The following is a 57,671-nucleotide window of genomic DNA, read 5'->3' as shown; positions in this document are numbered from 1 at the left end:
ATAAATATTTTTCAGGGAAAGAAATACTCTGTAATTGAATTGAGCTTCATTCAGCGGTTCAGGAATAAGTTGTAGCTTATTTTTGGCGATAAAAATATCACCAAATTCAGGTTTATGTTCAGTTTTTTCTAAAAAAACATTGATTTTGTCAATAGCTTTCAGCCAAAGGCTATCTGTGTAAATTTCAGTAATTTCCGCCACAAAATGATAACTTTTAGATTTTTCTTGTATTTCTGAAATAACACGTGCCTTAAAATACGTAAAATTTTCCTTTTGGTTTAAGATGTGATGAGGTAGATTTGCTTGGTTACGAATATAAACAATCGTAATTCCTGCAAGCAGTAAAATCAAGTATCCTAAAAAACTTTGCCAAGGTGAAAATCTAAAACGTAAATGTTTAGGCAAAAATTTCCACAAAGCAATATAAATCAAAGCAAGAACAAAGATAATTCCCACCAAAGCGATGTGATACCATTGCGAAAAATAGCCTATCAAAATGCCTGTGGCAAAAGGCAAAAGAAATTTAACAAAAGAAGGCAAACTCTGCATAAAACAGATATTTGCCTTTCAAGATATAGAAATTAAGAAAAAAAACAAAATTTGTTGTGTTTGTATTCAAAGAGAAGCTGGTAGTCAAAAGTTTTAACTTTGAAGCTTATCTTTTGAAAGAGAAGCAAGAGCATAATTAGGTGCATCTTTTATGCTAAGTCCTACCAACAACCAACCTATGATGAAAGCTATTCCTCCTACGGGGGTGATAGCTCCTAATACTTTGATTTGCGTGAGGGCAAGTACATATAAAGAACCCGAAAAAATTAGAATACCTACCAAAAAACACCAAAATGCGACTCGCGTAATTTTATTTTGAGGCAAAACTGAAATCAGAGCAAGGGCAAAGATATGATAAAAATGATAACGATTGGCAGTTTGAAACACTTCGGTATAGCCGTTTTGAACAAGTATTTCCTTGAAGCCGTGAGAGCCAAAAGCCCCCAAAGCTACTGCTGTACCGCCCAAAATGCCAATAATTTGAAATTGCAGTTTCCTACTCATAAGTGTTTTTTGATTTTTTTAAGATTAAGAATGGTAACTTTTTCTGTAACCGCCAAATATTGGTATTGTCTTCATAAGACACTTCCACTTCGTCCATAATATTTTTGACCAGCGTCAGCCCCATACCACCTTTGCGTTTTTGCTTTTTGAGGTCTTGCAGATTGGCATCTTCGTGTTGGGTGAGGTCAAAATAGGGAGAATTATAGTCATAAATTTCAAAAGTTACTTCACCTGCATTTTCAGAGAGGGAAATATCAATATCTTTTTGCATATCACTTTTGGCAGAATGAATGATAAGATTGGCAAGTATTTCATCAACGACTAAAATCAGTTGGTTTCTTTCTACTTCGGGGACTTGCATTTGGGCAAAAATATTTTCTAAAAAAGTACGTACTTTTTTGAGATTTTTCTTTTCTGCTTTTATACTAATGTTGTATTTCATACAAGTTTAGGGGTTAAAAGCTCTTAGGTTGGGGTTGTTCAAGGGCTCAACTTCAACCTTCTAACCTCAATCGTTGAACTTCAACAGGCTTTCAGTTATTGCCATATAGGCTTTAATATTCAAAAAATAATTACTTCACAGCTTGCAAGGCTAAATCTTGGTTAGGATAATATTTTATGAGTTCGCCAAGTCCTAAAATATCAAAAACATTTTTCACTTTTTCATTCATAGAGCAAAGAGCAAAAAATATGTTTTTTTCTTCCAAATCTGAAAGATGAGACATAAATACCCCCAAACCTGCCGATGAAATATAATTCAATTTTTCACAATTTACTATAATGGCTTTTTCATTGCGTTGAATAGCTTCTTGCATTGCATTATCTAAAATAATAGAAGAAGAGGCATCTAAATCACCCTCTACGTGCAGTAAATAAACATTGGCTTGATGTTCAGCGGTTAGGTTCATTTTTTATTAAATTACGTGCAGAACTTACACAAAGTTACATTTTGGCTCAAAAAGTAGGTTATTTTTTTGTAAAAAGTTTGCAAATTTTATTGTAAATACTTGTTATTAAGTGCTTTATGAATTAAATAAAAGTCTATTAGTACAATAGCCGCCATAGCCTCTACAATAGGCACGGCACGTGGTACTACACAAGGGTCGTGTCTGCCTTTGCCTGTAATTTCTATGTTTTCACCTTGTAAATTGATGCTTTCTTGGTTTTGCATAATTGTTGCCACAGGCTTGAAAGCTACTCGGAAATAAATATCTTCTCCATTAGAAATACCGCCTTGTATGCCTCCTGAGAAGTTAGTTTTGGTGCGAATTTTATCATTTTCTTTGTAAAAAAGATCATTATGCTCCGAACCTTTCATTTTTACGCCTTCAAAGCCGCTGCCATATTCAAAACCTTTTACGGCATTGATAGAAAGCATTGCTTTGCCGAGTTCGGCGTGCAACTTATCAAAAACAGGTTCGCCCAAGCCCACAGGCACATTTTTGCATACACAAGTAATTACACCGCCAATGGTATCACCTTGCTTGCGAATTTCTTTGATGTAAGCTATCATTTTTTGAGCCATTTCGTTATCAGGACAGCGAACTTCGTTATTTTCTACTTGGCTCAAATCCAACTCTTGATAAGATTTTTGTAAAATAAGTTCTCCAATTTGTGAGGTATAAGCCTGAATTTCAATACCTAATCTTTTAAGAAAGAGTTTTGCAACTGCCCCTGCGGCTACTCGGGCAAGGGTTTCTCTTGCCGAACTTCTGCCCCCGCCACGATAATCTCTAATGCCATATTTCATTTGATAAGTAAAATCGGCGTGAGAAGGACGAAAAGCCTCTGCTAAATGCGTATAGTCTTTGCTTTTGGCATTTTCGTTCCAAACGAGCATAGCAATAGGCGAACCTGTACTTTTGCCTTCAAAAACGCCTGAAAGAATTTGAATTTGGTCGCTTTCTTTGCGTTGAGTAACAATAGCTGATTGCCCAGGGCGGCGTCTGTCCAATTCCTTTTGAATGAAATTGAGGTCAATTTCAATTCCCGCAGGACAGCCATCTATCACTACGCCCACTGCAAGCCCGTGCGACTCACCGAAAGTAGTTATACGAAACAAATTACCATAGCTATTAGCCATTGCGAGGTTATTTTAGCCTATACACTTACTTCTGCTTTAATAGCAGGGTAGGGGTCGTAGTTTTCTAACGTAAAATCTTCATAGCGGAAAGCAAAAATATCTTTCACAGCAGGATTGAGCCGCATAGTAGGAAGCGGTCTTGGAATGCGAGTAAGTTGCAGTTTAGCCTGCTCAATATGGTTGAGGTACAAATGCGTATCGCCGCCTGTCCAAATAAATTCGTAAGGTTCTAAATCGCAGACTTGGGCTATCATCATTGTAAGCAGGGCATAAGAGGCAATATTGAAAGGTACTCCCAAGAAAACATCAGCAGAACGTTGATAAAGTTGGCAAGAGAGTTTGCCTTCGGCTACGTAAAATTGAAACAAAGCGTGGCAAGGCATAAGTTTCATTTTGGGTAAATCCTCCACATTCCACGCCGAAACAATTATTCTACGACTATCAGGATTGTGCTTGATTTGGTGAATAGCTTCTGCAATTTGGTCTATACTTTTGCCATCGCGAGTTTGCCAACTACGCCATTGTTTGCCATAAACAGGACCGAGTTCGCCATTTTCATCAGCCCATTCGTCCCAGATGGTTACGCCGTTTTCTTTCAGGTAACGGATATTCGTATCGCCTTTCAGAAACCATAAAAGCTCGTGAATAATAGATTTGACGTGAAGTTTTTTGGTCGTAACAAGTGGGAAACCTTCTTGCAGATTAAATCTCATCTGATACCCAAAAATACTCAAAGTACCTGTACCTGTGCGGTCTGATTTCTGAATACCTTTCTCTAAAATATATCGGAGTAAATCGTGATAGGTTTGCATAATTATTCAAATAGTTTAGTTTGAACTTCTTTTTTCTGCAATCTTTTATCCCAATAACCTTCTTTCTTTCTTTCTTGAAAAGTCTTTCTGACAATATGTTTTGTTAGTTCTTCCAGCATTACTTTTTCTTCTTGCAGGTAATTTTCCAGCCTTTTTTGGGCTATTTTCAAATATTCTTGCGAAATATCAATTCCTATAAAGTTTTTACCTAATAATTTGCTTGCAACGCAAGTAGTCCCACTTCCGCAGTAGGGGTCAATTACGGTTCCTTCTTTTTCGTTGAGTATAGCATAAATACAACGCACAGGTAAAGCAAGAGGAAAAGGGGCGGGATGTTCAACTTTCTGTTCAGGGCTGAAACGCCAAATAGAAGTGAGTAAGGCGTGCTTGGAAAGTAATTCCTCGCCAATTAAATCTTTATTGTTTTTGGGTTTATAAAGCCAGTAAATACGTTCATCTACTTGCCAAAAACGCCAACCTCGTATGTTGGCGGCAATCATTCGGTCCCACACAATTTCTTGCCTGATATTCCATTGCGTTTGCGAAAGCCACTGAATGGGGTGAAGCATAACTCCTTTTTCCCAACGAATTTTATGATTGTAAAAGAAACTTCCCCCAGGTTTAATCACTCTGTAAAGTTCATTCAAAACTTCAATTTGTTCTTTTTGATAAAGCGTTTCATCTTTTTTATCAGTAGCCGAGTCATATTTTACATTTTCTACAAGCCAACCTTTTTTATTTTCTTGTTTGTTGTATGGAGGAGAGGTTACACCCATATCTACACTACTATCAGGTAGTTGTTTCAATATAAGCAAGGCATCTCCACAAATGAACTGATTTTTCATTTCTCTATAAGTTGAGTGTAAAATTTTCTATCAAAAAATGCTTTGAAATGCTCTAAAACTTCGTTTTCTGCTAAATAAATTACTCGGCAAGATTTATCTTGCAGGTAGTTTTTGTAGTTAAAACGACAACTTCGTAGATATTTATTTTTTTCATCTCCATTTGGGAAGTGTTTTTGAAGTTGTTCTTCTAAAAAAAGCAGAAAAGTAGGTGTTTGAAATGGAAAAGAAAGGATGTATAATAACTTTCCATCTACAAAACCACTCGTAAGCAAATAGGGGTTTTCCTTTTTATCTTTTTCAAATCTTGCCCAGGTATAATCTGTAAAATTCCCTCCGCCATTAAGTTTTTTTTTATTTTTTTGTTTATGAAAATCGGTGGAATGAATATTTTGTGGTTTAGCTTCGCAATATATGGGCTTGCCACCAATAATAGAATTTTGCTTGAAGCCATTGAACCCTATTTTTCCTTCACTATGTTCGAAGCCAGCGATAGTAACCGTTAGAAATTCTCGTATGCTTGAGGAATTTTTATCGTTGATGTACATTGTAAGTAAATCAGCAAACAAGGCAATTAAGGTGTCTTTGGAGTTACCCAGTAAGTAGTGGCTAAATTCTTGATGACTTCGAGTTGCGTATAATTTTAGGGCTTTTGCTAATTCTTGATTCATTGTATATTCTAGTTTGCCTCAAAGATACATTTTTTTTCAAAAAAACTTATCTTGCCAAAGTTTTGAAATTACAAGGCAATGAAAAAACTCACTCGCCGCAAGGCTCTCAAAGATTTGTGTATAGGTTCGGCAGGTTTGCTATTGGCTCCAAGCTGTTTGGCTGAAAATCAGCAAGATAGCAAAAGGCAAGTGCAAATGGGCAAAAGAAGAGCCAAAGCCGATTTTAAGATTGTTATCAAGAATGGTAAAGCCTATATCAATCAAAAGTTAGTGGAAGGCTATTTTATAGGGATTGATTTTAATGGAAAACTTAAAATTTCAAAAGAACCCTTACAAGCCGAACAGGAAATTGATGCCGTAGGGAAAATTGTCAGCCCAGGTTTTATTGATATTTTAGCGGATAACGCTAATAATCCTGAACAAACCTACGCTATCTTTGAAAAATACAAAGTTACTGATGGCTTGACAACCGTGTTTCAGATGCACGGCGGAGCAGAATTTCCTAAAAAATTTCACGATTATTTTGATAAACTCCCTCACAGAGTAAATTATGGCGTAAGTGTGTTTGTAATGCGTTTGCGGTTAAAATATGCTTCGCTTGCAAAACGTTATGAAATGGCAGAGCAGGGGCTAAAAGAAGGAGCTTTAGCAATGGCTCATAGTCCCGAATATCAACCTGATACAAGTTATGAGGAGTTAAAAAAATACGCTGAAATTGCTAAAAAATATGAAAGACCTTACTTCTTACATTTACGGTACTCGTCTAAAGAAAAAGAGTTAGATGGAGTAAAAGAAGCCATACGCATAGCCCAAGAAACGGGTTGTCAAATTCATATAGACCATATCAACTCTACGGGAGGTACGTTCAATATGGCAAAGGCATTAGATTTAATCAATGATGCCAATGCCAAAGGAGCTAAAATTACTTGCTGTGTGTATCCATATAGTTTTTGGGCGACTTACTTGATTTCAGAACGATTCAGTGGAGATTGGCAAAAGCGTTACGGCATTACTTATGAAGATTTACAAATTGTTGGAAGTGGTGAAAAAATTACAGTACAAAGTTTTCCTATCTATCGCAAACGTCCAGGGCTTTTGGTAGCAGTTCCCGAAGGCACAATGCCTTTTGAAAAAACTATCAATTTAGCTTTACAGACAGATTTTTGTATGTTTGGCTCTGATGGAGGCATAGAGAAAGAGCCTCGAGCCAATTCTCACCCACGAGGAGCAGGCTTTGCCGCTACGGCTATTCGGCATTGCCTAAATATAGGTATGAGCCTTGAACAAGCTCTTGAACGCCTCATTGATAGACCTGCCAAACTCATTCAGCCTGCTATGAAAGATAGAGCCAAATTGCAAGATGATTTCTGGGCAGATATTACTATTTTTGATGCCCAAAATATCAGGGGTAAAGCCACCGTAGCAAACCCCAATCAGTTTTCAGAAGGGATTGAGTGTGTAATTGTCAATGGGGAAATTGCTTATCAGAATGGGAAACTGGTAAAATCTAATGGCAAGCCAATTAGGTACTAATTTTCTGTAAAATTGTTAAATTTCTTACGCCTTGCTTGCCAAAAGTAAAATATTTTATACCTTCGCAACCCTAAAACTTTGAAAATTTGGAGTTTGAAGTTTTTACTCTGAAAAAATTACAAAAACTATTTTGAAAAAAGCAATATTTTTTATTAAATTCGGTTGATAAAAATATCAGAAGGTAATGCAAAATGCACAAGAGATGAATTTGAAGGAGAAATTAAAGGAGGTTTTTGGCTATAGCCAATTTAGAGGCACACAAGAGCCTATTATCAAGAACTTAATGGCGGGTAATCATACTTTTGTGATTATGCCTACGGGGGCGGGGAAATCGCTTTGTTATCAGTTGCCTGCGGTGATTATGGACGGCACGGCTATTATCATTTCGCCACTCATAGCCTTGATGAAAAACCAAACCGACCAACTCACAGCTTTTGGAATAGATGCCCGATTTCTGAATTCTACATTGAGCAAATCAGAAATGACCAAAGTCAAAAAAGATGTATTGAGTGGCAAAGTAAAAATGCTTTATGTAGCTCCCGAATCACTCACGAAAGAAGATAATTTAGAATTTCTGAAAAAAGCCAAACTTTCTTTTGTAGCAATTGACGAGGCTCACTGCATTTCTGAATGGGGACACGACTTCCGCCCCGAATACCGAAAAATTCGTGGTATTGTAGATAATTTGAATAAAAACCTACCCATCATTGCTCTCACAGCTACGGCTACCCCCAAAGTTCAGCAGGACATTCAGAAAAACCTGCAAATGGAAGATGCCAAAGTCTTTATTTCCTCTTTCCACCGACCTAATCTTTTTTACGAAGTAAAGCCCAAAAGAGATCCCAAAAAACAACTTATTCGCTTTGTAAAACAACACAAAGGCGAATCGGGTATTATTTATTGTTTGAGCCGAAAAACCGTAGAAGAAATCGCTGAACTCCTGACGGTCAATGATGTGAAGGCATTGCCTTATCACGCAGGTTTGGAGGCAGAGGTGAGAATGAAAAACCAAGACGCATTCCTTAATGAAGATGTTGATGTAATTGTGGCTACCATTGCCTTCGGAATGGGCATAGATAAGCCTGATGTGCGTTTTGTTGTGCATTATGATGCTCCCAAATCATTAGAAGGCTACTATCAGGAAACAGGTAGAGCAGGCAGAGATGGCTTGCAAGGGCATTGCCTGATGCTTTTTGATAAAGAAGATATTTACAAGTTAGAAAAGTTCAACAAAGATAAAAGCGTAACTGAAAGAGATAATGCTCGCCACCTCTTGCAAGAAATAGCCGAGTATGCAGAATGCTCGGTGTGTAGGGTGAAACAACTATTGCACTACTTTGGAGAGGAATTTAAGCCTAATAATTGTGGTCAGTGTGATAATTGTTCGCATCCTCATAAAAAATACGAGGCAGAAGAACAAGTGCTTTTAGCTTTGAAGGCTATCAAACAGACAGAAGAGCGTTTTGGAGCAAAACACATTGCCGATGTACTGATGGGGGTTTCTAATGAATATGTAAAAAGCTATCAGCACGATAAACTGGAAGTATTCGGTAAGGGACAAGATTTTCCTGATACTAACTGGCTTTCTTTGCTTCGCCATATCCTGATTTTTGATTACGTCAAGAAAGATATTGATAACTTTGGCGTTTTGAAAATTACCCCCAAAGGTGAAAAATTCCTAAAAAATTCTCACGCTATTACGCTTACCAAAGATTACGACTTCAGCAATCCCGAAGAAGGCGAAGAAACTGAACAAGAAACCGTGCCGCAAACTTCGGGCAAAGCCTATGATGAGGTTCTTTTTGACTTGCTCAAAAATCTACGCAAACGCATTGCCAAAGAGAAAAATTTACCGCCTTACGTTATTTTTCAAGACCCCTCTTTAGAAGAAATGGCTACGACTTATCCCACTACCGAAGAAGAACTTGCCAAAGTAAATGGCGTGGGTATGGGAAAAGTACAAAAATTTGGCAAACCTTTCTTGGAAGCCATTGTAAAATATGTGGAGGAAAATGAAATTGAGACTGCCTCCGATGTGGTAGTTAAATCTACCGTAAATAAGTCTAAAACCAAGATTTTTATCATTCAGCAAATTGATAGAAAAGTAGATTTGGAGGAAATTGCAGAAGCCAAAGACCTTACTTTTGAGGAACTTTTGAATGAGATTGAGCATATCTGCGACTCAGGAACAAAGCTAAATTTAGATTATTACATCAATCAGGTGATAGAAAAAGAACGTCAGCAAGAGCTTTATGATTATTTTATGAATAGTGAAATTGACGATATTCAAGCCGCTATTCGTGACCTTGCTGATGATGATTTCACCGAAGAAGAAATCCGTCTGATGAGAATTAAATTTATTTCGGAAGTGGGGAATTAACATCACACTTTTGCTAAAAATTGTATCAAAATGGAGCTAAATCGGATATATTGTGAAAATTGCCTTGATACAATGAAAAGAATGTCCGATGAATTTGTAGATTTTATTATTACCTCCCCGCCTTATGATGATATTAGGAACTATAATGGCTATCAATTTGAATTTGAAAAAATAGCCCAAGAGCTATTTAGAGTACTGAAAAAAGGAGGAGTAATGATTTGGGTAGTAGCTGATGCTACAATAGAAGGAAGTGAAACAGGCACATCTTTCAAGCAGGCGTTATTTTTTAAGGAACAAGTAGGCTTTCGTATTCACGATACGATGATTTACTACAAGAATAATCCTATGCCTCAAACGGGCAAAAGATACCACCAGCATTTTGAATATATGTTTGCTTTTTCTAAAGATACGCCTATAACTTTCAATCCAATTACTGAGCCTACTAAATACAACGGTATTGCTAATATGAAAAATAGGGGGAAAAATGGCTCACTTGAATACAAACAGATTTTAAGAACCTCTGAAAAAAAAGTGGGAAATGTGTTTTTTTATTCCATTGGTGGGGGTATTTCTACCAAAGATAAAGTTGCTTATCAACACCCCGCTATTTTTCCTGAACAACTTGTTTATGACCAAATCTATACTTGGACAAATGAAGGTGATTTGGTCTATGACCCTTTTATGGGTAGTGGTACTACTGCTAAGGTGGCAAGGGCTATGAATAGAAGATGGATAGGGTCTGAAATTTCGACAGAATATGTACAGATTGCAGAAAAAAGATTGGAAAATACTCTAAATTTATTTAATCTTTGTAATAATGGCTGATTTTATTACAGGTTCAAAGATAGCAAAGGATGGTTTTAGAAACGAAGATGATATTATCAAAAAATTCAATCAATGGCAATACGATGCAGAAGCCCGAGAATGGTTAAAAATAATGAATTATAAGTTAGATGAAATTGAATGGGTGGAAGCTATTAAAATATATGGATATAAAACAGATGTACAGGTACAAGTACGCATTCGGCTTCAAAAAGCTTTAGATGTTCAAAATATTCAGGTAAAACTTGTAAGTAATGTAAGAGGATTTAACCAGATAGATAAACACTGGGTTGATTATTATGCGGATTTGTGGCATATTCCTAATGAAATAGTCATACTCTTAAAATATTTTACAGGAGAATTGCAAATGGGTAAATCTAATTTAAGAGATAAAAGAAGAATGTTTGCAGATGAGTTTAGCATAGATGAGCAAAAAAGCATTTTAGAATGGTTAAAAGCCAACCAAGCAATGATTATCACCGATATACTCAAAGGTAGAGGTAAATTCGCCGCTGAATGGATGTTAGTAGCTCAGAAAATAAACTTGAATGCTCGGTGGATACTTAGACCTATGAATTTTTGCTTGAACTTCTTCGGTAATGGGGAAATTTTAATTACCCCAGGTGGAAGTTTTAGAATAGGTAGAATTACAATGCAGAGAAAAGGAGGAGATGCTGGCAGAAAAACAGCTAATATGTTACAATTTAAAATAAATCCCGCAGAATTATTTTTGGAAAATACTTCACAATGAATTTGCAAGAAATAGCACTTTTTTTTGATACACCGATATTCGTAGTACCTGAATATGATGCTTCTATTTCAGCTTTACTGGCTAATTGTGAAGCTGAAATACTTTTTTTGTTTGAGACAGAAGTTGATACAAATACACAAAACGCAAAAAATCAGAAGGTTTTGGATAGTATGCTCAAAGCATTAGCCGAAAAACAAAAAAACTCACCTTCCATAGAAAACGTAGAAAAAGAAATACTCACTTTCCCTGAAAAAAGACATATTTACTGGGATTTTTCAAGTACAAAAGTAAAATATGTAGTAGTTTTTGGTGAAAATACCGCTAAAAATATAGGTCTGCAAGTAGAAAAATATTCTTGGCAAAAATGGAAAGGTGTGTGGGTACTTTTAACTCATTCTCTTCAAGAAATAGAAACTCAAAAAATTTACAAAAATCTCATCTGGCAGACTATGACCCAAATGTTTCAGTAAAAACCTCTTAAACATTTTTTGCTCTTTTGCGTTCTTTGTAAGTTTTTTATAGCTTTTTTAAGAAATCAAAAATTTTGTGTAAATTTGCTATCTCAAAATTTTTTCCCGGAAAATTTATCAAAACGCAAAAGGTTTATGTTCAAAAAAACTTTTACCCTCTGTTTGTTGGGCATTTCACTTACTTGCTTTGCACAAAACGAAAAGCAGGTAAAGTGGATACAAGAACGCAGTAACACCACTAAACTGCAAGAACTTTCGCAAAAATTTAGAAAGCAAGAATTGGAAGCCAAAAAAGAAGCCTACCTTTTAGCTCAAAGGAAAGGTTTGCCCATATTCCAAACACTTGCAGATGGCAGAATTGCAGAATTGCAATATTTTGAAAATGGTTACCCTATTTACTTTGTAACTACCAGTAATCTCAATGCCGCCGCTACTACGAAAGCTTCTGACTTGTGGACTGGTGGCTCTTTGGGTTTGAACCTCAATGGGCAAGGAATGATCATTGGCGAGTGGGACGGTGGTGCCGTAAGAAGCACACATCAAGAGATTTCTAGCAGAGTTATTCAGCAAGATGGAGCGGCTTTTGCTGTAAATGGCAACACTAGCCACGCTACACACGTAGCAGGTACGCTTATGGGGAGCGGTGTGCAAAGCAGTGCCAAAGGTATGGCACATCAGGCTACGCTTTGGGCAAATGATTGGAATAGCGATTTGAGTGAAGCTACTACTCAGGCGGGTAATGGGCTTTTAGTGTCTAATCACTCTTACGGCTATCTTGCTACTTCTTTGCAACAATGGCAATTTGGATATTACGACTCTAATTCTGCCAATTGGGACGAACTCTGTGTAAATGCTCCCTACTATTTACCTTGTATTGCCGCAGGTAACGACCGAAATAACAATCCTAACCCCAGTGCAGGCGGCTACGACCTTATTACAGGAAGAGGTTGTGCTAAAAACGTGCTTACTGTGGGGGCAGTGAATATACAAACTAACTATACAGGACCTTCTTCGGTGGTGATGTCAAGTTTTAGCAATTGGGGACCTACCGATGATGGACGTATAAAACCCGATGTAGTGGGAGCAGGGGTTGGTATTTACTCTTCGGTGGCAGATGCCGATAATGCCTATGCTACTTACAACGGTACTTCAATGGCTACGCCCAACGTGGCAGGTACATTGATTTTGCTTCAACAACACTATAAAAATCTTAATTCAGGTGCTTTTATGCGTGCCGCTACACTTAAAGCACTTGTAATACATACCGCTAATGAGGCAGGCTCGGCTCCCGGACCTGATTATAGCTTCGGTTGGGGACTTGTGAATGCCAACAAAGCCGCACAAGCTATTACCAATAAAGGTACTACTGCTTTTATAGAGGAAAGAATCTTGAACAATGCTACCTCACAAACATTCCAAATCGTTGCTACAGGTGGTTCTACGCCTTTGGAAATTACTATTGCTTGGACAGACCCCAAAGGCACCCTTGCTCCAACAGGGGTTGTCAATCCGCCTAATTTAATGCTCGTAAATGATTTGGATTTGAGAGTTTGGAGAAACAATACAGACTATCATTTCCCTTGGGTATTAGACCCAGCTGTTCCTTCTGCTCCTGCTACGCGTGGCGATAATTTCAGAGATAATGTTGAAAAAATTATCATTGATAATCCTGTGGCGGGAGCTACCTATTACATTCAGGTTTGCCATAAAAATACTTTACAAGGTGGAAATCAGCCTTATTCTATGATAGTTACAGGAGGCACTGCTTTTGCAGTAGCTACTGCAACCCCTCCTCCTTTGGTATTTGCAAAATTTACCCAAAATAAAACAGAAGGTAAAAATAATGAAGTCGTTCTTTTCACAGATGCTTCATCTGTATATTCTTGTGGTTCGCCTGCTATCACCTCTTGGACTTGGAACTTTGATGTGAATGGTGTAGGTGGGGCTACTCCTGCGACTTTTAGTGGAAAAAATCCTCCGCCTGTTACATTTGCTAAATCTGAAAATTACTTAGTAAGGCTCACCGTAACCAATGGCACAAACAATGATGTGTTCACCTCTAACGTAAATATTGGTTTAGCAAATCCAACTAATCTCCAAATTACGAATATGCTCAACAATGGAACAGATAATTATGTTATCAATCAGACGGATTTAAGTTGGCAAGATAATTCCGATGAAACGAATTTTGAAGTTCAACGCCGTATCAATCAGGTAGGAAATACTTTTGCAACCATAGCTACTCTACCTGCCAATACGACAACTTATTCGGATAACACCATAGAAGACTCTAAAAATTATGTGTATCGTGTAAGAGCAACGAAGGGAACGTTACAACCTGCACCTTCTAATGCCGTTGCTATACTTACCGTGAGCTTTATCACAAATCTTAATGAGGAGTTGGGCAAAAATACTACCATTTACCCGAATCCCACTTCTCATCATATTCAGATAGAATTGAACAGTAGCGATAAAGTACAGAAGGTGATATTGTTCAATCAGTTGGGGCAAAAAGTGCTACAAACAAGTTATACAGGCGAACCTATTAGTGTAGTTCATTTACCTAAGGGTATGTATTGGGTGCAAATAGAAACAAAAGAGCAAGGAATAATTACAAAAAAATTGCTTGTACAATAAAAGGTTATTGACAAAAAAGAGAAAAGCCCTCGTCGTTGGAAGCGAGGGCTTTATTATGCAATAAAAAGAAAAGTTACACTTTTTCTACAATCAGGGCAGAAGCACCACCGCCACCATTACAGATAGCTACCATTCCACGTTTTTTATCCTTTTGGTGCAGGGCGTTAATAAGAGTAGTTACAATTCTGGCTCCTGATGCTCCGAGAGGGTGTCCGAGGGCTACGGCACCACCCATTACGTTGGTTTTTTCAAGAGGAATATCCAAAACCTTATCAAAAGCCAGCGTAACCACAGCAAAAGCTTCATTTACTTCAAACAAATCAATTTCGTTCAAAGAAATACCTGCATTTTTAGCGGCGATAGGAGCGGCTTTGGTAGGAGCAGTAGTGAACCAAGCAGGTTCTTGTTGTGCATCGGCAAAAGCTACAATTTTAGCAATGGGCTTTAATCCTAATTTTTCAGCTTTTTCTTTGCTCATTAGTACAAGTGCGGCAGCACCATCATTGATTTTGGAAGCATTGGCGGCGGTTACGGTACCATCAGGGGTAAAGGCGGGTTTGAGCGTAGGGATTTTATCAAACATTACGTTTTTATACTCTTCATCTTCGGCAAGCAGTACAGGGTCGCCTTTCTTTTGAGGAACTGCTACGGGAATAATTTCGTTTTTGAATGCTCCATTTTTGGTGTGTTCGGCGGCAAGTTCGTAAGAGCGAATAGCAAACTCATCTTGCTGTTGGCGAGAAATATCATACTTTTTGGCAGTTGCATCAGCAAAAACGCCCATAGCTTTTTTATCATAGACATCTTCCAAACCATCACGCACCAAGCCATCTAAAAATTCGCCGTTGCCATAACGATAGCCAAAACGTGCTTTGGGTACGTAAAAAGGAATGTTTGTCATACTTTCCATACCACCTGCCACAATCACATCAGCCAAACCTAACATAATACTTTGAGCCGCTAGCATAATCGCTTTTGTTCCCGAAGCACATACTTTATTGATAGTAGTTGAGGGAATATCATAGCCCAATCCACCCAATACTGCCGCTTGCGTGGCGGGGGCTTGTCCTAAATTAGCAGAAACCACATTGCCCATATAGACCTCTTGCACTTCTTTGGGGTCTATACCTGCTTTTTCTATAGCACCTTTGATAGCAAAACCTCCTAATTGCGTTGCAGAAAAAGGAGAAAGTACGCCTCCAAAACTTCCAATAGGCGTTCTAACAGCCGAAATTACATATACTTCTTTCATTGGGTTAAGGGTTTAATGGTTTTCAAAGTTAAAAATTTTATCACTTTGGCAAGTGTTTTGCAAAAAAATTATTTAAAGTTTTTAGCAAACCAATCTTCCATTGAAACAGCCTTTTGCTCGTGTTTGATACTTTCGCTAATCTTTTTCTGTGCTTCTTTGATAGCCTTTGTAATGAGTTGATGAGAAAGGCTTTCAGTTTCCTTTATACCCAATTTTTTGAGCATTTCCAGAATTTTATCTCCTGAAAATTTTTTCAAAATAGGTTCATCAAAACTTGTATAAACATACGCCTTTGCTCTGAAACTAATATCTCCAATTTTCTTTAAAATTTCGGTTTCTTCAACAGCCAAAGGGTAATGCTCTGCAAAGAATACGGATAGCTCTTTATTTGTAAAATCTTTTTTTAGATAACTACTCAAATGCCGAAATTCGTTTGCCGAAAAAATCAGGATTTTAGAAGTATCTTTTAAGTTATCTGCACTTTGTACCCACTCATAAGGTTTTTGGAGATTGGGTAGTAGAGTTTGCAAGGTGCTAAAAGTGCGTTCAAAGAAGTAAATGAGCCAAGTAGGTTTGCTTTCTGCTGATTTTTGTAAATCTCGAAGTAAAGCCGCCCACTTGGCTTCTTGGCTTATCCAGACTACGTCATCTAAACGGACAAGCTGTAAATCTTTTTTTCCAAAAAATGAAAACATAAATTTTATGAATTAGAAGTTTCTTTATTTTTGTTGGCTTTTTTAATCGTAAAATACACGGTAGTTCCCTTACCGAGTTCGCTATCAATGTACAACTTTCCGCCATTTTTTTGAATGAAATCTTTACACATCATTAAGCCGAAGCCCGAGCCTTTTTCTTTTTTAGTGCCGAGCATAGAAACGTGAATTTCGGGCATAAAAATTTTTTCTAAAAGTTCCTGACTAATACCCACGCCTGTATCGCTAATGCTTACCATATATTTATCTTTGCCTCTGTTTTGGATAAAAATTTCTACTTTGCCGCCTTCGTGGGTGAATTTGATAGCATTAGAAAGTAGATTACGAAGCGTGAAATTCATCATATCTTTATCAGCATCTACTATAAACTCCGATTTGGCGTGATTGATAACTCTGATTTGCTTACTTTCTGCCATAGGCGAAAGTTGGGCAATTACTTGCTCTATCATTGTGCTTATATTGAAATGATTAGGATTAAGTTCTAATTCATCAGTTTGCAGTTGCGACCATTGCACCAAAGAGGTTATCATCACAGAAATTTTATCAAAAGAAGCATACATATCTTGGGCAATGGCAGATAGCTCTTGTGGGCTAAATGTTTCAGGGTGGTGTTGCATAAGGCTCAAAAATCCTTTTAGCGAATTGAGAGGGCTTTTGAGGTCTTGGGTGATAGTATCAAAAAGCGTTTCTTTGATGGAAGCGAGTTTTTCAAGGCGTTTTTCGGAGTCTTCCAATTGTTTGTTGATATCCTTCAAGAATTGATTGCTTTCAAATAAAAGACGAGCATTTTCTTTAATTTCTTGAAACTGCATTTGGATACGCTTAATCATCAGGTTAAAATCCTCGGTGAGTTGTCCAATTTCATCGTTGGTATATTTACGAGCAGGCTTGAGATCTTCGGAAAAGTTCATTTCTATAGCCTTGTGCATAGCTTTGGAAAGCTCTGTGATGGGAATTGTGATAAAAAATGATAGAAAATAACTGAAAGTAAGACTAACTACTACCACAATAAGCAAGGTAATTACGAATATATTTTGAAATTGCCCTCGCATATTTTTAACTTTCTCTTCTACAATACGGCTAATGTTTTCAATACGAGCAATGGCTCTATCACTGCTTTCTCGCATTTGCTGATAAGTACCCATTTTAGAGTCTTTGAATAAACTCAATTCTTTATCCAAGGCAACAATTTGCATAAATTTTTGCTGATACTTTTCTAATAGGTCTTTGGTTTCTGAGTGGGCAGTGGTAAGAATAGCCTCGCGAATAGCATTGTGAAAATCAATAAAACTGGCGGAATCTTTTCGCATTAAGTAGTCTTTTTCAAAGCCTTTCAGCGTATAGAGAACAATTGGTGAAATTTGATTTTTCTCTTCCAATTGTGTTGTGATTTTTTGGAGGTCATTTTCAAGTCCGTAGTTTTTATTTCCTTTCTGAAAAGTTTTGGTTACAAAGTTTTTAAAGGCATTTTCGTATTCTTTCAGGTCTTTTTGTAGTTCTTGCAGGCGGCTATCTACTCCAAATTCTTGAATTTCTTTGTTTTTGAGTAATTTGCTGATACGTTTTTGGAGATCTTGCAGAAGAGTACGATTTCTTTTTTGGTTTTCACTTACGCCTGTACGATAAAACTTATCTTGTACGCTTTCTTGTTCAATAAAGTTATTTTCATTTTTGACAAGTTTGAGAATATCTGTGGTAATCTCTTCTATTTCGTTGGTAATTTCGTGAATGGTATCTCTTTTTGCATAGAACCAAAAACTCATACCCACTACAAAAACAATGATAAGGGTAAAAGTGAAAAAAGCAATAAACAGCTTTCGTCTGAGCTTGGTATTGTTGATTAAATCAAAAAGCATACATTCTTGGGTGCTTCGCCGTAAAATTAAATTTTTCTTGCAAATAGCCAAAAAAATTACATAATTTCGTGAAACTTGTTTTTGAATAAATTTTGATTTATGAAAATACAGGGCAAACTGAAACGCCTGCTGATTGCCATTACAGTTCTCTTTTTGAGTTTTGCAACAGGAGTAGCAGGATTTATGCTGATAGAAGATTATCAGTTTTTTGATGCTTTGTATATGTGTGTGATAACTACTTCAACCATAGGCTATCAGGAAGTAAGACCGCTTTCCGATGTGGGCAGGGCATTTAATATTTTTTACATTCTCACCAATCTTGCCATATTTGCTTTTGTAATTTCTACGCTTACCTCTTATTTGTTTGAGGGAGAGCTACAAAGAATTTTCAAGCGTTATCAAATCCGAAAAATTATCAAAAAGATGAAAAATCATATTATCGTTTGTGGTTATGGGCGAAATGGTTTCAATGTGTGCCAAGAACTTGACCGCCTCAAAATTCCTTATGTGCTTATTGAAAAGGTAGAATCGCATTTGCAAAACTTTCGGGTGGATAAGTATAAGCAAGCTATTTTAGGTGATGCTATTCACGAGGAAACTTTGCTGGAAGCCAATATCAAAGAGGCAAAAGCCTTGATTATTGCTTTGCCCAATGATGCCAATAACGTTTTTATTACGCTTACGGCTCGCGAGCTAAATCCGAATATATTTATTGTTTGCCGTTCATCGGAGCCTAGTTCCGAAAAAAAAATATACCGAGCTGGGGCAAATAAAGTTATTATGCCCGAAGCATTAGGGGGTATTCATATGGCTCAATTGGTCGTAAAACCTTACATCGTGGAGTTTGTTGATTTAATTAGCGGGCTTGATGAAATGAAGCTCAAATTAGATGAAGTACGTCTGACTGAAATAAAGCCAGAAATCAAGCATCTTTCTATCAAAGACCTGCAAAATGATATAGATTGTGAAGTAAATATCATTGCTTTCAAGGATAAAGAAAAGGGCTTTATTCTAAACCCACGCAGCGACACCCAACTTTCAGAAGATAAAGTTTTGATAATTTTAGGCACTAATGAAGCTATTGGGCGTTTCAAACAAAAATATTTGCAGTGATAGAAAATAGGAACGTATAGATAAGACACAAGAACTTATCACCCAATTTACGGAAAGTAGATAATCAATGGGGCATAGAGCGTAGCTAAAATGACCCATTTGGAATGAACAGCAACTTTGGCAAATTTAGGGGGCTAATCTTTGTATTACCCAATTTTCATTTTGTTGTAAAGTATAGCAAATCCTATCGTGCAAGCGGTTTTCTCTGCCTTGCCAGAACTCTATGTAATGAGGTTTTACCAGATACCCCCCCCAATGTGTAGGGCGTTGAACCGCCTGATTTTCAAACTCTTTTTGATATTTAGCAAAAAGACTTTCTAATACGCTTCTGTTTTCTATTACTTCACTTTGTGGTGAAGCCCAAGCTCCGATTTGGCTTTCACGAGGGCGAGAAAGAAAATACTCGTTGCTTTTTTCGGGACTTAAAAATGAGGCTTTGCCTTCAATACGCACCTGTCTTTCTAACTCTGCCCAAAAAAAAGTAAGAGCTACTGCCTGATTTTGAGAAATTTCCAAACCTTTTCTGCTTTTGTAATTGGTGTAAAAAACAAAACCGCCTTCCTCAACGCCTTTGAGTAATACTATCCTGCCCGAAGGTTCGCCTGTGGCGGCTACTGTTGCCAAAAACATTGCGTTGGGTTCTAAAATTTCGGATTTTAGAGCTTCTGCAAACCAAGTTTCAAATTGCTCAATCGGGTTCGGTTTCACATCTTTTACGTCCAAAGATGCCATTTTGTATTCTCGGCGAATTTTTGCAATACTCAGTTTCATAGTAACATTTCAAAGTTTGATGCTGGGTATCAAAAATTGTTTCTTATTTTCAAATTTATGCAAATAATAGAAAATTTCAAACTATTGGATAGTTCAGAAAATAAAAAGCGGTGAAAATGCTCACCGCTTCTTGTTTTATTCGTCATTATTTTCGTTTTCGTCCATTTCGCGTTTTTTCTCTTCTTCCTCTTTAAGTCTTTGCTCTTCTTTATCAGTTTTACGCTCTAATAATCCTTCCTCAATGGCGGCACCTATGTATTTGGTGATGATTTCAATAGATTTGTAAGCATCATCATTGCCGGGAATAGGGAAATCCACTTCATTAGGATTGGAGTTGGTATCAACGATAGCAAAAACAGGAATACCCAAACGATTGGCTTCTTTTACGGCGATATGTTCTCTTTTAATATCCACAACAAACATAGCGGCGGGTAAGCCTCTCAAATCTGAAATACCTCCCAAAACTTTTTCAAGTTTATCTCTTTTTCTCATCAAAAGCAAACGCTCGCGTTTAGCAAGGTTTTCAAAATCTTCGCTCTTGATAAGTTTTTCAATAGAGGAAAGCTTTTTGAGAGATTTTTTGATAGTAGTGTTATTGGTAAGCATACCACCTAACCAACGTTCCGTAACGTAAGGCATTTTAAGGCGTTTGGCTTCGCTAGATACAATCTCTTGAGCTTGTTTTTTAGTAGCTACAAACAAGACTCTTTTACCTGCACGCACAATTTTTTTCAGGGCTTCGCCTGCATCTTGCAAGCAAGCAATGGTTTTGTTGAGGTCAATGATATGGATACCATTTTTCTCCATAAAGATATATGGAGCCATACGGGGGTCCCATTTACGCGTAAGGTGTCCGAAATGCACCCCTGCGTTCAAAAGGTCTTTATATTCAACTTGTTGAGCCATTTTTCAAAAATTTTAAGTAAAGAACCATACAAAGATTAACGCTTGCTGAACTGGAAGCGACGACGAGCTTTTCTTCTACCGTATTTTTTACGCTCTACCATACGAGGGTCGCGAGTGAGATAGCCTTCTTTTTTCAAAACAGCACGGTATTCGGGGTTGTATTCTACGAGTGCCCGAGCAATTGCCAAACGCAAAGCCTCTGCTTGTCCTGAAACGCCACCACCATCTAAATTGGCTTTGATATCAAACTTTCCGAGTTCGCCTACGAGTGCAAGCGGCTGATGAATGATAGTCTGTAAAACTTCTGTCAGAAAATAATCTTTGTAATCTTTGCCATTTACACTGATATTGCCGTTTCCGCTTTTCATATAAATACGAGCTACGGCTGTTTTTCTTCTTCCGATTGTGTTGATAACTTCCATACCAGATTAGAATTGTAAAGTGATAGGTTTAGGTTGTTGGGCTTGATGAGGATGCTCACTGCCAGCGTAAGCATACAAGTTGTTGAACAATTTTCTACCCAAGCGATTGCGGGGTAGCATACCTTTTACTGCCATTTCTACCAAGCGAGCCCCCGAAAACTTTTCTTTCACTTCACGAGGAGTGCGTACTCTTTGCCCACCAGGATAACCCGTATGGCGGATATATTCCTTATCCGTCCATTTCTTGCCTGTAAGGCGAATTTTGTCGCAGTTGATAACAATTACGTTATCTCCACAATCTACGTGAGGCGTGTAACTGGTTTTGTGTTTACCTCGGAGGATGCTTGCTATTTGGCTCGCCAGACGACCAAGGACGGCAGAGTCAGCATCCACGATGACCCATTCTTTTTGCACCGTACCTTTGTTAGCCGAAATAGTCTTGTAACTTAAAGAATCCATTTTGACTTTGGTTTTTATGTAAAAAACAAAAACTTACCCGTTTTCAAAAACGGAACGCAAAGGTATGAGATTTTTTCTTTTTTAGCAAATATTTTTCGTAATTTTTTGAGAATAAGAAATAGATGTTTTTAGGATTGTAATTTTTTATTTATTCTTCGTAAAAAAACGTGATTGATAGATAGGATTAAAAACACCACCCCCAACCCCTCCTCATTGAGGAGGGGAGTTTTAAGTCCTAAAAATCAAATTTTTGGAATATCCCAACGTCCCTCCTTCCCAAGGAGGGGATTAAGGGGTGGTTTATCAAGTACAATTCAAAAATATTTCGGAAATCTTTTTTAATCTTAAACAACCTCAATTACAAAAACTATTCCTCAAAGATTTTTTCTAGCTCAATTTGTAAATCGGGGAAGAGTTGGCAGGGGATAGAGCCATCAACGAAAATACCTTTGAGTTCGTATTTGCCTTTATCATTGAGTACGTACTGATGAATAAACTCCTCGTAAGGCACAACAATCCAATATTCTTTTACACCTGCTTCCTCATAGAGTTCATATTTGATTTTCATTTCTTTTTTGGAGTTTCCTTTGGAAAGGATTTCAATGATAAGGTCAGGGGCACCGAGGCAACCTCTTTCGTCTAATTTTTCTTTATCACATACCACACACAAATCAGGCTGAACAACGGTGTAAATTTCTTTATTGGCTTTTTTGGATTTTTTCTTGTCAAATAATCGTACATCAAAGGGGGCAATAAGCAAATTACAACATAAATCATTTTTTTGTAGGTATTCTCGCATATAAAAATACAGATTTCCTGCCACTTTTTGATGCTTCATACTTGGAGCAGGGGACATTTTGAAAATTTTACCTTTGATAAGTTCCAAACGTTCCTCAAATTGCCAGAGGAGATAATCGGCGTATGAGTAGGTTTGGTTCAAATCCAGAGTATTAAAATCGGTAACTCTTGCCATAATTTTTGTGTTTATTCTTCAAAAATTTTTTCTAAATCAACTTGTAAATCGGGGAAGAGTTGGCAGGGGATAGAGCCATCAACGAAAATACCTTTGAGTTCGTATTTGCCTTTATCATTGAGTACGTACTGATGAATAAACTCCTCGTAAGGCACAACAATCCAATATTCTTTTACACCTGCTTCCTCATAGAGTTCATATTTGATTTTCATTTCTTTTTTGGAATTTCCTTTGGAAAGGATTTCAATGATAAGGTCGGGGGCACCGAGGCAACCTCTTTCGTCTAATTTTTCTTTATCGCACACCACACACAAATCAGGCTGAACGACGGTGTAGATGTCTTTATTTGCTTTTTTTGATTTTTTCCTATCAAACAAACGCACATCAAAGGGGGCAAAAAAAACTTGACAAGTTTTCTTTCGTAAATAGTTGCCAAAAATGAGGTGTAGATTTCCTGCTACTTTTTGATGCTTAAAATTCGGAGCAGGGGACATTCTGAAAATTTTGCCTTTGATAAGTTCCAAACGTTCCTCAAATTGCCAGAGGAGATAATCGGCATAAGAATAGGTTTGGTTCAAATCCAGAGTATTAAAATCGGTAACTCTTGCCATAATTTTTTGTGTTTATTCTTCAAAAATTTTTTCTAGCTCAACTTGCAAATCGGGGAAGAGTTGGCAGGGGATAGAGCCATCAACGAAAATACCTTTGAGTTCGTATTTGCCTTTATCATTGAGTACGTACAGATGAATAAACTCCTCGTAAGGCACAACAATCCAATATTCTTTTACACCTGCTTCCTCATAGAGTTCATATTTGATTTTCATTTCTTTTTTGGAATTTCCTTTGGAAAGGATTTCAATGATAAGGTCAGGGGCACCGAGGCAACCTCTTTCGTCTAATTTTTCTTTATCGCACACCACACACAAATCAGGCTGAACGACGGTGTAGATGTCTTTATTTGCTTTTTTTGATTTTTTCCTATCAAACAAACGCACATCAAAAGGGGCAGAAAATAGCTCACAAGATTTCCCTAATAAGAAACTACCGAAATAAGTATGCAAACGACTTGCTACTTTTTGATGTTTCATACTTGGAGCAGGGGACATTCTGAAAATTTTACCTTTGATAAGTTCCAAACGTTCCTCAAATTGCCAGAGTAGGTAATCGGCGTATGAGTAGGTTTGGTTCAAGTCCAGAGTATTGAAATCGGTGATTTTGGTCATAAGTGATTTTTTTTCCAAATATAACATTTTTTGTGAAATTTGCGTTTAGGGATACTGAAAAACGGATAAAATTCTTGTTGTAACAAAGATTTTTGAAAAAAATTTTTTTATTCTTTCAGAATGTTTTATCTTTGTGCCTCAAATTTTTTCTTAAACCTGTGAAACATAATTAGTTATATTAAACACATACCAAAATGACAAAAGCAGAAGTAGTTGCAGAAATCGTTGAAAAAACAGGCGTAGAACGCATTGTGGTACAAGCTGTGGTGGAGCAGTTTTGCAATGTGGTAAAAACCAATATGACCAAAGGTGAAAATATTTATATCAGAGGCTTTGGTTCTTTTATCAATAAAAAGAGAGCGAAAAAAACTGCTCGTAACATTTCTAAAAACACGGCTATTATTATTGATGCTCACTATGTACCAGCTTTCAAACCTGCCAAAACTTTTGCGGCAGAAGTAAAAAAGAATGTTACAGATAAAAATGTGAAGCAAACCAAAAAGCGTAAAAAGAAATAGTAGCTTATGCTGAAATGGCAAGGGTTTCTGATAGCAGGGGCGGGAGTGTTAGTAGCTACTTTTTTTTTCTTGCCCAAAGTAGTGGTAAAAAATCCTTCGGGAGAGCTAACAGAGCGTTCATTGCTTGAAAAAGACAAAGCAATGCCTGAAAAAGAACACGCTACTACTCTTTCAGAAAGCGACAGGAAAAACCTTGCATATTTCAAAAATCAGTGGCTTAAAGCAGACAACTTGCAAGCAAAATTTCAATGGTCGGATTCTCTTGCTAAAATTTACAAGAAATCTAATCAATGGGACAGCGTTGCTTTTTATAGCGAAAAAGTGGCTGAGCAATTCAATGAGAAAACTGCTTGGTTGAAATCAGCCGAAAGCTATTTTGAAGCATTTTCCTTTGCTTTGGACACTGCTAAAACCCGTAAGTTAGCCGAGAAAAGCCTAAAATCTTACGAAAAAGTACTGGGCTTTGAACCCGAAAATCTACTTGCTCAAACTAAAATGGGTGTTTTGTATAAAACACTCAACCCGCAAGCTCCTATGAAGGGCATACAAATGGTTTCGGCAGTAGTAAAAAAAGACCCCAACAACGAGCTTGCCTTGTTTTATTTAGGCACTTTTTACGCCGAAAGAGGAGCATTGCAAGAGGCAATAGAACGTTTTGAAAAAGTTGTTGCCTTAAATCCTAAAAATCCTGATGCTTGGATTTATTTGGCTCAATGTTATGAGGATACGCAAAAACCTACAAAAGCCAAAGAAGCCTTGCAAAAAGTTTTGAATTTAGATGTTCCTGCGGAAATTAAGCAAGAAATTCAAAAGAAAATACAAAGTTTGTGAAAATAAATAGCTTACAAACGCTTTGAATTCATTTGTTCAACTCATAAAAATTTTACAATTATGCCTTGCGGAAGAAAAAGAAAAAGACACAAAATCGCTACACACAAACGCAAAAAACGTCTCAGAAAAAACAGACACAAAAAGAAGTAGGAGGTTTATGATTTGGAGTTGAAGCCTTTGTTGTTATCAACTTCAAATCTTTTACTTTCAAGACGTGAAAGTGATGTTTTGTTTATTGTTACACTAAAAAATTGTACTACTTTGAGCAACGAACTGATTATCAATGCGAACACGGAAGAAGTTCGCATTGCTCTCTTGCGTGAAAAGCAGATAGTAGAGTATCACGTAGAGCAGAAGGGCAATCAGTTTGCAGTAGGCGACATTTACTTGGGGGTAATCAAGAAATTAGTACCGGGTATGAATGCCGCTTTCGTAGATGTAGGTTACGAAAAAGACGGCTTTCTGCACTATTTAGACTTAGGTCCTAATATTCGCTCGCTTATCAAATACACCAAAGAAGTAATTGCTAAAAGACAGCAATCGGCATTTCTGAAAGGTTTCAGCCTTGAACCTGAAACCGACAAAATGGGCAAAATTGAGGAAGTTTTGCAGAAAAATACGCCTATTTTGGTACAGATAGCCAAAGAACCTATATCCAGCAAAGGTCCAAGGCTTTCTTGTGAGCTTTCATTAGCAGGGAGGTATTTGGTACTGGTGCCTTTTGGCGATTCGGTGAGTATATCCAAAAAAATTGTAAGTCGTGAGGAGCGTCAGCGATTAGCTCGTTTGGTAAGTTCAGTAAAACCCGAAAACTTTGGTGTTATTATTCGCACCGTTGCTGAAAATGTAGATTTAGCGGAAATTGAAGCAGATTTACAAAATCTACTCGCAAAGTGGAAAGAAGGTTTTGAGAACTTACGAAATGCTTTACCTCGCCAAAAAATAATTGGCGAAGTAGGACGCGTTTCAGCGATTCTCAGAGATATGCTCAATGATAATTTTGATAACATTGTTGTTGATGATAAGCTCCTTTTTGATGAAATCAAAGGGTATATCAAGCAAATTGCTCCCAAGCAAGAAAAAATTGTACGTCTGCATAATGGTAAAGGAAAAATCTTTGAGGTTTTAGGCATAGAACGCCAACTCAAAGGGCTTTTCGGTAAAAATGTGCCTTTACCCAGTGGAGGCTATTTGGTGATTGAGCATACCGAAGCCTTGCACGTGATAGATGTAAATAGTGGTAGTAAATCTACTTCCGAAGAAAATCAGGAAGCCACTGCCCTGAATGTTAATTTGGAGGCGGCTTTGGAAATTGCTCGGCAGTTGCGTATGCGTGATATGGGCGGCATTGTGATTGTGGATTTCATTGATATGAAAAAAGCCGAAAACAAAAGGCTGGTGTATCAAAAAATGAAAGAAGCAATGGCAGACGACCGAGCCAAGCATACGATTTTGCCACTATCGCGTTTTGGAATTATGCAGATTACGCGTCAGCGGGTACGCCCCGAAGTGAATGTCGCTACATTAGAAGATTGTCCTGCCTGCCGAGGTACAGGAAAAATTGGTGCCAGCATCGTAATTTCTGATGTCATTGAGCAAAATTTAATTTACCTCATTGAAAAGAACAATGAAAAAGGTATTCGGCTTGTATTACACCCTTATCTTGCGGCTTTTTTTACCAAAGGGGGCTTACTCTCCAAACGTTGGAAATGGTTTTTCCGTTATGGCAGATGGGTGAAAATTACAACTGATAGCTCACTGGGCATCAATGAGTTTTATTTCAAAAACAAACAAGACGAAAACATTGAAATTTAAGTTTGAGGGCTTTACAGCGGTAAAGCCCTCATTTATTTTGAAGTCTTTGTTACAAACTCCTTTAAGTAATAAGGCTCAAAATAAAACAAGTTTTCAAATTCTTTTCTTTGGAATTTTTCCCAAGCTAGTTTCCCCATACTTTTTGCCAAAGGATAAAAATTTTCTAAAAAAATAGCGTTAGGGTGTGAGATTACTTTTTTGCATTTTTCTGCTCCATTGCCGAAAAATACTATTTGATGACTGCTTAAATGCTGTTCAAAGGTGTTTTTTTCTACTACAATTGCCGAAGTTGGTAGTAAGATTTCCTTCTTACTACTCATCAGAAGGCAATATACTTCCATACGGCGGGCATCTATCATAGGGCAAAAGAGGGTAGAGGTAGGGAAAAAATCCACGACTTGCTCTACCATAGCCTCTAATGAGCCTATGGCAATGAGCGGTTTTTGCAAAGCATAACATAACCCTTTGGCGGTAGCCACGCCTATACGCAAACCCGTATAAGAGCCAGGACCTTTGGAAACAGCTACAGCAGAAAGTTCTGTGAGTGGGCATTTGCTTTGCTTACAAATTTCTTGAATGAGCAAGGTCAGTTCTTCGTTATGTGATTTTTCTGTATGTAATTCGTAAGAGGCAATGAGTTTGCCTTCTTGGTGCAGAGCTACCGAGCAGGTAGGTGTAGCGGTTTCTATACTTAAAATCATTCTAAAAAAATTTTGTAAATGTACGTACTTTTTATTATTTTTGCTCATTAAGCATATTTTTGATATTTTAGAAAAATCGGAACAAAGAAAACTCATAACTTCAAATTTTATACTTCTAAACTTTAATTTTTTTTACAATTTTTTTCACTTTTTTTTGGTTACCTTTGAAAACTTAAATGTATAAATAGATACAAGCTAAAAACAATGACAGATATGAGAACCCTTCATTCTTACAATTCCAAACTCTTTTCCACGCCCTTCGGAAAGCCTTTTGGTGTGGTAATGCTATGTGTGTTACTATTATTTCAAGGAAAGGCTTGGGGGCAATTGAATGTAAATGCCACTAATACGCCTTTTACTATTAATTTCTCTACGTCAGTAACAGGTGTAAATAACGGGGCGTTTAATCCTTTTGCTGCACCGGGAGGTACAGTATCTGAAGCTACACCTTCAGCAGGAAAGTTAGATGCAGACGCATGGCATTTTATCAATGACGGAGCGTTAATTACCTCAAACTCTTCTTTTGGCACTTCTCAAACAGGAGGTAGAAATGCGCCTTTTGCTACTGCACCCGGAGCTTCTGCCAATAATGCCACAGGGGCAGGTTGGTATGGGTTTAATATAGGAGGAACTAATCCAGCTTTGGGGTGGCAGCCTGATGGAGCTTTTGCAACAGATGGGGCTGTTACATTACGATTGCAAAATAATACTGGGGCAACCATTACAACTCTTGATGTTTTTTATAATGTTTATGAAATAAATAATTCTAACAACTCTAATACTGTTCGCTTTTTTCATTCCAATAGTGCTACTTCTTGGGGAGCGGCAAATGAAATAGCCGCGATGCAAGTAACCTCTGTTAATGCAGAGCCTGCCGCTACTATCAACGTTACGGGTACATCAGTTGCCGCTGGTGGGGTGGTTACTATCACACACGCATCAGGAGCTAATTCTGCTATTAATAACAATGACATAGTTTTCTTAAATAATAGTGTTATGAATGCTCAGTTACGAAGAGTTTCAGGGTATGTAACAGGAACAACACTTACTACTACTACTATCCAGATAGACCCTGCAGTAGGGGCGGCAGTAGTTTCTGACGGTGCAGGAGGGCAATTTACCGTTGCCCCTGTAATTGTACATACCAGAAGAGTAAGCTTAAACGTATCAATACCCAACGGCTCTTTTTACTTTTTACGTTGGTATTTAGGGGGTACAGGAGCAGATGAAATGGCTTTGGATAACATCATCATTACGGCAAATCCAGTGGGGCTTCAACTAACCAATTCAGGGGTATCTACTATTATAGATTTTGATAATACGCTTGCAAATGTAAATAACGGTACATTTACAGCACCTGCTAATATATCTGTTGTTACGCCTGCTGCAGGAGAGTTAGATGCAAGTTCTTGGGATTTTGTGAATGATGGTGCCTCTGCCGCACCCGGAGGAGCATCAGGTTTTGGAATTACAGCCACAGGAGGGCAAGGAGTATCAACAGGGGGGGTATCTACTGCGGGTTGGTATGGGTTTGATGTACCTGATCCTACTTCCCTAAATCCTTCTGCTACTACCCGAACACTCGGTTGGCAATCTGATGACCCTTTTGCCACTGCTGGTATGGTTACCTTGCGAATGTTTAATGCTACTGGGTCTAATCTATTAGATTTCAGAATATCTTTTACTATATGGGAAAACAATAATACCAATGCTTCAAATAGAGTTAGGGTGTACATTTCAAATGATAACACTACTTACACTCTAACCAGTGTTACGCATACTTCGGTAGCCGCTAGTGCTGCTACGGGCTGGCAGGGCACTCTTTATACTTTTACAGCACGTACTCATATACCAGCTCTGACGGTTGCTCCGGGGGCACCTTTCTTTTTGCGTTTTTACATAGACCACGCCAGTGGTACAGGGCAAGGAGACGAGATGGCAATTGATGATATTACTATTATACCTTCCTCCAATGCACTTACTTCTATAAACCCTAACCGTGACATTGTATGGGCTTATGATGGCTTTGATTATTACAACACTGTCAATAATGTTACTGACATAGACAACGACGGAGTTAGTGATAGTCCTTTCAAAGGAGTAAATACCGTCTTTGCAGATTTTGGCTCCGTACCAATCAATTTGCATCAAATTATGACTTCTGATGGCTTATCAGCCAGATATAGAAGAACCAATGGCTACGCCAGTTTAGGTTGGGCGGGTGATTGGCTCTCTTCTTCCCCTCATTCTGATATTGTTGTAACAAGAGGTAAAGATGCCGTAGGTAGTCCTGCTAAACCTACTATTCCCATTACGAGTGCCTCACAGCAAAGAAGCATTGTAAATTCGGGTATGTATGTAGAAGGTGGTAACAATAGAACTATAGGTAGAAGGCTTCAGACAAGTACAGGGGGGTACGCCTTTCAATACACAGCTACCAGTACCACAAGCTATCAGCCTTGTACCTCTATCAATGCTGATTGCCCCGCTATTAGCCCACTTAGGCATAATAATGACGTAAGATGTATTACACATATTCGTACTACGGATAATCAGGTTGCAGGAGACCACGTTTATTGGTCTCATACCAACAATGTACGTTTTGGTGCAGAAGGCTCAACAGTATGGGTAGGGGTGATGCTTCGCAAAAACCATAACAATGCAGATCCTGTTTTCATTTCTTTACATAGAAACACAAATGTTTATGATGTAGGTTCAGGTACAAACGAAATACAGATTGGCTATTTTGGTGGTACCAATGCCGATGGTACAGATTCAGATGGATTTAGACATTGGGGCGTAAGAGTGAATGGCGTGCTAACCAAAGGAACAGATGTTAATTCTCGTATCACTACCGCCCAAATGATTAACGGAAGTATAACTGGACAACCTGCCGCAGGCACTCCCGAAGAGCGTGTTTTTGATTTATTAGTGGCAAGAATAGATTTTGCACAAGGAACCGCTGCAACCGCTGCCAACATCGGTACACTTAAAGGGGGGTTTGATAATACCTATGCCTCTAATCACAGAGTTCAGTTGTGGGTAATCAGAGATATTGCTCGTGATAATGTCTCACCGAATGCTGATGCTTATCCACCTGTACCTAATCCGGCTGGTTACTCTACAGACCAAGGTGCCATATTAGATTATTTGGCTGATAATATTTTAGATTCTGATGGTTTTGGCGGAGATGATTTTGTTCAATTTAGAAGCGTAGATGTTACGATTCCCTCAACAGTAGATATTTCTTTCCATTCCGTAGGTTATTTCCCCGGTGCTCAGCCTAATGCCAGTGCAATGGATGAATTTAGAATAGGCGGAAGTTTTAATCAAGCCGCCTTGAATTCGCCTGTGGTGAGTTTGATACGTGGTTTATGTAGTGCCAATGGTGGTACGCTTGGCTTACAGGCATATGAGGGAGGAAGCTTTGGTTCGGCAACTTGTATGGATCAGAATGGAGTTGTAAATACAGGCTTGCCCGGGTGCCTTGGCACTACTACAAGCACAGCCACCAACCTTACACAAGAAAGATATGACCCTGCCAGCACAGATATTTGGGGTAGTGCTGTACCAGAAAGCACCTTAGATGGCTTGTGGGATCTGGCTGCTAGTGGGCATCCTTCTTATGGAACAACCGGTAATAATGCTGTGATTAGAGCAGGTGGGGGTACTAATCTTTATTCGGGTGGTCCAAAAATTAATTCACTTAGCAGTGGGGCTTATAACTATCAACTTAATACGGGTAGCGGTCCAAACGATAACAATTATCTGCTTGGTACCCAAAGCCGTCATAGCTTCGGACCCGCGTGGATTCCTTTCTACGACAACAGCCCTCATAGAAATGGCTACTTAATGAGTATCAATGCCTCTTATGCAAGAAGTAAGTTTTTTGACCAAACTATATCAGGTCTTTGTGCTGATACGCAATATGAGTTCTCTATTGATATCATAAATGTTTTGCGTAGAACCAGAGTGATTACTAACTCGGCACCATATGCCATTGACCCATCTCTAACTTGGAGCTATGAAGGGGTAGCAGGTGCTGAAATGGTTGCAACGGATATATGCGACCCTCAATATGAACCGGGTTGCCAGCAAATGAGCCGTCCGGGTAGTAGTGGGACATTTATAGGGTTGGGTTCAGTTACTCTCAATGGAACAGGACCTTTGGGTACTACAAGTGGTTTAGGGGGAACAAACAGAAAGTACTCATTAAATCCCGAAGTTGAATTCGCCTTAAATGACGTTCCTATTTATACTGTGCCTGTTTCTATCCCTAATGATGGGCAGTGGCATAGAGTAGGGCTTACTTTTGTAACCAAAGCTAATTTTGCCCAAGCACTCAATCTTTCTGTAAAAAACCTTGCACCTGGTGGTATGGGGAACGACCTTGCAATAGATAACATTAGCTTCCGCCCTTGCGGTTCTACTTCTACATTATTCGACCAGTCTACCGTTTGTGATGATGGCTCTGGCGACCCTGATGCGGGTAATGTATGGTTGCAAATCAATAAAGCAGGACTAAGTTTTGCAAATGCAAGGGTAAGATTTCAGAAATGGACACCATATCCTACTCCTATAAATCATCTGGTTACGGGTGTAAGCAATGCCGCCAATGCCGTGATAACGCTACCTGATGGACCAGCTCCTGAAGATGGTGATGGTACCCAAAGAATACCAATAGGGGCTGTTGTTGCTTTGTACGATTTGGAAGGTATGGGGATACTTAATGGAACACAGGCTACTGTATTGTCTAAAACATCTAATACCATTACAACAGACTTAAATACATCTGCTTCCCCAGCTTATCCGACAAACGTGGGGGTATTGAGATTGGTAGCTCTCCCTGATGCCTTAATTACTAATATTACATATACAAATCCTACCATAACCATAACATTAACAGGTGGGGGCGATGCTATTCCCATCGGAACACAGGTTACTTTCAGTGGAGTAGCAGGGCTGATAAGTATCAATGGGGTTTCTGGTCAAGTTATATCTACCTCTCCAACAACTTTAATCGTACAGGTTGCGACAGTACCAGCACCCGGTGAGGTTTTCAATGATGCAGGTGGTACTGAGCTTATAGAGCTTATGCACGCCAGTGATGATCTAGATAATGATGCGATTCCTGATGAAAATGAGTGGGTAGATATTACTTTTAACCCTTACAATGGAGTAAATTACTCATCAGTAGGCGTAACTAATTTCCCAGCGTTTTATCAAAGTAGCTTTATGCCTGCAACGCCCGTAGCCTTACCACGTGCTATTACGCAATTCAATGTATTTTACCCTAATGGTACTTACATTAGAGCTATGTTCGCAGGGAACGAGGCTAATCTTACAGATGTATCTGGCAAATGTAGATTTATTGCGAATGGTTTTGAGATAAATTGTAATATTTTGCCAGCTATAGGTGGTAGGCTCAAAGCAAGAAATACCGCAGATGGCATAGAACTAAAATGGAATGCCTATCAAGAAAGAGCAGGAGTTAAATATATTTTGGAACGCTCTTATGATGGACAAAACTTTATAGAAATAGCAGACTACTCTGCTCTGGGCAGACCTGAATATAAACATTTAGATAGGGCTCCTTTTGTTGGTAAAAACTACTATCGTGTAAAAATTGTAGAAACCAACAGTTCTTTCTATTACACCAACATTGCCACTGCCGACTGGAGTGAGGGTAATATGATTACCATATACCCCAACCCTGCCAATGATAATGTGAATATAGTGTTTTCTGATGACTTTGCGGCGGAAAATAAAGTGCAAATCAAAGTAATCACTACTATGGGTAGCGAAGTAAAGAATAGAACTTATGAACTTCAAGCAGGTACTCGTACATTAGCAATTCCTACTGCGGACATATCTAATGGATTGTATCTACTTGAAATTCAGATTGGTACAGAAAAAATTGTTCATAAATTGGTTATCAAACATTAAAATTTATGAAAAAGATTCTATGTTTAGTTGTGGCAATGGGGTTTCTTAATCTCATTGCCACAAGGGCTCAAACCGTAAATTTCTTGCCTAGTAATACTTATACTGCAACTGTTCCTAAAGGTCCAGGCTCTTACTACTTTCAAGTGAGTACAACTACGAGTTGTGCTCTTGGAGGTACAGTGGCAAATGATAATTGTCCATTCAGATTAGCTGTTAGTAGTTTTCCCTGTCCAAGTAGCCAGCTTATTATGGATTGGGAGCCAGTCAGTTTTACTCCTTTTATGAGTGGCTTGCCAACACCGCAAATAGAGCATCCAATTGGATTTGCGGCAACTGATACCCCGCCTTGTACAGGTTTTACAATATGTAGAACTGCTAACTTTTACTACTACGGACCGGGTATCTATCAATTTCGCTTGTGTGTAAGATGTCCTGCAATGTCAGCCCCTGGTATTTGTAATACCATTACTTTCACTGTAAATCCCCCGGTGAATACACTTCCTTCGGTTACATTAGAGGATATATTGGAACTGACACTCCCGATAAGCAATACAGAGCGTTTAGATGCTACCATAAGTGATCCTGCTGATGCTCTATCAGTACAATGGTCGCAGGCTGGGGCAAATCCTATGGCGATTACATTGCCTCCTAATTTCAATATCCCTCCGGGTACTCCTTCTACTATCTCTCAATTAGATGTTTCACAAATTACCAAACCCGGCACATATTCTTATTCTGTAACTGCTCAGGACAACTACATTCCCCCGGGAGTTGGTACTGCAACGGAAACTTTTATAGTCAAACCTGCCCCGAGTAGTTTGGGTATTACGATTACACCACCGGGCGTAGCCCCCGACCCCAATGTGCTTTATACCCCTGTCAATAATGTACCTCTCAATTCTCAAATAACGGGTATCAATGTGTATAATGATAGGGTTCGGTATCAGTGGTCGCAGATAGCAGGACCAACTGCTATTGCTCTACCACCTGCCGCTTACACGGCAAACATCAACGATGTTCCTGTAAGTAGCTCTACTTTCAATGTCCCGCCACTTAATTTGAATGCTCTGGCTTATGGTATTTATACGTTAAGGCTAACCGTAGAAGATGAATACTATGCAGGTAGTACCATTACGCAAGATATTACTTTTGAGGTAAAACCTCCTCAAAGCAACCTTGATGTAACCGTAAACCCTGCAAGCGAAACCACCATAGACCCTTACAATAATTTCACATTCAGTGGTGAGGTAACGGGCATTAACCCTAATAGTGATGTAATCATTACCTATTGGCGTGCTGAAAACGGCAATCCCGCCAGTATTGCTTTACCTCATACAATGGCTTCGCCTAATGCCATTCCATTGAATACAACCACTTTTAGCCAATCGGTAACGATGAACCAACGCATTACCGAAGGAACGTATGAGTTTTGGTTTGTAGCAAAAGATATTTTCTACAATGTCGGCGATTCGGCAAAAGTAAAAATTATCGTAAAACCGGGAGAAAGTACCTTTGCCTTAACTATTGAGCCAACTCCTGAAAAACGCGTAATAAAGACTCCCGAAGGTTTTATTTTTAATGAAGGTGAAAATCCGCAAAATACGCCTTTTAGCGTGAAGGGCAGGGTTACAGGCATTAGCGATAAAACCGATTATGTGCGTACCTATTGGCGTATGCAATATGAACCCGAACTGCCTGACCAAGAAGAGCAACTACAGCCTACGCTACCTCATACGGCAAGTGCTATGAAAAACATAGATTTAGGCGTAACAAGTGATGAAAGCGAAATAGTGTTTAATTTGGGTAATTGTTCAGCAGGAACTTATACTTTACACTTTGTGGCTCGTGATGTATTCTATAACACTGCCGATTCGGTTTCAACAAAAATTATTGTTACCAAACCTGTTAGTATAGAACCTTCTGTGACTTTTACCCCCAATGGCGATGGGCAAAATGATATTTGGTTTGTGAAAAACATAGAGAGTTTTCCTTTTGTAGGGGTGAAAATCATCAATGAACGAGGAGAGCTGATTTTTGAAACCGATTCGTTTTCTCGTTTGCCTGAAAGAGGCTGGGACGGCAGACGCAAAGATGGCAAACTTGCCACCGAAGGGGCATACTACTATCAGTTTTACGATACACGCGACCAAAAGATATTCAATGTAGGTTCATTTGTGCTATTGAGATAAGCATTGAGGGCTTCACCAAAAGTGTGAAGCCCTTGCTTTTCGCACTACTTTTCAGCTACAAAAAATAAATCCAAAGCCTTTTCGGTGTTTTCTGTAAGAAAATAATCGGTATAGTCAATTTCTTTTGCCAAAGCATTGGGATTTTTCAGCAGGCGGTTTCGATTGATACGATTGAGCAGGTTGTAAGGCGTTTGTAAAATCCAACGGGGTAAGCGATGTTCTAAGTTCAAAATATCCCACTTTTTCCACTTAGCTACGGCTTTGCGGTTCTCCTCGTGGTAGCGTTCTACTTTTTCATTTCCCCAAACTCCCTGCTTTTTTATTTTTTCAAAAGAAATATGTAACAATTTTTCTAAATCCTCTGCTGTATATTCGCGTATATGCCAAGGATTACGCGTAAGTGATTGTTTGATATTGGGCGTGGAAAGAATAAGTTTGCCCTGTGGTTTTAAGACCCTATAAATTTCTTGAACAAGCAGTTTATCATTAGAGATATGCTCTATTACCTGAAAGCAAAGCACATAATCAAAGCTATCATCTTCTAAACTATCCAAAGGAGGTATGTAATGCGTAATGAATCTGTGTTGGGGATATTTGGCTTGCAAGTGTTCAATGAGTTGCTCGTTTTTATCCAAAGCAGTGTAACTATCGCATTTAGGAAAGATAACTTCCAAACCTCTGCCCAAGCCACAACCAATTTCTAAAACATTACCATTTACCATTTGCGAAGCCACCCAATAAGCAAAAAAAAGCCTTTGATGTATAGGATTATCAGAAATAATTGTGTTTGAGGTAATTTCGGTAGAGGAAAACATATTTTTCAAAAAATAAATACTCTTGTTTTTAGTAAAAGCCTTATTTTTCTTTTTTCAACATTTTTTCACGTTCTAAATAAAACTCGTTTCGTTCCTGTTGTATTTTTTTAAGCTCGTTATGATACCACGAAACATCTTGTATTATTACAAAATAAAATTGCTCTCCATATTGCTCAAAAAAACGAATAATACAGCGAAATTGCATCAATTTATCGTATAATTCTGTTTCAATGAAATTGATACTCACTTCCTGAATATCCACAGAGAGTAAATGTTCTAAAAATGGGAAAAGCGTATAAACTGATTGCCCGTAGCTATCTTCCAAATTTACAAAAGAATTATTGCTATGCAAAATTCGGGCATTCACGTCCAAAAGCATTGCCAGATGTGTATCTCTTGCAAAAAGGCAGTGGGCTTGTTCAAAAATATCTTGATAGTTGATTTTCATTCTTTCAAGCTCTTAAACTTGTGCAAATTCAAATTTTTTTTCCAATCATAGCTTCGGCAAGGGCTAAAAAGGCATTTTCAACGTTTTCACCTGTTTTGGCACTGCAAAGAAAATCATAACTTACAGGCAGTTGTTTGAGCTGTTCAGGACTGATTAAGTCCGCTTTATTAGCAATTTTGAGAATAGGCACATTGGGCAAAATTTTTTGTACATACTCAATATCGGCTTGCATTTGCTCATAAGTAGAAGGACGAGTTACATCAAATACGTACAGAATACCATTTGAGCCTAGATAGTACGATGTATTTACACGCGTTTGCGTAACCTCGCCTGCAATATCCCAAATCATCAAATTTACAATATCTTCGCCGATTTCTACCACCTTTTTATCAATTTTTACACCCAAAGTGGTTAGATACTCTTCTGAAAATTTTTGATATACAAAGCGTTTGGTAAGAGAGGTTTTACCAACGCCAAAATTTCCAATTAAAATGACTTTTTTGCTGTACGTTTTTCCTGTATTCATTGATTTTTTGAGCAATTAGGTTATAGTGTGGAAAGTCTTCAATATGTTTTTTAAGCAAGCTATTCAAATCGGTTTGTTGGATTTCCTCATCAGAACGCTGGCTCAAATGTTTTTCATAAAAAAGTTGCATATAACTTTGCAGACGCTCCTCAAAACTCTTATCTACCACTCCTGAAACAACAGCAACTAAATAAAAGCGTACCGCACTATACACAAACATTTTGAGATTGCCATATTCCAGCATTTCTAAATCGGCTTTATTGCCAAAAGCATCATTGACAAAAGATTTGATAGCCGTAAGCATACCTGCTACCATATCGTCATCAACTACGTCTGTTTGGCTATAATGTGCTTGCAAAATACCTGAATTTTGCCAAATTACAAAAAACTCTTGAATAGTAGCTTGCGAGGCTTGTGCTAAAAGTATCTCCTCTTGCTTTATACCAAAAAGGCTCAAAAACTCTCTGCGAAACGCTTGCCACGAGAAGCTATTATCAATTTGTTTGTTGATATTTTCATTAAGTTTTTCTAATTCTGTTTTGATGAATTTCTGTACCAGTTTGCCAATGATAGGGTAGAGGGCATCAATCATTTCGGGTTGCGATTCGCGAATTTCTCGCTTAATTGCCGTGCTGATATTATTGAGCTTACCAACTTCATTTTTTACTTTTTCAATTTTTTCCTCTAAAATAGGTTCAAGTTTGTGTAAAATTTTCTCTTCCTCCTTCGGTAAACTCTCTTTGATACTACGAATTTCTTGGGAAATTTTTTCCTGTACTTGCAAATTTTGTTTTTGCAAGATTTCCTCAAACATATCAAAGAAAACATTTACCTTTTCAAATGCGTCATTCATTAGTAAAATGGTTTGAGAGCCTTTTGAACCTTGAACTTATTTTTATCGTTTCATTCTGCAAATATTTGTATTTTTGGCGAAAAAAACAAAGTAATGCGAGTTTTTATTCTTTTGGGAAGCAATGAAGGAAATAGAGTATTTTTTCTGAAAGAGGCGATACGAAAATTGGAAAACTTGGGAAAAATCCTTAAAATTTCTTCCATTTACGAAACCAAACCTTGGGGTAATTTAGAGCAAGCTAATTTCTTGAATTGTGTTCTTGAAATGCAAACTACGCTTTCTGCCGAAAATTTGCTTACAGAAATTTTAAGTATTGAAAAATCTTTGGGCAGGGAGCGAAAAACAAAATGGCAGGCTCGTACCATTGATATTGATATTTTGTATTTTGGAAATTTAATTATTCAAAGTGAAAATTTGCAAATACCGCATCCCTTTTTACATCAAAGGCGTTTTACCTTAGTACCACTCGTAGAAATAGCTTCTGATTTTCTGCATCCTGTTTTTCAAAAAAACAATCAAGAACTTCTTCAGGAATGTTCTGATATGCTTGAAGTTTGGCTCTATGAATTTGAAAAACCTAAGCTATGATTGAAACAAACTTATATTCTGAAATACTACGCAAAGACCAAGCCTATATTTGGCATCCTTTTACGCCTCTTGTGGGGAGCGAACCTCCTTTACCCATTGTAAAAGCGGAAGGGGCGTATCTTTACACCGAAGATGGACAAAAAATTTTAGATGCTATTGCTTCTTGGTGGGTGAATCTACACGGGCACAGCCACCCTCACATTGCAAAAGCAATTTTTGAGCAGGCTCAAAAATTAGAACACGTGATTTTTGCAGGTTTCACACACGAACCTGCGGTAAAACTTGCAGAACGTTTGCTGGCTATTTTACCTTCCAACCAAAGTAAAGTATTTTTTTCTGATAACGGAAGCACAGCCTGTGAAGTAGCCATTAAAATGGCTTTGCAATATTGGTACAATTTAGGTGAGGCACAGCGAACGGAAATCATTGCTTTGCAAGGGGCTTATCACGGGGATACTTTCGGCGGAATGTCTGTCGCTGAACGAAATTTATTTAATAAACCATTTTTAGAAAAACTTTTTGATGTTCATTTTTTGCCTTTTCCTGCTTGTTATGAAGTAGCTTGTTGTGCAGGGAAACGAAATAATATTCAGTGTTTTTCAGCAAGGGCTACCATTCAAAAAATGCAAGAACTTGCTGAAACAGGCAAAATAGCGGCTTTTATGTATGAACCTTTGGTGCAAGGAGCCGCAGGTATGCGTATGTATAGCCCTGAAATTTTAAATGAACTTTTGCGTATAGCTCAGAAATATGAAATTCTTTGTATTGCCGATGAAGTAATGACAGGCTTTGGTAGAACAGGCAAACTTTTCGCTTCTGAATACTGCTCACATCAGCCTGATATTATGTGTCTTTCCAAAGGTATCACAGGTGGGGTAATGCCTTTGGGGGTTACTACTTGCACAGAAAAGGTAATATCGGCGTTTCGTTCTGCAGAAAAAACAAAAACTTTTTACCACGGACATTCCTACACCGCCAATCCATTGGCTTGTGCGGCGGCTAATGCCAGTTTAGATTTGCTTTTGCAAAAGGAAACTTTACAGAAAATTCATCAAATTACAGAAATGCACACATCTTTTGAGGCTCAAATTCGCTCACAAAAGCGTTTTGCCAAAGTACAAATTTTGGGTACTATTCTTGCTATTGAGCTTAAAAGCCTAGAGGAAACAAACTATTTCAATAATATGGCAAAAGACATATACAAATATTTTTTGGCTAAAAATATTTTACTACGTCCTTTGGGAAATGTTTTATACGTGATGCCTCCTTATTGCATTGAAAAAGAGGAGTTGGAGTGGATTTACAGAGAAATAAATGATTTTTTGCAGTTATAGCCTCTTATCATCATTTCCCTAAAAACTTCCTAAAATGTTCAATTACATAGCTGATTTCCTCTTGGGGCATAGGTACATACAAGGGCAAAATGATGCTTCTGTCACATAAATCTTCTGAAACAGGTAGTATTATATCGGAATAACCTTTGTAAGCCGTTTCGCGGTGAGCGGTCATTACGCCCGAACGCGTAGCAATGCCTACATCAAGAAGTTTTTGCATTAGCTCATCGCGGTTGATAGGGCAATTTTCTTTCAAATACACCGAATACGATTGATAATTTGAAAAATATCCCTCTCTTTCGTAAGGCAGGCGGAGGCAGTCAATATCGGCAAAAGCCTCGTGGTACTGAAAAGCAATTTTTCGGCGTTCGGCTACAATCCAATCCAATTTTTCGAGTTGTTTGATACCTACTGCGGCTTGAATATCGGTCATTCGGTAGTTGTAGCCTACTTCCAAGTGGTCGGTAATAAGGACTTTGTTGCTTTCGTGCCTCACTCTATCGTTGATAGCCATTCCGTGTTGGCGAAGTAGTTTGAGCCTTTGGGCGTAATCTTCTTTTGAAGTGGTTATCATACCGCCGTCGCCTGTGGTAATTACTTTGCGTGGGTGAAAAGAAAAGCAAACCAAATCGCTATGCGAGCCAATTTTTTTACCTTTGTACGCCGAACCTGCGGCACAAGCGGCATCTTCAATCAAAACCAAATTTTTTTCTTTGCAAAGAGCTTGAAACTCGTCAATATCGGCAGGCATACCAATTTGATGCACTATCAGAATGGCTTTGGTTTGGGGTGTAATTTTACGTTTTACGTCTTCAATATCCAAATTATATTCGGTATTGACTTCTGCGAAAACAGCTTTTGCTCCTACGTACCGAATACAATTTGCCGTAGCAATATATGAAAGCGAAGGACAGATGACCTCATCGCCCGCCTGAACGCCTGCAACAATCATTGCCAAATGCAGTGCGGTAGTGCAATTAGAAACCGCAACGGCATACTTTGTACCTGTGTAGGCGGCAAATTTTTCTTCAAATTCGGCTACCTTAGGACCTTGCGTTACCCAACCTGTCAGAATGGTATCGTAAGCATATTGAGCCTCTTGGCTATCAAGGTATGGTTTGGCTACGGGGATTTTCATAAGGTTTTAAGATTTTTTTTTGTTAGTAAGCCGTATACCAGAAAAAGTATAATAGAAACAATAGCTAATATAAAATAGCCTTTATCTTTTGTCCAAGGACCTCCTAAAAAATACCAGCTATCAAGATTAATATCACTTGAGATTCCTAAGTCATCAAATTTTAACCAAAATCTAGAAATAATTACGGAAATAATAGAATGAATTGCTAAAAAATTTGTGCTTAATACATTTTCAGGAATGCTTATAGCTGTTAGAAATGCTAAGAAAGGTAAAAAACCTATTAAAAGTCTTGTTTCAGATATAAAAATAAATAAAACTGAGTGCATCATCAATAACAGTAACATTCCGTATCCATATTTTTCTGCATTTTCGATAATTTTTTTGTAAAATATTAAACTGATAATAACTAATCCTCCCCAGTGAAATATGTGACTAAAAATAGCTAATAAGGGTCTTTGAACAGACATCAATAAAATTGTTTCTATCAATTTTATTGAATTTGTAGGTGATTGAATTTCTGGGTTAATTACGAAATATTTCAAAATAGTTTCTATCAATATCAAACAAGAAATCAATATGAAAAGGTATGATAAATTTGTATCCCACTCTTTTGATATAGTAATAAGTTTTTTTTGGAGATAGTTAGAGTAAGTATATAGAAGCGTAATTAAAACTAAAACATTTGTTATCATTGAAATAATGGAGATAATAATATTTAATTTTTCTGTACTCCAAAAGTAATAATTGGAAATATCAGGTATCCAAACAAATAACAGTCTCAATGCTAAATATGCATAAATAAGAGGTATCAAATATATGACGATCGTAATAACTCTTTTTTTTTGCATCCAGATTATCAAGCGAGTTAGTAGGTTATTATGAGCTTGAATACTATTATTTTTCTTGACAAAAAATAACACAAAAACCATCGGAGCTATTGTAGGGAAAGTAAGTACACCCGATAAGAAACAAAAAAAAGTTAGAATAGGTTTATTGAATATGTATGAGTATAGTAGTAATGTACTTAAAAAAAAAGCTGAGTAATCAGTTAAAACTGGATAGAAAGGAGCATTTTTTAGGAAAAAAAAGTTGAAAAATACTAGTGTGATAACAAAATAAGACCGCTTCAAACTCATATTTGTCTTTTGCGATATTTTGAAAAATAAAACTATTGAAAATGTAAAAAAAACAATATTGAGTATGTGAAAAGTTGTAAAAATAGTTTCGTCGGTAGGAACTATATTAAAAATATTAAGGAAAAGTTTAGTAATCAGACTTGGGAGAATTCTATGAGCATAATAGTTGTTAATATTTTGCACAATACACTCCTTTACGTAATATCCGTAAGTAGCTCCATCAAAGCCAAGTCCATTATTAAATCTGATATTATCGTAAAAGACACCAAAAATATAAAAAAGGATAGGTATTGCTCCTATTAGGAAATAAATATAGTTTATGCGTATTTTTTTCATAATTGGCTACGGATTTGGGGCATTTTACTTCCAATTTTCAATTTTAATTTCAGCTAAAAGATTTTTTGTTTCGGCTAATTTCTCATAATAAGCAATGGTTTCTTGCAAACCTTGCTCAAAGGTGTAATCGGATTTGAAATTAGTAAGTTTATAGAATTTTTGGGCATTTACCCACAAACGAGGCACATCGGCAGGACGTGCAGGCAAATAATCTATACCCAAGTTTTCTTTACCCATCACTTTGAGTAAATTTTCTAAAAGGAATTTGAGTGAGTATTCTACGCCTGTCCCAACGTTGATAGTTTCGCCGTTAAGCCGCTCGCCATTTTCAGAAAAACGCATTTTCAAAAGTTGGGAAAGAGCTTTGGCAGTATCTTTCACAAAAAAGAAATCACGAGTAATACTGCCATCGCCAAAAATTACAGGTTTTTCGTTGTACAAAGCTCTCACGATACTTCTGGGAATAACCTCACCGGCATCGCCTTCGTAATGGGCTCGGGGTCCGTAATTGTTGAAAATACGTAAAATCGTTACGGAAAGTCCGTAACATTCTTTGTAAGAAAGCGTATAATGCTCACCTGCCAATTTGCTTGCTCCATACACGGTGAGAGGCACAGTAGGGGCAGTTTCAGAAATAGGAAATTCTTGGGTTTTGCCGTAAATTTCGGAAGTAGAGATATAGAAAAAATGCTTGATTTTATGTTGTAAAGCGGCTTGAAGCACGTTGAGTGTTCCTTCGGCATTTACACGATGGTTTTCAAATGGGCTATGAATAGAATGCCGAACCCCCAAACAAGCCAAATGAAAAACAACTTCAACTCCTTCACAGGCTTTCAGGCAGTCATTTTTTTCTAAAATATCACCTTTCAGAAATTCAAAGTTGGGATTTTTCTGGGCTTCAGCAAGATTTTCTAACCTACCGTTTCTTAAATTATCAATTACTTTTACGGAATGTCCTTCGGCTAATAATGTATCGGTAAGATGCGAACCAATAAAACCTGCTCCGCCAGTGATGAGGATTTTCATATTTTTTTGTTTTTAATTTTCAATAATCTTATCAATAATAAACACGGGTCTATTGCGAGAAGCGTCTAATGTACGCCACAAATATTCTGCAATAATACCCAAAGAGATATTTGTAATACCAAATCCAATCATTAGTATTGAAGCCAAAGCCGTCCAACCTTCTTTGATGTCATCAAAGATAATTTTTCGGGCAATCAGATAAAAGGCAAATAAAGTACCGAATATAAAGAGTAAAATTCCTATCACACTCACCAAACGAATAGGAAAAAAAGAAAAAGCAACAAAGCTATCAATCATCAATTTGATTTTTTTTGCCAAAGTCCATTTAGATTTTCCTGCTTTGCGAGGTTGTTTTGGGTAAGTGATAGAACTTTGCGGGAAGCCCAATGTAAGTATTTGCAAAAAAATAGAAGAATTAGCCTCTATGTTTTCGTTGAGTAATTTTTGTACTTTTTGGCTAAACATCACAATATCAAAACCATTTTCAGGGAAATTTTTTACGGCAAATTTTTTCATTAGTTTGGCATAAAACCCTGAAAACCAACCTTGTTTTTCATTTCGGTAAGCCCAAATAATTTCTTTTTGTTTTTCAGTAATTTCTTGATGCAGTTTTACAACAAGCTCCAGCGGGTCTTGCAAATCGGCATACATAAAAGTAATGTATTTACCTTGTGCGTGCAAAATACCTGCCCGCAAAGCGGCGTGAGAGCCAAAATTTTTAGAAAGTTTGATAATTTTACAGGTATAAAATTCATGTTTTTGTTGTTGCAATAGTTCTAAAGAATTATCCGTAGAGCCATCATCAATAAAAATCACTTCAAAATTTAATTCCTTATTTTTTTTGCAAAATTCTCCCAAAGATTGCACTAAAAAAGGAATATTAGCTGACTCGTTGAGGAAGGGAATAAGGATAGTTATTTGTACCATTATTGTATTTCTCTTGCAGGATTACCTACTATTTTTTTGTTTTCTCCCACGGACTTAACCACATTTGTACCCATTCCGATAAGGGTATTTGAACCAACGGAAATATTATTGATAATATTTGAACCGCTACCTATGTAGCAGTTTTTACCAATTTTCGTAAAGCCCGCCACTACTATATTTGAGCCAATGCAGGTGTTATCTCCTATCTCCGTATCGTGGTGGATAACGCTATTAGGCAGAATAATCACATTATCACCAATTTTAGCATTTGCCGAGATAACTACGCCTGCCATAATCAGGCAGTTTGTGCCAATTGTGGCAAATTTAGAAACTTTCGCCGAAGGATGAATAATATTTACAAATCTTTCTTTGGCTACGCCTAAACTTGCAATGATTTCGCCTCTTTTCTTAAAATTATAAGGGCTTCCTATACAAGCAAGCACTTTGGCATCGGGGAAACATTCAAAAGCAGTTCTATCAAAAACTTCTATATCAAAATATTTTTTTCCAATTTTTTCAGGATTATCATCAACAAAGCCAATTACTCGGTATTTGCTTTCATCAATGCAATCTAAGGCTTCTATGCTATTGCCGCCACAAGGAAATATCAACAAAGGTGTCATTATTATTTTACTCAAAATTTATGTTTTCATACACTTGTTTCAAAGGTAATTTTACATCAAAATAAGTAAGCTCTATCGTTTCTTGCAAACTTTCATAGATGCGTTCTTCCCATACTTTTTCAGCTTTACGAGTATAAATAACCGCTTTGGGTTCATCTTGCCAAATAATCAAGTAGGTTTGTAAACTGGGTATAGCTTGGTATTCCAACACTTTTTCGCCTAAATCTATATGTTTAGTGCTTTTAGAAAGCACTTCCACAAGCATCACAGGATTTAAGACTTGATGATATTTGTTTCGTTTTTGTTCTTTCCAATTTACAATTACTAAATCAGGTTCTCTAAATCCGTCCTCACTATTTTTTGCAATAGCCGTTTTTTGTGGATAAATTGCAAAGCCTTTCTCTTTCAGCATAGAAGCTAAAAAAAACATAAGGTTTGCCAGTAAATCATCGTGTTTTTGCGTGGGCATAGTTTGGAAAAAAAGTAGGTTTTCGACGTTAAAATTATCAGAAAGGATAAAATCAATAATGCTTTCTTCAACGGGTTTTCCTGCGAATTTGTCCCAAATCAAACCATCGGAAAATTCAAAACCGCCCGACTCGCCCAGCCGTTCATAAAATTTCAAGAAGTCTTCAAAAGTATAAGTTTTTACTTCGCTTAGCATAATATCTCAAACTTGGGTGGTAAAAATATCCTTCAAATCAACTTCAAAACCTTGTAGTAGTTTAGATTGTACTTTGCCTTGTTCAGCTATAAATTGGTGCAAAATGTACTTGCCATTTTGTAAAGTAAAAATTTCAATCACCTTATTAGCGGGTTCTACAATCCAGTATTCTTTTACGCCAAATTGCTCGTAGAGGTCTTTTTTTTCAACGCTATCGCGGTAGAACGTAGAAGGCGAAATAATTTCTACAAGCAAATCAGGCACGCCCTCAAAGCCTCGCTTGGTAAGATATTTTAAGTTTTCGTTTGAAATAAAAACAATATCAGGTTGAACGACATTGTTTTCGTCTAAAATAACATCAAACGGAGCTACGGCTACTTGTCCTTTTTGGTTTCTCTTTACAAATAAGTGTAATTCAACACTCAAATCTCTTGAAATAAATTGATGTTCGGTATTAGGGGCAGGAGGCATAAAAAGTTCGTTAGCAATGATTTCACAACGAGTTTCTGTGGGAAATTCGTTCAGCAAATCTTGATAAGTGTATGTTTTGAGCAAAGTTTCCATAGCTTACATATTTTGAGGGAAAATATCCTTCAAATCCACTTCAAAGCCTTGTAGTAGTTTAGATTGTACTTTGCCTTGTTCAGCTATAAATTGGTGCAAAATGTACTTGCCATTTTGTAAAGTAAAAATTTCAATCACCTTATTAGCGGGTTCTACAATCCAGTATTCTTTTACGCCAAATTGCTCGTAAAGGTCTTTTTTTTCTACGCTGTCGCGATAGAATGTAGAGGGCGAAATAATTTCCACAACTAAATCAGGCACTCCCTCAAAACCACGTTTAGTAAGATGCTTTAAGTTTTCGTTTGAAATAAAAATAATATCAGGTTGAACGACATTGTTTTCGTCTAAAATAACATCAAAGGGAGCTATGTAAATTTTACCTAGTTGTTTATTTCTGACAAATAAAAGAATTTCTACGCTCAAATCGCGTGAAATATCTTGATGTTCGGTATTAGGGGCAGGAGGCATAAAAAGTTCATTATCAATAATTTCACAACGAGTTTCTGCGGGAAATTCGTTGTGAAAATCTTGATAGGTGTATGTTTTGAGCAGAGTTTCCATAGCCCGAATTTACAAAATTTTAGTAAGTATTCAAAACTTCAATGATATAACTTACTTCCTCATCGGTAAGTTCGGCAAACATAGGTAATGTGAGGCAATGTTCTGCCAGATACTCTGCATTGGGGCAGTCGCCTTTTTGGTAGCCCAAATGAGCGTACGCTTTTTGCAGATGACAAGGCACAGGGTAATGCAAACCTGGGAAAATTCCTTTTTCGTGGAGATATTTCATCAAATCATCTCGTTTTTCGGTAGTTACCACGAATAAATGATACACTGAATCGGCAAATTCGGGCTGGTGTTGCATTCGGATAGCCGAATTTTTGATTTCAGTTTGGTATCGTTTGGCTATTTCTTTTCGGCGGTTGTTCCAAGCGTCTAAATATTTGAGTTTTACACTTAAACTTACGGCTTCCAGCCCGCCCATACGCATATTATAGCCAATTTCGTCGTGGTAATACCGCACTACCGAGCCGTGATTTCGCAGACTTTGAATGTATTTGTAATATTTTTCGTTGTTCGTTGTAATTCCGCCTGCTTCGCCATAAGCCCCCAAATTTTTACCTGGGTAGAAACTAAAACAAGCCATTTCACCAAAACCGCCTACTCGTTTGCCTTTGTAATAGGCTCCGTGGGCTTGTGCGGCATCTTCAATGAGAAATAAATTGTGCTTTTCACAAATTGTTTTTACAGCATCAATATCAAAAGGTTGTCCGTAGAGGTGAACGCCTGCGATGGCTTTGGTTTTAGGCGTTATTTTTTCTTCAATTTTAGAGGCATCAATTTCCCACGTGTCGGCGGTACAATCTACAAAAACAGGGGTAGCATTGCAGTAGCTTACGCCCCAAGCTGTAGCGATAAATGTATTAGCGGGTACAATTACCTCATCACCTTGTTCAATACCCAAAGCCAGCATAGCCAAGTGCAAAGCCGAAGTGCCATTATCTACTCCCAAAGCAAATTGTGTTTGGCAGTAGTTAGCAAAATGTTTTTCAAATTCTTCTACATACTTGCCGCCTGAGAAAGCGGTGTTTTCACAAACTTCCTCAAAGCGGGCAAAAACTTCGGTTTTGATGCTTTGATACTGACGTTTGAGGTCAAGAAACGGGATTTTGTAGGTGGTTTCAGTCATATATTTTTAATTTCTTCGTTTGTCTATGCTTCAATAAATTTAATTACCTTGGCAGGATTTCCTACTACTATGGCATTGTCAGGCACGTCTTTGGTTACGACGGCTCCTGCACCTACTACGGCATTTTTACCGATTTTTATTCCGCCTAAAATAGTGGCTCCTGTGCCAATACTGGCTCGGTCTTCAACAATGGTTTCAACTAGTTTCCAGTCGGCTTCGGTTTGTAGAGAACCGTCAGCATTTACAGCACGCGGAAGCATATCGTTGATAAAACTTACATTATGCCCTACAAAAACGCCATCTCCGATTTTTACGCCTTCGCAAATAAACGTATGAGACGAGATTTTGCAGTTCTTACCAATGATAGCTCCTTTTTGTATTTCTACAAAAGAACCGATTTTTGAACCGTCGCCAATTTCGCATCCGTACAAATTGACAAACTTAAAAATTTTTACATTTTCGCCGACTTTTACGTTGCTGATAGACTGTCGTTCGTTTTCAATGTTAAGGATTTGCATAATTTAATGGTTTTATCTACTAAATTTGTCTTTTGTAAAAAGAAACCCAACCCTACAAAGAGAGCTGGCAAGAAAGGAAGCATATATCTTTGTTCAACAGCCTGAAATATAAACATAAAAAATAAAACTAACAACAAAGGCGTAATGCTAACAATTAGTGTTTCTTTGAAATTAGTCCTTATCCACCAAAGATTCAGAAACATAATTACGTAAAGCGATATGTGAAACACAACTAAACAATACCTAACAATATTCAATATCTGAATGTGCCTGAATGGCTCTTGAAAACAGTAAATGTGTGCTGTGTTGGAGTGCAAAACAATCAGCCCCAATTGTTTAAGTGGATTAAGTACATAATATCTGAAAGGGTATCTTTGCTTAAACCTACTTACAAACCCATCAAAGAGAGCGGCTACTTTCCACTGCTCGGCTGTATATTCCGAAGGCATGGGAATATTTTTATCAAAATAGGGCTTTTGGGAAAGCAATAAAGTTTGGTAAGCTATAAGCGATTGATTGATTTCTGTTTTATCAATTATTTGGGTAATGTAGTTAGGTATTTTTGCTACAAACTTCTCGCGATACACTTGGCTTGTATCCCCTTTTTTTATGGCGGCATAAAACATACCCAAATGAATTTCATTCATTTTATCGCCGTCAGGTTCCCAGCATTTTACAAAGTTCCAGAGAGCGTTAAATTCAGGTTTTACACGGTCTAAGTTTTCGGGGTGTGTTGCTTTTTCTAAAAATACAAGTTTGCCTGTAATCAACCAATTTCGTACCGCCCAAGTCATTAGCATAACACCTGCTACCGCGAAAATCAAAAAGTTTGTTTTTAGGTGTTGTAATTTTTGGGTAATGGGATAATCTTTATTCAAAAAATACAATAAAATCAGTCCTGCAAGCCCCATGTAAGGGCGTGTGAGAATGGCGTATCCTAAAAAAAACGAGGCTATGGCATAGTTAAGTACTTTATCCTTTTCACGATTGTTAGCTTTGAGTAAAAAGTAAAGAAAAAATATGAAAAGCAAAGGCGAAATACTTTCTGTTAAGGTATAGAAAGCATAACTATAGAAATAAGGTAAGATGATATAAGAAGACATCATCAAAATTTTTACAATTTTTGAGAAACGCAAGAAGCAAAGAATTTTTGATAAAAACAATATACGGAAGCAAAAAAAAGTAAATGTTGGACAATAATCAGAACTACTAAGCCCCAATGGTATCCAAATAAACTAACAAATACGAAATAAAGCAAAGGATACCCAGGTACACGTCTAAAATAGCTGCCTTTACCTACAGGCTCATCGCTGTTTTGCATGCTATACATCGAAAAGCGCCAACCATGTCCCTTCAGATAATTATTTGTATAAGATAAGTAGTACTCATTGTCAATAGAATTGAAAGAGGTACCCCTGAATAAAGAATAAGCGGGTGATGGATAGGCTTTTCTTAATTGAAATTCTGCGACATCGAAAATTGCTACCAATAGAAAAGAGAGCAACAATGGTATAATTACTTTCTTAGGCATAAGTTATTAAATAATTACTTCTTCTCCTTTATTTTTAATCGACTTCTGCGAAGCCTCTAAAATTTGCACTACCAAAGCTCCTATCTCAGCGGTAGCTCGTGGCTTTTTGCTTTGTAAAATGGCTTCTGTAAAGTCTTGTGCCATTGCAAAGAGAGCTTCTGTACCTTCTAATTTAGGCACATAAATATCGCCTACGCGATAATCTACTAAAATTTTAGTTTTATCTTCTTCGTTTTTTAGCTCATAACCTGTATCATAGACTTTAATTTTTTCGGTGGCTTCCAAATCGTTCCAAACAATCATTTTTTTATCGCCGCCTACAAGCATTTGCCGAACCTTCACGGGCGAACTCCAAGAACAATTAAAATGGGCAATTTTATTAGAAGCAAAGTGCAAAGTGAGATAAGCAATATTTTCAATGCCATTGTTCGTGTGCGAAATACCTACGGCTTGCACGGCTATTGGTTTTTCGTTCATCAGATAGTAGCAAATAGAAATATCGTGTGCTGCCAAATCCCACAATACATTTACATCAGGTTGAAAAAGCCCTAAATTGATGCGTGTAGAGTCAATGTAATTGATATTACCGATTGTGCCACTTTCTACCAATTCTTTCATCTTTTGCACTGCACCTGTGTAGAGAAAGGTGTGGTCGCACATCAGTATAAGCCCTTTCTTTTCTGCCAAATTGATAAGCTCTTGAGCTTGGGCATAAGTCGAAGTCATAGGCTTTTCTACCACTACGTGCTTACCTGCTTCCAAGCATTTTTTGGCAAGCTCGTAATGCGTGAAAACAGGTGTAGCAATCGCTACTGCATCAACTTTACCGAGAAACTCCTCTAACGAAGTAGTTACCTCTACCGTAGGATAAGATTTTTGTAAATTTTCTAATTTTGATTTATCAAAATCTAAAACTACTTTGAGCGTAGCTTTCTTTTGAGCGTAAAAATTTCTTACGAGGTTTTTGCCCCAATAACCATAGCCAATAATACCAACATTCATAATTTTGGAAAAATCAAGTGCAAACTTTGTGGCAAGATAAAGATTTTCGTAATTTTGCACAAAAAATTTAATTCATAATGACAACCCAAACCCCGCAAGCCCACATTCTTTCGCAAAGAGTTGTAGAATTGCACGAATCGCAAACTTTGGAAATGGCTGCCAAAGCCCGTCAGTTGAAAGCTCAAGGTTTTGATGTAATCAATCTTACCTTAGGCGAACCCGACTTCAACACCCCCGAATACATCAAAGAAGCCGCTAAAAAAGCCATTGATGAAAATTTTTCTTTTTACACTCCTGTACCTGCGATTTTAGAACTTCGCGAAGCCATTGCCGCTAAACTTCGTAGAGATAATCAGTTAGACGTAAAAGCTGAAAATATTGTAGTTTCCACAGGGGCGAAGCAGTCGCTTATCAATACGATTTTGGCACTTATCAATCCGGGTGATGAAGTGATTGTTTTTGCACCTTATTGGGTGAGCTATATTCCTATGATACAACTTGCACAAGGCAAAGCAGTGATTGTAGAAGGCAAAATTGAAAATGGCTTTAAGGTTAATCCCCAAGACTTACAAAACGCTATTACCCCTAAAACCAAAGCTGTGATTTACTCTTCACCTTCTAATCCCACAGGTACGGTGTATTCCAAAGAGGAACTGAAGGCTTTTGCGGATATTCTTGCCCCTTATGAAAATATTTACATTATTGCTGATGAAATCTATGAGTACATCACTTTTGAGAGGAATTATTGGAGCATTGGGGCTTTTGAAAATGTCAAAAACCGAACTATTACCGTGAATGGCTTTTCTAAAAGTTTTGCTATGACAGGCTGGCGAGTGGGTTACATTGCCGCACCGAAGGTTATTGCTGATGCCTGCACCAAAATTCAAGGGCAATTTACTTCGGCAACTTGCTCAATAGCTCAAAAAGCGGCTCTGGCTGCCATTACAGGCGATATTTCCTTTACACAAGAAATGAAAAAAGCCTATCTACGCCGCAGAGATTTAGTGTTGGACTTGCTGAAAGATACGCCAACTATCAAAACTTACGTTCCACAAGGGGCATTTTATCTTTTCCCTGATGTGAGCTATTATTTCGGAAAATCTGATGGAAAAACCACTATTCGCAATGCTTACGACTTGTGTATGTATTTGCTCAATGAGGCTTACGTGGCACTCGTAGATGGTGAAGGGTTTGGAGCTAAAAATTGCATACGCATTTCTTTTGCCGCCGCAGATGAAAAACTCGTGGAGGGGGTAAAACGTATGAAAGAAGCTCTAAATCGTTTGAAATAACTTCAAAGCCTCATCTTCTTTGGCTCGCATTTGAGCTTGTTCTTGTGGGGCTTTGTCTTGGTAGCCTAAAAGATGTAAAACTCCGTGAATAATCACACGTTGTAATTCTTGCTCAAAACTTACTTGTAGGTTTTGAGCATTTTCTTTTACTCGCTCTACGCTAATGAAAATATCGCCTTCTATGAGATTTTTCTCATCTGAATTGTCAAACGTAATAATATCTGTGTAATCGTCGTGGGCAAGATATTCAACATTGATTTTATGCAGGTATTCATCATTGCAAAAGATAAAATTTAACTCGCCAAGCTGATAGTTTTCTTGCAAAATAATTTCTTTTATCCAACGCCTCACTTTTAGAGCATTGGTGAGTTTGAATGAAATATTTTCCACGAAAAAATGTATTGCCATACTGAAAGCGGTTTTGCTGAAACCTCACAAAAATGGGTATAAAATTTTAACCCAACAAAAAAGCCTCAAAAATTTTTGAGGCTATGTTTTTTTGCTGGTTTCTTATTTCACGTTACTGCTTTACAAATTTAGCAGTTAGCATTTCGCCATTTTCTGTTTGCAAACGTATGATATACAAGCCTTTGGGCAAGTTTTGCAATTTTTCGGTAAGTTGTGTTTCTGTGGTTTCCAAATTACCGACTACTTCGGCAAGAATTTTACCTGTCTGACTTAAAATTTGTATGCTGATGCTGTTTATTTCATTTCTTGCACCAAGAGCCACTCTTACGAAATCTTTTTCGGAGGCAGGGTTAGGGTAAATGAGTAGTTGTACTGCTTTGGTTTTATCCAAACTGATGGTTTGCGAATATCGGAAGGTTTTATTGGTTTCTACCACTCGGAGGCGGTAATAGCTTAAACCTGCAAAATCTTTATCTATGAAGCTGTATGCATTGAGGTTTGCATTTTTAGCATTTACAAAGCCAATTTTACGAAACTCGCGATTGTCAGTAGATTTTTCCACTTCAAAACCTGCAATATTTAGCTCGGAGGCAGTTTGCCAAGTTAATTCAGCTTCGCCTTTGTGATTGATTTTTCCTTTGAAGGTAAGCAATTCCAAAGGCAGAGGATTGAAACTATTAGCACTTGCAAGTGTAAAAGGGCTAAAAGAACTAATTGCGGCACCGCTACGAATAGCATTAGTAGGAATAAGCGTTGCAGTAGTGTTGCCGTGGTCTCGCCAAACGGCTCCGTCCCAGCGGGCTACTCGTAAGGCACTTTCTTGCCCCGTGGTAATGCCACAACTGCGAGTATTGTCGTAGCTCAACTCTACAAAAACATTGGAAGTGCCATTGGTTCTATTCAAAATCCAGTGTTCGCAGTTACCTACGTGGTCAAGGGTGGGGTCTTTGGAAAGAATACTATAAGGGGTAGGATACACTCGGTCGTAGGTAGCTGTAAAATGGTCGGTGGTGTTTGCAGGAGCGGAAATAGCAATAGGAGCATAAAAACCATCATCACCCACAGGGAACACAAAAGCATCGTTCCCCACTTTACGAACCCAACCATTTACGTAGCTATTGTTATTGGCTCCCGTGGTAGTAGCATTATCCAAGAACTCCATTCTTGCGGTGGTAGCATTAGGAGCATTGACTCTGCCTGCTGTAAAAGTTGCAGAACCTGAAATTTCAGCATTGGTGCTATTGAGTGTTACATTACCGCCTGTTTTATTGAAAACGATGTTATAAAAACGCTCTACACCACCTTGCGTGGTAATAGTCTGATTAAGTCCACCTCGGAAATGCACCGAGCCGTTGCCTTCTGTAAAGAAACTTTGCCCCTTTTGGTTATCCCAGTTACCATAGACCTCTAATGTATGCGTGCCAGAGGCAGGAAAGGTAAGGGTTCTATTAGTGCTACTTGCTATTGTGAGTTTTCTCGCTTGGGCTATATCTGAAAATTCATCGGAATAGGAAGCTGTTGCATCAATGGTGGGATTATTACCAGTGGTTAGTTCTATGGAAACATCAGTTGTATTATCAGGTACTCTAAAATCGTCCCAATTATTGCAATCAAACCAATTGCTATTAAAGCCGCCCAGCCACTTGCCAGATACCATAGTTCCTGGATTTATAGTAACTGAAGCGGGAAATGGAGAAGCCGCCCAATTAGTACAGCTACTATAGGAAGTCCAATTAGAGGGATTTTTAACCCTATCTATCCATTCTCTTTGAGTAGCGGCTGTTATTACACCATTATATCTTGACCAGTCAGTGGCGGAAGTTGGAGCGGCACTGAAACAACGCATATTCGGATATAGACTTGAATGATACGATTTATTTGAACTGTAAGGAGGAATTTCAAAATCATTCCAAGCAGAATTAGTTGAAAATGCAAATAGAAATTTACCCCCTACATAACTCGCATCAGCACTCCCAACACTCGTTCCCATATTCCAAGTACCTCCTTGCATAAAGTAAAGTTGGTCTCCACCCATATTTAAGGCTAAACTCGTACCAGGAAAATTGATATTTGAAAAAGACCAATCAGGTGCAGTTGGTAAATCTCCGGAAGTATAAGTTTTAAATACAATTTTAGTTCCAGCTGTTATGCCAGGTCCATTGTAAGTAGCTCTTACTGTTCCTTCAGAATTTCTCCAAAAACCCGTAGAGGCACTATATCCGTTATCGGTAATATCAATTGTTGTGCCTGTTGTTATGTTCTTAAAGCATATCCACTCAATTACATCTACGTTGTGATTTGCTTCGCAACCTCCAGCTTTCGCATCTACTCCAACTATCATTACATCACCTGGTTCTAAAATAGTTGAAGGGGATATTTCATCATCTATGATTGTTATAGTGATTTGATGAAGAGAACCAATACTACAACCTCCAGTGGGCGATTGAAGCTCAAGAATAATAGTCTTATTCCCATCGGCAACAAAGTCATCAATTATGGGAATATTGATAGTTTGGGTAGTACTTGTGCCGTCAAAATTAAGTGTTGTAGGTGAGGAAAATGTGAATTCTACACTGGGTACGGCTGTTCCTCCTATTCTAACAACGTTTACGTTACAGACTGCCGCCGTGCTTTGATTAACCACTACACTAACGTTAGCACCGTTTTCGGCAATAGAAGTAGCAGAAGCAGCAAAGGAAAATGAAGGAGCTGTCGGTACTACAGTGCCATTGATGTATAGGTTTAATATCTGAGAATTGCCTGTACCAGAGTTAAATAGGTATACTCTAAAACGAATACTAGTGGTTGGTACGGAGGTTGTCCAAGTAGCAGTAGTTGTAGTACCACATCCAGCATTATTAGGGGAGTCATCAGATCCTTTGTCAATCCAGGTTACGCCACCATCAACACTGTAAGCTAATCTTGCAGATTGAGGACCTGAACCACTTCGCCTCAATCCTACTGAAAATCCTGTTACACTTAAGCTATATCCAGAGTTAGCACTTAGAATCACTTGAACAGCAGTGTGAGAGGTAGAATATGTAGCTGAAGTCGAGTGACTAGTTGAACTAAACCCTGTACTACAAGGTGATCCTGGTGCGGTAGCACCATTTTCTCTTGTGAGATTTCCTCCTGTGGCATTCGCAGCAACAGAATTAGGATTGCCTGATGTGTTGTTTGTGTATTCATATATGAATTGTCCATTTACTTCGGAAAATAGCAAGAATAAAGCCCCGATACAGAACAAAGCAATAATTTTCTTCATACCTAAAAAGTTTTGTTTGTGAATGCAAAATTACATAGCTTTATTCAATGAGATAAAAGATAGTAACCAGCAGAAATCGGTTTTAACAAAAAAATAATATTGTTAAAGCTCAATTTGCAAAAAAATAATGTAGGAACATCAAATAGAAGTGAGTTTTTGAAAGAAAATTTGCCAATTTTTTTGACATTGTTCTACCCAAAATTTTTCAATTTCCCGCTCTTGGATATTGTAGCGTACATACCACATAAAAAAAGTATTATTTATCTGTAATTTTTTAATTTTTTCCGTGTTGTAAGTTTTATTACGAAAAGAAATATTTACAAGTTGAAGTAGTTTTTGCTTTATGAAAGTGCTTTTGAGTTCTTTTTTTGCAATGCTATCTTTTTTAAGGAAAGATTGACTTTTGTAAAAGCTATCCAAGGCTTGGGTGCTTTGTAGCATAAAGGCGTTGTAGAGCGAGTCGTCGTGTAACTCATCAAGGTAAAAGTTCATTTGAGGGCTTTTTTTGCCAAATTTTTTCTCTAAAAACTGCATAGCCCCTTTTTTGCCTACAAAAGAAGCAATATTTTCGTTGAAATTGACACTATCTTTCAGGTAAATGGTGCTGTGCGTAAGCTCGTGAATGATGAGTTCGGCAAGTTCGCCTTCGGAAAGAGCGAGCATTGAGGATAAAACAGGGTCTTTGAAATAACCCAAAGTACTCCAACCTCGCACTTGGCTGATATCTACATCAAAACCCTGCTCGGCAAGCTCTGCCGAATCGGCTTCGGCATACTTTCGGTTAAAATGACCTTTGTACGAAAACTTGCCCAAAAAGCCAAATTTCCATTCGTAAGGCGTTAGTTCAAAGGGCTTGCAAGCCGTAACTACCCAAAGCAAAGGTTTGCCTTTTTGGTCGTAAAAAGTGGTGTAATTTTGTGTTTGCTTTAAGCCTAATTCTTTTTCTGCAAAATCCTTTACTTCCTGAATGTAACGAAGTTTGCTTTTGAGGCTATCGCTTGTGGTACTATCTTGTAAAATTTCTTTAATGGGGCGGGTGTTCCAAATAATTTGCAGTTGTCCATAGCCTTGTCTTATCCCGTAAAGCAGTAAATTCCAATAATAAATTACAAAAAATAACGTGAGTTAAGCGGCAATATCTTGAAAAAGTTCAAAATTTGTAAGTAGATTTTTTTCTTGAAAATCTCTAATAGTGGGCTTTTTATCTAGGAATTTGTAGGCAATAATTCCAGACCACAAATTGAC

General features: G+C 37.7%; 54 protein-coding genes (1 of these 54 running past the window's edge). 15 read left to right on the top strand and 39 right to left on the bottom strand.

Going from position 1 to position 57,671, the window contains the following annotated elements; genetic code table 11:
- The 8 genes from Rain11_RS05970 to Rain11_RS05935 all read right to left on the bottom strand — a co-directional run.
- A protein-coding gene (locus Rain11_RS05970; RefSeq protein WP_101358433.1) for a ComEC/Rec2 family competence protein crosses the window boundary here: on the bottom strand, positions 1-549 show its 5' portion. 1,530 nt of this gene lie to the left of the window's left edge; only the first 549 of its 2,079 coding nucleotides appear in the window; the start codon lies at positions 547-549; its stop codon lies off the left edge, out of view.
- Between the two features lie 93 nt (positions 550-642).
- Complete coding sequence (locus Rain11_RS05965) at positions 643-1,053, bottom strand: DUF423 domain-containing protein (RefSeq protein WP_101358432.1); 411 nt, start codon at positions 1,051-1,053, stop codon at positions 643-645.
- A complete protein-coding gene (locus tag Rain11_RS05960) occupies positions 1,046-1,495 on the bottom strand; it encodes an ATP-binding protein (protein WP_101358431.1) in 450 nt (149 codons plus the stop codon). Before Rain11_RS05960 ends, Rain11_RS05965 begins: the two co-directional genes overlap by 8 nt.
- Positions 1,496-1,625: 130 nt before the next feature.
- The gene (locus Rain11_RS05955) at positions 1,626-1,961 is read right to left on the bottom strand and encodes an STAS domain-containing protein (protein ID WP_101358430.1); all 336 of its coding nucleotides are present in this window, start codon (positions 1,959-1,961) and stop codon (positions 1,626-1,628) included.
- 86 nt (positions 1,962-2,047) lie between these two features.
- The gene (aroC, locus tag Rain11_RS05950; protein WP_101358429.1) at positions 2,048-3,136 is read right to left on the bottom strand and encodes a chorismate synthase; all 1,089 of its coding nucleotides are present in this window, start codon (positions 3,134-3,136) and stop codon (positions 2,048-2,050) included.
- Between the two features lie 17 nt (positions 3,137-3,153).
- Positions 3,154-3,948 carry a thymidylate synthase gene (locus Rain11_RS05945; RefSeq protein ID WP_101358428.1) on the bottom strand — a complete coding sequence of 265 codons (795 nt, stop codon included), beginning with the start codon at positions 3,946-3,948 and terminating at the stop codon, positions 3,154-3,156.
- Between the two features lie 2 nt (positions 3,949-3,950).
- Positions 3,951-4,793 (bottom strand): DNA-methyltransferase, encoded by an 843-nt coding sequence (locus Rain11_RS05940; protein ID WP_101358427.1) that lies wholly within the window; start codon positions 4,791-4,793, stop codon positions 3,951-3,953.
- Positions 4,790-5,461 (bottom strand): hypothetical protein, encoded by a 672-nt coding sequence (locus tag Rain11_RS05935; RefSeq protein ID WP_101358426.1) that lies wholly within the window; start codon positions 5,459-5,461, stop codon positions 4,790-4,792. Before Rain11_RS05935 ends, Rain11_RS05940 begins: the two co-directional genes overlap by 4 nt.
- A gap of 78 nt (positions 5,462-5,539) precedes the next feature.
- On the opposite strand from Rain11_RS05935, the gene Rain11_RS05930 reads away from it, so the two are divergent.
- From Rain11_RS05930 to Rain11_RS05905, 6 genes are all read left to right on the top strand, one after another.
- The gene (locus tag Rain11_RS05930; protein ID WP_101358425.1) at positions 5,540-6,994 is read left to right on the top strand and encodes an amidohydrolase family protein; all 1,455 of its coding nucleotides are present in this window, start codon (positions 5,540-5,542) and stop codon (positions 6,992-6,994) included.
- Positions 6,995-7,178: 184 nt separating this feature from the next.
- Positions 7,179-9,374, top strand: coding sequence for a DNA helicase RecQ (recQ, locus tag Rain11_RS05925; protein WP_101358424.1), 2,196 nt, complete (start codon positions 7,179-7,181; stop codon positions 9,372-9,374).
- 72 nt (positions 9,375-9,446) lie between these two features.
- Positions 9,447-10,199 (top strand): DNA-methyltransferase, encoded by a 753-nt coding sequence (locus tag Rain11_RS05920; protein WP_207764424.1) that lies wholly within the window; start codon positions 9,447-9,449, stop codon positions 10,197-10,199.
- Positions 10,192-10,947 carry a PDDEXK family nuclease gene (locus tag Rain11_RS05915; RefSeq protein ID WP_101358422.1) on the top strand — a complete coding sequence of 252 codons (756 nt, stop codon included), beginning with the start codon at positions 10,192-10,194 and terminating at the stop codon, positions 10,945-10,947. Before Rain11_RS05920 ends, Rain11_RS05915 begins: the two co-directional genes overlap by 8 nt.
- The gene (locus Rain11_RS05910) at positions 10,944-11,417 is read left to right on the top strand and encodes a hypothetical protein (protein ID WP_101358421.1); all 474 of its coding nucleotides are present in this window, start codon (positions 10,944-10,946) and stop codon (positions 11,415-11,417) included. The genes Rain11_RS05915 and Rain11_RS05910 overlap by 4 nt, the downstream gene beginning before the upstream one ends.
- Before the next feature lie 135 nt (positions 11,418-11,552).
- Positions 11,553-14,054, top strand: coding sequence for a S8 family serine peptidase (locus Rain11_RS05905; RefSeq protein WP_101358420.1), 2,502 nt, complete (start codon positions 11,553-11,555; stop codon positions 14,052-14,054).
- Between the two features lie 73 nt (positions 14,055-14,127).
- On the opposite strand, the gene Rain11_RS05900 is transcribed toward Rain11_RS05905, so the two are convergent.
- The 3 genes from Rain11_RS05900 to Rain11_RS05890 form a co-directional block, all read right to left on the bottom strand.
- A complete protein-coding gene (locus Rain11_RS05900) occupies positions 14,128-15,306 on the bottom strand; it encodes an acetyl-CoA C-acyltransferase (RefSeq protein WP_101358419.1) in 1,179 nt (392 codons plus the stop codon).
- A gap of 68 nt (positions 15,307-15,374) precedes the next feature.
- Positions 15,375-16,001 carry a hypothetical protein gene (locus Rain11_RS05895; RefSeq protein WP_101358418.1) on the bottom strand — a complete coding sequence of 209 codons (627 nt, stop codon included), beginning with the start codon at positions 15,999-16,001 and terminating at the stop codon, positions 15,375-15,377.
- A 5-nt stretch (positions 16,002-16,006) separates the two neighbouring features.
- On the bottom strand, positions 16,007-17,875 hold the full coding sequence (locus tag Rain11_RS05890; RefSeq protein WP_101358417.1) for an ATP-binding protein: 1,869 nt from the start codon (positions 17,873-17,875) through the stop codon (positions 16,007-16,009).
- A 99-nt stretch (positions 17,876-17,974) separates the two neighbouring features.
- Between Rain11_RS05890 and Rain11_RS05885 the strand changes: the two genes are divergently transcribed.
- Positions 17,975-18,988, top strand: a complete 1,014-nt coding sequence (locus Rain11_RS05885) for a potassium channel family protein (protein WP_101358416.1) — start codon at positions 17,975-17,977, stop codon at positions 18,986-18,988.
- A 126-nt stretch (positions 18,989-19,114) separates the two neighbouring features.
- On the opposite strand, the gene pdxH is transcribed toward Rain11_RS05885, so the two are convergent.
- From pdxH to Rain11_RS05850, 7 genes are all read right to left on the bottom strand, one after another.
- Positions 19,115-19,759 carry a pyridoxamine 5'-phosphate oxidase gene (gene pdxH, locus Rain11_RS05880; protein ID WP_207764423.1) on the bottom strand — a complete coding sequence of 215 codons (645 nt, stop codon included), beginning with the start codon at positions 19,757-19,759 and terminating at the stop codon, positions 19,115-19,117.
- A 135-nt stretch (positions 19,760-19,894) separates the two neighbouring features.
- The gene (gene rpsB / locus Rain11_RS05875; RefSeq protein ID WP_101358415.1) at positions 19,895-20,665 is read right to left on the bottom strand and encodes a 30S ribosomal protein S2; all 771 of its coding nucleotides are present in this window, start codon (positions 20,663-20,665) and stop codon (positions 19,895-19,897) included.
- Positions 20,666-20,700: 35 nt separating this feature from the next.
- Positions 20,701-21,087 (bottom strand): 30S ribosomal protein S9, encoded by a 387-nt coding sequence (gene rpsI, locus Rain11_RS05870; protein WP_101358414.1) that lies wholly within the window; start codon positions 21,085-21,087, stop codon positions 20,701-20,703.
- Positions 21,088-21,093: 6 nt separating this feature from the next.
- Complete coding sequence (rplM, locus tag Rain11_RS05865) at positions 21,094-21,546, bottom strand: 50S ribosomal protein L13 (RefSeq protein ID WP_101358413.1); 453 nt, start codon at positions 21,544-21,546, stop codon at positions 21,094-21,096.
- A 367-nt stretch (positions 21,547-21,913) separates the two neighbouring features.
- Positions 21,914-22,519 carry a Uma2 family endonuclease gene (locus tag Rain11_RS05860; protein ID WP_101358412.1) on the bottom strand — a complete coding sequence of 202 codons (606 nt, stop codon included), beginning with the start codon at positions 22,517-22,519 and terminating at the stop codon, positions 21,914-21,916.
- A gap of 11 nt (positions 22,520-22,530) precedes the next feature.
- Positions 22,531-23,130, bottom strand: a complete 600-nt coding sequence (locus Rain11_RS05855) for a Uma2 family endonuclease (RefSeq protein ID WP_101358411.1) — start codon at positions 23,128-23,130, stop codon at positions 22,531-22,533.
- A gap of 12 nt (positions 23,131-23,142) precedes the next feature.
- Positions 23,143-23,742 carry a Uma2 family endonuclease gene (locus Rain11_RS05850; RefSeq protein WP_101358448.1) on the bottom strand — a complete coding sequence of 200 codons (600 nt, stop codon included), beginning with the start codon at positions 23,740-23,742 and terminating at the stop codon, positions 23,143-23,145.
- A gap of 194 nt (positions 23,743-23,936) precedes the next feature.
- On the opposite strand from Rain11_RS05850, the gene Rain11_RS05845 reads away from it, so the two are divergent.
- The 3 genes from Rain11_RS05845 to Rain11_RS05835 all read left to right on the top strand — a co-directional run bounded on the left by Rain11_RS05845 (position 23,937) and on the right by Rain11_RS05835 (position 26,906).
- Positions 23,937-24,260, top strand: a complete 324-nt coding sequence (locus tag Rain11_RS05845) for an HU family DNA-binding protein (protein ID WP_101358410.1) — start codon at positions 23,937-23,939, stop codon at positions 24,258-24,260.
- Between the two features lie 6 nt (positions 24,261-24,266).
- On the top strand, positions 24,267-25,091 hold the full coding sequence (locus Rain11_RS05840) for a tetratricopeptide repeat protein (RefSeq protein ID WP_101358409.1): 825 nt from the start codon (positions 24,267-24,269) through the stop codon (positions 25,089-25,091).
- 261 nt (positions 25,092-25,352) lie between these two features.
- Positions 25,353-26,906, top strand: coding sequence for an Rne/Rng family ribonuclease (locus tag Rain11_RS05835; RefSeq protein WP_101358447.1), 1,554 nt, complete (start codon positions 25,353-25,355; stop codon positions 26,904-26,906).
- A gap of 32 nt (positions 26,907-26,938) precedes the next feature.
- Here the strand turns inward: Rain11_RS05835 and tsaB are convergent, their stop codons facing one another.
- Complete coding sequence (gene tsaB / locus Rain11_RS05830; protein WP_101358446.1) at positions 26,939-27,607, bottom strand: tRNA (adenosine(37)-N6)-threonylcarbamoyltransferase complex dimerization subunit type 1 TsaB; 669 nt, start codon at positions 27,605-27,607, stop codon at positions 26,939-26,941.
- A gap of 213 nt (positions 27,608-27,820) precedes the next feature.
- Here tsaB and Rain11_RS05825 point away from each other — a divergent pair, with 213 nt between their 5' ends.
- Complete coding sequence (locus Rain11_RS05825) at positions 27,821-33,553, top strand: T9SS type A sorting domain-containing protein (RefSeq protein ID WP_165778084.1); 5,733 nt, start codon at positions 27,821-27,823, stop codon at positions 33,551-33,553.
- A 5-nt stretch (positions 33,554-33,558) separates the two neighbouring features.
- Positions 33,559-35,742, top strand: a complete 2,184-nt coding sequence (locus Rain11_RS05820) for a T9SS type B sorting domain-containing protein (RefSeq protein ID WP_101358407.1) — start codon at positions 33,559-33,561, stop codon at positions 35,740-35,742.
- 44 nt (positions 35,743-35,786) lie between these two features.
- Here Rain11_RS05820 and Rain11_RS05815 read toward each other — a convergent pair whose 3' ends face one another.
- The 4 genes from Rain11_RS05815 to Rain11_RS05800 are packed head-to-tail and all read right to left on the bottom strand — an operon-like array spanning position 35,787 to position 38,384.
- Positions 35,787-36,557 (bottom strand): class I SAM-dependent methyltransferase, encoded by a 771-nt coding sequence (locus Rain11_RS05815; protein WP_101358406.1) that lies wholly within the window; start codon positions 36,555-36,557, stop codon positions 35,787-35,789.
- Between the two features lie 40 nt (positions 36,558-36,597).
- Positions 36,598-37,005 carry a hypothetical protein gene (locus tag Rain11_RS05810; RefSeq protein ID WP_101358405.1) on the bottom strand — a complete coding sequence of 136 codons (408 nt, stop codon included), beginning with the start codon at positions 37,003-37,005 and terminating at the stop codon, positions 36,598-36,600.
- Positions 37,006-37,033: 28 nt separating this feature from the next.
- Positions 37,034-37,531: a Rab family GTPase gene (locus Rain11_RS05805; protein WP_101358404.1), complete on the bottom strand. Its 498-nt coding sequence runs from the start codon at positions 37,529-37,531 to the stop codon at positions 37,034-37,036.
- Positions 37,470-38,384 carry a hypothetical protein gene (locus Rain11_RS05800; protein ID WP_101358403.1) on the bottom strand — a complete coding sequence of 305 codons (915 nt, stop codon included), beginning with the start codon at positions 38,382-38,384 and terminating at the stop codon, positions 37,470-37,472. The genes Rain11_RS05805 and Rain11_RS05800 overlap by 62 nt, the downstream gene beginning before the upstream one ends.
- A gap of 93 nt (positions 38,385-38,477) precedes the next feature.
- Between Rain11_RS05800 and folK the strand changes: the two genes are divergently transcribed.
- Entirely contained in the window at positions 38,478-38,972 is a 495-nt protein-coding gene (gene folK, locus Rain11_RS05795; RefSeq protein WP_101358402.1) for a 2-amino-4-hydroxy-6-hydroxymethyldihydropteridine diphosphokinase, read from the top strand.
- Positions 38,969-40,306 carry an adenosylmethionine--8-amino-7-oxononanoate transaminase gene (gene bioA, locus Rain11_RS05790; RefSeq protein ID WP_101358401.1) on the top strand — a complete coding sequence of 446 codons (1,338 nt, stop codon included), beginning with the start codon at positions 38,969-38,971 and terminating at the stop codon, positions 40,304-40,306. Before folK ends, bioA begins: the two co-directional genes overlap by 4 nt.
- Before the next feature lie 10 nt (positions 40,307-40,316).
- Here the strand turns inward: bioA and Rain11_RS05785 are convergent, their stop codons facing one another.
- From Rain11_RS05785 to Rain11_RS05725, 13 genes are read right to left on the bottom strand one after another with little or no spacing between them, the layout of a single operon-like run.
- A complete protein-coding gene (locus Rain11_RS05785) occupies positions 40,317-41,444 on the bottom strand; it encodes a DegT/DnrJ/EryC1/StrS family aminotransferase (protein WP_101358400.1) in 1,128 nt (375 codons plus the stop codon).
- Positions 41,441-42,916 carry a hypothetical protein gene (locus Rain11_RS05780; protein WP_101358399.1) on the bottom strand — a complete coding sequence of 492 codons (1,476 nt, stop codon included), beginning with the start codon at positions 42,914-42,916 and terminating at the stop codon, positions 41,441-41,443. The genes Rain11_RS05785 and Rain11_RS05780 overlap by 4 nt, the downstream gene beginning before the upstream one ends.
- Before the next feature lie 24 nt (positions 42,917-42,940).
- Complete coding sequence (locus tag Rain11_RS05775) at positions 42,941-43,942, bottom strand: GDP-mannose 4,6-dehydratase (RefSeq protein WP_101358398.1); 1,002 nt, start codon at positions 43,940-43,942, stop codon at positions 42,941-42,943.
- Between the two features lie 12 nt (positions 43,943-43,954).
- A complete protein-coding gene (locus tag Rain11_RS05770) occupies positions 43,955-44,869 on the bottom strand; it encodes a glycosyltransferase (RefSeq protein ID WP_101358397.1) in 915 nt (304 codons plus the stop codon).
- Entirely contained in the window at positions 44,869-45,492 is a 624-nt protein-coding gene (locus tag Rain11_RS05765) for an acetyltransferase (RefSeq protein ID WP_101358396.1), read from the bottom strand. The genes Rain11_RS05770 and Rain11_RS05765 overlap by 1 nt, the downstream gene beginning before the upstream one ends.
- 7 nt (positions 45,493-45,499) lie before the next feature.
- Complete coding sequence (locus Rain11_RS05760; RefSeq protein WP_101358395.1) at positions 45,500-46,156, bottom strand: Uma2 family endonuclease; 657 nt, start codon at positions 46,154-46,156, stop codon at positions 45,500-45,502.
- 6 nt (positions 46,157-46,162) lie between these two features.
- A complete protein-coding gene (locus Rain11_RS05755) occupies positions 46,163-46,720 on the bottom strand; it encodes a Uma2 family endonuclease (protein ID WP_101358394.1) in 558 nt (185 codons plus the stop codon).
- A 3-nt stretch (positions 46,721-46,723) separates the two neighbouring features.
- Positions 46,724-47,281 (bottom strand): Uma2 family endonuclease, encoded by a 558-nt coding sequence (locus tag Rain11_RS05750; protein ID WP_101358393.1) that lies wholly within the window; start codon positions 47,279-47,281, stop codon positions 46,724-46,726.
- Between the two features lie 19 nt (positions 47,282-47,300).
- Positions 47,301-48,410 (bottom strand): DegT/DnrJ/EryC1/StrS family aminotransferase, encoded by a 1,110-nt coding sequence (locus Rain11_RS05745; RefSeq protein ID WP_101358392.1) that lies wholly within the window; start codon positions 48,408-48,410, stop codon positions 47,301-47,303.
- A 23-nt stretch (positions 48,411-48,433) separates the two neighbouring features.
- Positions 48,434-48,928, bottom strand: coding sequence for an acyltransferase (locus Rain11_RS14140; protein WP_101358391.1), 495 nt, complete (start codon positions 48,926-48,928; stop codon positions 48,434-48,436).
- Complete coding sequence (locus Rain11_RS05735) at positions 48,880-50,031, bottom strand: glycosyltransferase family 39 protein (RefSeq protein ID WP_165778083.1); 1,152 nt, start codon at positions 50,029-50,031, stop codon at positions 48,880-48,882. Before Rain11_RS05735 ends, Rain11_RS14140 begins: the two co-directional genes overlap by 49 nt.
- An 11-nt stretch (positions 50,032-50,042) precedes the next feature.
- The gene (locus Rain11_RS13990; protein ID WP_101358389.1) at positions 50,043-50,459 is read right to left on the bottom strand and encodes a hypothetical protein; all 417 of its coding nucleotides are present in this window, start codon (positions 50,457-50,459) and stop codon (positions 50,043-50,045) included.
- Positions 50,460-50,465: 6 nt separating this feature from the next.
- Positions 50,466-51,461 (bottom strand): Gfo/Idh/MocA family protein, encoded by a 996-nt coding sequence (locus Rain11_RS05725; RefSeq protein ID WP_243390548.1) that lies wholly within the window; start codon positions 51,459-51,461, stop codon positions 50,466-50,468.
- A 77-nt stretch (positions 51,462-51,538) separates the two neighbouring features.
- Between Rain11_RS05725 and Rain11_RS05720 the strand changes: the two genes are divergently transcribed.
- Positions 51,539-52,753, top strand: a complete 1,215-nt coding sequence (locus Rain11_RS05720; RefSeq protein WP_101358388.1) for a pyridoxal phosphate-dependent aminotransferase — start codon at positions 51,539-51,541, stop codon at positions 52,751-52,753.
- On the opposite strand, the gene ybeY is transcribed toward Rain11_RS05720, so the two are convergent.
- The 3 genes from ybeY to Rain11_RS05705 form a co-directional block, all read right to left on the bottom strand.
- Positions 52,736-53,161 carry an rRNA maturation RNase YbeY gene (ybeY, locus tag Rain11_RS05715; protein ID WP_101358387.1) on the bottom strand — a complete coding sequence of 142 codons (426 nt, stop codon included), beginning with the start codon at positions 53,159-53,161 and terminating at the stop codon, positions 52,736-52,738. The two genes, Rain11_RS05720 and ybeY, sit on opposite strands and share 18 nt — an antisense overlap.
- Positions 53,162-53,273: 112 nt before the next feature.
- Entirely contained in the window at positions 53,274-56,426 is a 3,153-nt protein-coding gene (locus Rain11_RS05710; RefSeq protein ID WP_101358386.1) for a T9SS type A sorting domain-containing protein, read from the bottom strand.
- Between the two features lie 138 nt (positions 56,427-56,564).
- Positions 56,565-57,503, bottom strand: coding sequence for an aminopeptidase (locus Rain11_RS05705; protein ID WP_262502164.1), 939 nt, complete (start codon positions 57,501-57,503; stop codon positions 56,565-56,567).
- Positions 57,504-57,671 lie beyond the last annotated feature (168 nt).

The sequence above is a fragment of the Raineya orbicola genome (genome assembly GCF_002843425.1).
Lineage (GTDB): Bacteria > Bacteroidota > Bacteroidia > Cytophagales > Thermonemataceae > Raineya > Raineya orbicola.
Note: the sequence above shows the minus strand (reverse complement) of the source record. Positions and strands in the feature narration are given on the sequence as shown.

What these genes read in the sequence shown, in the direction of transcription:
- Rain11_RS05965 (WP_101358432.1), bottom strand. Translation starts at nt 1,053, where the DNA reads ATGAGTAGGAAACTGCAATTTCAAATTATTGGCATTTTGGGCGGTACA.
- Rain11_RS05960 (WP_101358431.1), bottom strand. Translation starts at nt 1,495, where the DNA reads ATGAAATACAACATTAGTATAAAAGCAGAAAAGAAAAATCTCAAAAAA.
- Rain11_RS05955 (WP_101358430.1), bottom strand. Translation starts at nt 1,961, where the DNA reads ATGAACCTAACCGCTGAACATCAAGCCAATGTTTATTTACTGCACGTA.
- aroC (WP_101358429.1), bottom strand. Translation starts at nt 3,136, where the DNA reads ATGGCTAATAGCTATGGTAATTTGTTTCGTATAACTACTTTCGGTGAG.
- Rain11_RS05945 (WP_101358428.1), bottom strand. Translation starts at nt 3,948, where the DNA reads ATGCAAACCTATCACGATTTACTCCGATATATTTTAGAGAAAGGTATT.
- Rain11_RS05940 (WP_101358427.1), bottom strand. Translation starts at nt 4,793, where the DNA reads ATGAAAAATCAGTTCATTTGTGGAGATGCCTTGCTTATATTGAAACAA.
- Rain11_RS05935 (WP_101358426.1), bottom strand. Translation starts at nt 5,461, where the DNA reads ATGAATCAAGAATTAGCAAAAGCCCTAAAATTATACGCAACTCGAAGT.
- Rain11_RS05930 (WP_101358425.1), top strand. Translation starts at nt 5,540, where the DNA reads ATGAAAAAACTCACTCGCCGCAAGGCTCTCAAAGATTTGTGTATAGGT.
- recQ (WP_101358424.1), top strand. Translation starts at nt 7,179, where the DNA reads ATGCAAAATGCACAAGAGATGAATTTGAAGGAGAAATTAAAGGAGGTT.
- Rain11_RS05920 (WP_207764424.1), top strand. Translation starts at nt 9,447, where the DNA reads ATGAAAAGAATGTCCGATGAATTTGTAGATTTTATTATTACCTCCCCG.
- Rain11_RS05915 (WP_101358422.1), top strand. Translation starts at nt 10,192, where the DNA reads ATGGCTGATTTTATTACAGGTTCAAAGATAGCAAAGGATGGTTTTAGA.
- Rain11_RS05910 (WP_101358421.1), top strand. Translation starts at nt 10,944, where the DNA reads ATGAATTTGCAAGAAATAGCACTTTTTTTTGATACACCGATATTCGTA.
- Rain11_RS05905 (WP_101358420.1), top strand. Translation starts at nt 11,553, where the DNA reads ATGTTCAAAAAAACTTTTACCCTCTGTTTGTTGGGCATTTCACTTACT.
- Rain11_RS05900 (WP_101358419.1), bottom strand. Translation starts at nt 15,306, where the DNA reads ATGAAAGAAGTATATGTAATTTCGGCTGTTAGAACGCCTATTGGAAGT.
- Rain11_RS05895 (WP_101358418.1), bottom strand. Translation starts at nt 16,001, where the DNA reads ATGTTTTCATTTTTTGGAAAAAAAGATTTACAGCTTGTCCGTTTAGAT.
- Rain11_RS05890 (WP_101358417.1), bottom strand. Translation starts at nt 17,875, where the DNA reads ATGCTTTTTGATTTAATCAACAATACCAAGCTCAGACGAAAGCTGTTT.
- Rain11_RS05885 (WP_101358416.1), top strand. Translation starts at nt 17,975, where the DNA reads ATGAAAATACAGGGCAAACTGAAACGCCTGCTGATTGCCATTACAGTT.
- pdxH (WP_207764423.1), bottom strand. Translation starts at nt 19,759, where the DNA reads ATGAAACTGAGTATTGCAAAAATTCGCCGAGAATACAAAATGGCATCT.
- rpsB (WP_101358415.1), bottom strand. Translation starts at nt 20,665, where the DNA reads ATGGCTCAACAAGTTGAATATAAAGACCTTTTGAACGCAGGGGTGCAT.
- rpsI (WP_101358414.1), bottom strand. Translation starts at nt 21,087, where the DNA reads ATGGAAGTTATCAACACAATCGGAAGAAGAAAAACAGCCGTAGCTCGT.
- rplM (WP_101358413.1), bottom strand. Translation starts at nt 21,546, where the DNA reads ATGGATTCTTTAAGTTACAAGACTATTTCGGCTAACAAAGGTACGGTG.
- Rain11_RS05860 (WP_101358412.1), bottom strand. Translation starts at nt 22,519, where the DNA reads ATGGCAAGAGTTACCGATTTTAATACTCTGGATTTGAACCAAACCTAC.
- Rain11_RS05855 (WP_101358411.1), bottom strand. Translation starts at nt 23,130, where the DNA reads ATGGCAAGAGTTACCGATTTTAATACTCTGGATTTGAACCAAACCTAT.
- Rain11_RS05850 (WP_101358448.1), bottom strand. Translation starts at nt 23,742, where the DNA reads ATGACCAAAATCACCGATTTCAATACTCTGGACTTGAACCAAACCTAC.
- Rain11_RS05845 (WP_101358410.1), top strand. Translation starts at nt 23,937, where the DNA reads ATGACAAAAGCAGAAGTAGTTGCAGAAATCGTTGAAAAAACAGGCGTA.
- Rain11_RS05840 (WP_101358409.1), top strand. Translation starts at nt 24,267, where the DNA reads ATGCTGAAATGGCAAGGGTTTCTGATAGCAGGGGCGGGAGTGTTAGTA.
- tsaB (WP_101358446.1), bottom strand. Translation starts at nt 27,607, where the DNA reads ATGATTTTAAGTATAGAAACCGCTACACCTACCTGCTCGGTAGCTCTG.
- Rain11_RS05825 (WP_165778084.1), top strand. Translation starts at nt 27,821, where the DNA reads ATGAGAACCCTTCATTCTTACAATTCCAAACTCTTTTCCACGCCCTTC.
- Rain11_RS05820 (WP_101358407.1), top strand. Translation starts at nt 33,559, where the DNA reads ATGAAAAAGATTCTATGTTTAGTTGTGGCAATGGGGTTTCTTAATCTC.
- Rain11_RS05815 (WP_101358406.1), bottom strand. Translation starts at nt 36,557, where the DNA reads ATGTTTTCCTCTACCGAAATTACCTCAAACACAATTATTTCTGATAAT.
- Rain11_RS05810 (WP_101358405.1), bottom strand. Translation starts at nt 37,005, where the DNA reads ATGAAAATCAACTATCAAGATATTTTTGAACAAGCCCACTGCCTTTTT.
- Rain11_RS05805 (WP_101358404.1), bottom strand. Translation starts at nt 37,531, where the DNA reads ATGAATACAGGAAAAACGTACAGCAAAAAAGTCATTTTAATTGGAAAT.
- Rain11_RS05800 (WP_101358403.1), bottom strand. Translation starts at nt 38,384, where the DNA reads ATGAATGACGCATTTGAAAAGGTAAATGTTTTCTTTGATATGTTTGAG.
- folK (WP_101358402.1), top strand. Translation starts at nt 38,478, where the DNA reads ATGCGAGTTTTTATTCTTTTGGGAAGCAATGAAGGAAATAGAGTATTT.
- bioA (WP_101358401.1), top strand. Translation starts at nt 38,969, where the DNA reads ATGATTGAAACAAACTTATATTCTGAAATACTACGCAAAGACCAAGCC.
- Rain11_RS05785 (WP_101358400.1), bottom strand. Translation starts at nt 41,444, where the DNA reads ATGAAAATCCCCGTAGCCAAACCATACCTTGATAGCCAAGAGGCTCAA.
- Rain11_RS05780 (WP_101358399.1), bottom strand. Translation starts at nt 42,916, where the DNA reads ATGAAAAAAATACGCATAAACTATATTTATTTCCTAATAGGAGCAATA.
- Rain11_RS05775 (WP_101358398.1), bottom strand. Translation starts at nt 43,942, where the DNA reads ATGAAAATCCTCATCACTGGCGGAGCAGGTTTTATTGGTTCGCATCTT.
- Rain11_RS05770 (WP_101358397.1), bottom strand. Translation starts at nt 44,869, where the DNA reads ATGGTACAAATAACTATCCTTATTCCCTTCCTCAACGAGTCAGCTAAT.
- Rain11_RS05765 (WP_101358396.1), bottom strand. Translation starts at nt 45,492, where the DNA reads ATGACACCTTTGTTGATATTTCCTTGTGGCGGCAATAGCATAGAAGCC.
- Rain11_RS05760 (WP_101358395.1), bottom strand. Translation starts at nt 46,156, where the DNA reads ATGCTAAGCGAAGTAAAAACTTATACTTTTGAAGACTTCTTGAAATTT.
- Rain11_RS05755 (WP_101358394.1), bottom strand. Translation starts at nt 46,720, where the DNA reads ATGGAAACTTTGCTCAAAACATACACTTATCAAGATTTGCTGAACGAA.
- Rain11_RS05750 (WP_101358393.1), bottom strand. Translation starts at nt 47,281, where the DNA reads ATGGAAACTCTGCTCAAAACATACACCTATCAAGATTTTCACAACGAA.
- Rain11_RS05745 (WP_101358392.1), bottom strand. Translation starts at nt 48,410, where the DNA reads ATGACTGAAACCACCTACAAAATCCCGTTTCTTGACCTCAAACGTCAG.
- Rain11_RS14140 (WP_101358391.1), bottom strand. Translation starts at nt 48,928, where the DNA reads ATGCAAATCCTTAACATTGAAAACGAACGACAGTCTATCAGCAACGTA.
- Rain11_RS05735 (WP_165778083.1), bottom strand. Translation starts at nt 50,031, where the DNA reads ATGTCTTCTTATATCATCTTACCTTATTTCTATAGTTATGCTTTCTAT.
- Rain11_RS13990 (WP_101358389.1), bottom strand. Translation starts at nt 50,459, where the DNA reads ATGCCTAAGAAAGTAATTATACCATTGTTGCTCTCTTTTCTATTGGTA.
- Rain11_RS05725 (WP_243390548.1), bottom strand. Translation starts at nt 51,461, where the DNA reads ATGAATGTTGGTATTATTGGCTATGGTTATTGGGGCAAAAACCTCGTA.
- Rain11_RS05720 (WP_101358388.1), top strand. Translation starts at nt 51,539, where the DNA reads ATGACAACCCAAACCCCGCAAGCCCACATTCTTTCGCAAAGAGTTGTA.
- ybeY (WP_101358387.1), bottom strand. Translation starts at nt 53,161, where the DNA reads ATGGCAATACATTTTTTCGTGGAAAATATTTCATTCAAACTCACCAAT.
- Rain11_RS05710 (WP_101358386.1), bottom strand. Translation starts at nt 56,426, where the DNA reads ATGAAGAAAATTATTGCTTTGTTCTGTATCGGGGCTTTATTCTTGCTA.